Here is a 57671-nt window from a genome sequence, read left to right as displayed (position 1 = left end):
AAGTTAGGTCTTATAAACCTTTAACTTTATCTGCAGCTTTAGTTACAGCATCGTCACCAGCTTTTTTAGCTGAGTCTACTGCATCAGTACCTGCTTTTTTTGCACCTTCAACTGCGTTGTTAGCAGCATCTTTTACATCATTAGCCATGTCATTAGCTCCTTCTTTAGCGCCAACAACTGCATCGCCGGCAGAATCTTTAGCATCGTCCATAGCTTCACCAGCATCATCAATAGTATCCTCCATTGCGTCACCAGCGTCATCCATAGTGTCTTCTATCGCGTCACCAGCATCGTCTAATGCATCACCTGCATCATCCATTGCGTCTTCAATAGCGTCTTCAGTATTTTCTGCTTTAGTTTCTCTACAAGACGTAAATGATAATCCTAATACAGCAACTAGTGCTAAACTTAATACAACTTTTTTCATTTTATTGGTTTTAGTGTTAATTTATGTTAATATACGAAAATAGTAATTTAGCTGAATTATCAATATCTTTTATTGATTAATCTTCGTACATCGTTGCTATATACGTTTGTAGTAATGCATTTGGATTCTTTTTTGTGAATTTTTTTTAATTTTAATTATTATATTAAATATATTTTTACCTCAGATAATTTTTACAATTAACAGATATGATTATTAAAAGACCCAATTATAAAAAGCTGCAATTCATTGCTTTAATTTTATTTTCAATTATGAGCTTTTCGCAGAATAACCGAATAGAAAAAAGCATTATAAAAGCAGTAGATAAACATTCGGAAAACGCTATTGACTTGATTAAAGAATCTGTCAACATCAATAGTGGTACTATGAATTTCGAAGGTGTAAAAACCGTAGGACGTTTATTTCAAAAGGAATTAGACAAATTAGGTTTTAAAACCGAATTAACAAATGGTGATGCTTATGGCAGAGCCGTACATTTAATAGCAACAAGAAAAGGGAAAAAAGGGCCAAAATTTTTAATGATTGGTCATTTGGATACTGTTTTTGAATTGGATAGTCCTTTTCAAGACTACACCATGCTTAACGATTCTATAATGAAAGGTCCAGGAGTTGCCGATATGAAAGGTGGTGACGTCATCATTATTTTAGCCATGCAAGCGCTCCACGAAGCTGGTCTTTTAGACGATATGTCTATAGAAATCGTCATGACTGGCGACGAAGAAAAAAGTGGAGATCCTTTAGAGTTGTCTAAAAAAGCTTTAATCGATGCGGCAAAACGAGCAGATATTGCTTTAGGCTTCGAAAATGGAGATAACAATCCAAAAACGATAGTAGTGTCTAGAAGAGGTTCTGCAGATTGGCAACTTAAAGTAAATGGAAATCCAGCACATTCTTCACAAATTTTTACAGAAGCGATTGGAGCAGGAGCCATATATGAAACGTCTAGAATTTTAAATGAATTCTACGTTCAGTTAGCCAAAGAAAAAGATTTAACTTTTAACCCGGGATTCATTATTGGAGGTACAAGGTTGCAACCCGATGAAGACGGAACGGGAGGACATGCCTTTGGGAAAACGAATGTGGTATCTCAAGACGTTATTGTTAGAGGAGATTTAAGAGCGGTGTCTTTAGATCAATTAGTAAAAGCTAAAGCGACTATGGAAAGAATAGTTTCAGAAAATTATCCAAAAACGAATGCTGAATTAACATTTTCAGCAGGAGCGTATCCTCCATTAGCAAAAACCGATGGTAATGTGAAGTTATTGGGGTATTATAATACCGTAAGTCAGGATTTAGGCTTTGGACCAGTTAAGGCGGTAAATCCAAGAAATGCAGGTGCTGCAGATATTTCATTTACTTCAGAATATGTCGACATGGCAATCGATGGTTTAGGACTTACAGGAGGTGGAGATGATCATACAATTAATGAAACCGGCGATTTAAATACGGTGGCAACACAAGCAAAAATAACCGCAGTTTTGATGTACAGGTTAGTGCATTCTAAATTGTAAATAACTAAGTCAATTACAAAAACGAATGATAAGTATTATGTCAGTCTGAGCGCAGTCGAAGACCTTGGTAATCATGGTTTTAATAGCATTTCGACTGCGCTCAATGTGACATTTCATTTTTCGTCATATAATAAGTGAATTATTGAATTTAAAACCATGGACTTATTTAATTCTGAAATAGATGCTAATCTTTTACCATTTGATGGCGAAGTCAATTATTATGGCTCCATAATGACTATTGAAGAAGCACAAAAATATTACGAAAAGTTACTTCAACATATTGATTGGGAGAATGATAAAGCGATCATTTTTGGAAAACTAATTATTACGAAACGAAAAGTAGCTTGGTATGGAGATCAACCATTTAGTTATACCTATTCTAAAACTACAAAATCGGCATTACCATGGAATAAAGAGCTCTTAGAGCTCAAGCAAATGGTAGAAGTCAAAACAGGAGAAACTTTTAACTCATGCTTACTTAATTTATACCATAGTGGAGAAGAAGGTATGGCTTGGCATAGTGATGGCGAAAAGGATTTAAAAAAGAACGGAGCCATTGCGTCTTTAAGTTTTGGTGCAGAACGTAGATTCTTATTTAAACATAAAGAGACTAAGCAAAACGTTTCTGTTCAATTGGAAAAAGGCAGTTTGTTAGTGATGAAAGGATCAACTCAAACCCATTGGTTACACCGCTTACCACCAACTAAAAAAGTGAAAACACCACGGATAAATTTAACGTTTCGGACTATAGAATCTTAATTAGGATTCTAAATAGTCCATGATTTTTACAACAGCACCAATATTAGATTCAATATAAGATTTAGTAATATCACCTTGTCTTTTTCTCAATACATCATCTGTTAGCAACACGTTTAAAGTAGCGTTGAAGGCTGAAGAACTCGCCAAACTAGTAACTCCTCCTAAATCAATAAGTGTTTTAGCTTCTGGAAATTTCTCATAATTTTTTCCAATAAGAATCGGGATTCCAAATACTGCAGGTTCTAGTATGTTATGCAAACCAGTTGTTCCTGCACCTCCACCAACGTAAGCAATGTCTGCATAGCTATAAGCTTTGCTTAAATAACCAATAGTGTCTAAAATAAAGACCTTGTAATCGACTAAATTTTGATTTTTAGTTAATTCTGAATAACAAATCGTTTTTACGTTTAATTGCGATTTTAAAGAAGCCACATAACTAGGCTTTATATTATGAGGGGCAATTACAAACTTTACTTCTGAATTCGAATTTATGAAATCCATATATAATTTATCATCATCTGGCCAAGAACTTCCAAAGACCATACATAATTTGTCATCCTTAAATTCGTCAATAAAAGAAACCGTATTGTCAACTTTTAATTGATTTGAAACCCGATCAAACCGTGTATCTCCAGAAACAGAAACAGCATTGTAATTAATACTATTAAGTAATGTTTTAGAATTTTCGTTTTGTGTAAAAATATGATTGAAGGCAAACAGAGCAGACTTTGCATAGCTTCCATACCATTTAAAAAAGGCTTGATCTTTCCGAAACGCAGCAGAAATTAAGATCGCTTTTAAGTCACGCTTTTTGATTTCATGTAGAAAATTAGGCCAGATTTCATATTTCACAAATAGGATATAATCTGGATTCACCAAATCTAAAAACCGTTTAGCATTTGCTGTAGTATCTAGAGGAAGGTAAACAACAACATCAGCGATTTTTGTATTCTTTCTAACCTCATAACCAGAAGGGGAAAAGAATGACAACACCACTTTGTAATTAGGATGTTTGGCTTTTAGAGCTTCAAAAACAGGTAACCCTTGTTCGTATTCTCCCAAAGAAGCGCAATGAAACCAAAAGGTTTTATCTTTTGACTTGATAATATATTGAAGCTTTGAAAAGGTGTTTTTTCTGCCAATGACACCTTGCTTCAATTTAGAATTGAATAAAGCCGCAATTTTAACAACAAAACTAGCTAAGTAAATTCCTATAGAATAGAGTCCTTTCAAAAACAAAGATTTGTGCTAAAATACATTTCTTTCAATTAATTGCGTTGTCATAGCGCTTACAATTTTGTATTTTCGCTAATAGCTTTACGCTTTTTTATATTTACACTAAAATGTAGTCTTCACAATGAAAAAAATACAGATGGTTGACCTTCAAAGTCAATATGCCAAAATTAAAGATATAGTAGATCCTTCGATTCAAGAAGTAATGGATAATGCCACTTTTATCAATGGACCTAAAGTACATGAGTTTCAAAAAAATCTTGAGAATTATTTAGGAGTTAAACACGTTATACCTTGTGCTAACGGAACGGATGCCTTACAAATTGCCATGATGGGTTTAGGTTTGCAACCAGGAGATGAGGTCATTACCGCAGATTTCACATTTGCTGCCACTGTTGAGGTTATTGCATTACTACAATTAACTCCGGTTTTAGTTGATGTAGATCCGATAACGTTTAATATCGATGTCGCTGCGATTGAAAAAGCAATTACGCCAAAAACTAAGGCTATTGTACCTGTTCATTTATTTGGACTTCCGGCAGAAATGGATGCTATTATGGCTTTAGCAAAAGCACATAACCTATACGTAATTGAAGACAATGCACAAGCTATTGGCGCAAGTTATACACATAAAGATGGTAGTAAAACCAAAGCAGGAGCTATAGGTCATGTAGCTTCGACGTCATTTTTTCCATCAAAAAACTTAGGTTGTTACGGAGATGGTGGAGCAATTTTTACTAATGACGATGAGTTAGCGCATACAATTAGAGGTATTGTAAACCACGGTATGTACGAGCGTTATCATCATGATGTTGTTGGTGTAAACTCACGTTTAGATTCTATTCAAGCTGCTGTTTTAGATGCTAAATTACCGCATTTAGATACTTACAATACAGCGAGACGCAATACAGCAAAAAAATATAATGAAGCCTTTAAAAACCATCCAAATATAACTACTCCAACAGGTTTAGAGGCTAATGATGGTGATGATAGCCATGTGTTTCATCAATATACACTTAATTTAAAAGACGTGGATAGAGATGCTTTAGTGGCACATTTACAATCAAAAAATATTCCATGTGGAGTGTATTATCCAATACCGTTGCACAGACAAAAAGCGTATACGGATGATCGCTATAATGAATCAGATTTTCCGGTTACAAATGCGTTAATTAAATCTGTGATTTCGCTTCCAATGCATACGGAGTTAGATGATGAGCAAATTGAATGTATTACAAGTACAGTTTTAAGTTTTATCGATTCAAATAAATAATATAAAACGAGCATGTTAAGAGCTTTGTTAATCAATGAGTTGATTAATAGTGAACAGCATGTGACATTTGAGAAAATTATATAAAGAACACATGAAAATTTTAGTAACAGGTGGTTTAGGTTTTATTGGATCGCATACCGTAGTAGAATTACAAAACGAAGGCTACAACGTTGTCATTATAGATAATTTATCTAATTCTTCAATCGAAGTTTTAGATGGTATCACAGCTATTACAGGCAAAAAACCAATTTTTGAGAAATTAGATTTGAAAGTAAAACCAGACGTTCAAGATTTTTTTAAACGTCATAACGATATTGTGGGTGTCATTCATTTTGCAGCCAATAAAGCGGTTGGAGAAAGTGTGGCCGAACCTTTAATGTACTATGAAAACAATATAACTACTTTGGTTTATTTACTTCAAGAATTAAAAGGTTTGAGTAAGAAGAATTTCATCTTTAGTTCGTCTTGTACCGTTTATGGACAAGCCGATGAATTACCGATTACGGAAAATGCACCTGTGAAACCTGCTGAGTCTCCTTATGGAAATACAAAGCAGATTGGTGAAGAAATTATTAGAGATACTTGTCGTGTAAATGGAGATATAAAAGCAATTGCTTTACGTTATTTTAATCCAATTGGAGCGCATGATTCAACAGAAATAGGTGAACTACCCATTGGAGTTCCACAAAATTTAGTGCCTTTTATAACACAAACAGCTATTGGTATGCGAGAGCAATTGTCTGTGTTTGGAGGCGATTATCCAACGTCAGACGGTACTTGTGTAAGAGATTATATCCACGTGGTGGATTTAGCTAAAGCCCATGTCATAGCTTTACAGCGTTTGTTAGATGTTAAAAATGATTCTAATTATGAGTTTTTTAACCTTGGAACTGGAACAGGAAGTACGGTTTTAGAAGCTGTTCAGTCTTTTGAGCGTGTTTCAGGAACATCTTTAAATTATAAAATAGTAGATCGAAGAGAAGGTGATGTTATTGCGGCTTATGCCGAAACGTCTAAAGCAAACAGTGTTTTAGGTTGGAAAACAGAATTAAACTTAGATGATGCTATGGCTTCCGCTTGGAAATGGGAACAGAAAATTAGAACGAAATAGACGAAATAGCAACAGATGAAAATTTTTTTCAAGATTTTAGTATTGCTCTGTGGAGTAACGCTTACGGCACAGACTACATATTTACATTGTGGTAAATTAATTGATACAAAATCTGGAAAAGTACTCATAGAGAAAACAATAGTTGTTACTGGAGATAAAATTATTTCAATTGAAAACGGTTATGTCAATCCAACAAATTCTGAAGATGTAACAGTTGATTTAAAATCTAAAACCGTAATGCCAGGTTTAATAGATATGCATGTGCATATTGAAGGCGAAACGAGTCCAAAATCTTATCTCAATAAATACACCTTGAATGATGCTGATGTCGCTTTTAATTCTACAAATTATGCGAAAGTAACTTTAATGAGTGGTTTTACAACCGTTAGAGATTTAGGAGGTTCTGGAGTGAATATCGCCTTAAGAAATGCTATAAACTCAGGAAAAATTGTTGGTCCAAGAATTTTTACTGCAGGTAAATCTTTGGCGACTACAGGTGGTCATGCCGATCCAACAAACGGTTCTAGTAAAAATCTTATGGGTGATCCTGGGCCGAAAGAAGGTGTAGTAAATGGGGTAGAAGACGCCAAGAAAGCTGTAAGACAACGTTATAAGAATGGTGCAGATTTAATTAAAATAACAGCAACAGGAGGAGTTTTAAGCGTGGCTAAAAGCGGACAGAATCCACAATTTTCAATAGAAGAAATTAAAGCAATTTGTGAGACCGCTAAAGATTATGGTTTTCATGTGGCAGCACATGCACATGGAGATGAAGGCATGCAACGTGCCATTTTAGGTGGAGTTAAAACGATTGAGCATGGCACTTTAATGAGTGCTGAGACTATGGAATTAATGAAAAAGCACGATGTGTATTTAGTACCAACCATTACAGCAGGAAAATTTGTGTCAGACAAAGCAAAAATTGAAGGGTATTATCCAGAAATCATTGTGCCTAAAGCTTTAGACATTGGACCTAAAATTCAAGATATGTTTGGTAGAGCCTACAAAGCAGGAGTTAAAATTGCTTTCGGAACAGATGCAGCAGTATTTTATCATGGTGACAATGCAAAAGAATTTGGTTATATGGTTGAAGCTGGTATGCCAGCAATTGAAGCGCTTCAATCTGCGACAATTACCAATGCCATGTTATTAAGTATGGAAGACCAAATTGGGCAGTTAAAACCTAATTATATTGCAGATATAATTGCAGTAAATGACGATCCAACAACAACCATTTCTACTATGGAAAATGTCATTTTTGTTATGAAAAACGGTGTTATTTACAAAAAATAGCCAAATTTAGGTGCTTTTTCGTTTATTGAATATGTAAATGACAAGCTACAACGTTGCGAATATGTTAATTCTTTTAGTGTCTGATTTTCAATATGATAATATCAAAAGCCGTTAGCTAGGTTTTAACACTGATTCCTTGGAGTTGGTCATCAATCTTCGTTGCTTTGTAGTGCAATGATAATTGAACAACATGAAATTGATTAGTATTAAAAGAGAGACCAAAACCGAAGGTCGCTTCACGAAAAAAATGGGTGTAATGTTAACTAATGTTACCTACATTAAAAAGCAATTCTTAAGTATTCCTTACAAAACACTTCATAAATACAGAGAAACGTATTATGGTGAAGTTAAAGATTGCGAAGACTGTAAATTAGCGCGTTAGTTTTAAAACTCTAAACAGAAACGTTTTCTTTCTTCTTGCTGTTAAATATTCCACTGAAAAGTAGAATAACCATTCCTAGGGTAACAGACATATCAGCAACATTAAAGATTCCTGTTTTAAATACACCACCTAAATTAATATAGAAAAAGTCAGTGACTTGGCCAAATACAATACGGTCAAAGACATTGGCTATACCTCCTCCTGCAATACAGCAAAACGCAATAAGGCTCATACGGTCTAATTCTTTAGTTTTTATGGTATAATAAATCACATAAGCTAAAACAAGGGTTGGTAAAATTAACAAGAAGATTAATCTAAGAGTTGGATTCATATCACTTCCCATACCTAAAAAAGCGCCTTTGTTTTCTACCCAAATGAGTTGAAAATAATCTTGTATCACATTGATTTGCCCTCTCCCACCTTTAATCATTGTGGTTCTAACAATTACTTTAGAAATTTGGTCAATAGCAATATTAAATGCGATGAGTATTATGATAAATAGTGTTCTGTTCAAATCAGTGAGTTTTAGGCATTAATTTCAAAAGTAGCTGAAGCCGTTTCTGCTTCACGATGTATTTTCTTTACTAAGCCTTGTAATACTTTTCCAGGACCAACTTCAGTAAAATGTAATGCTCCATCGGCAACCATTTGCTGTACAGATTGCGTCCAACGTACAGGTGCCGTTAATTGTGAAATTAAATTGGCTTTAATTTCGTTTTCATCAGTAATAGCAGATGCTGTTACGTTTTGGTATATTGGGCAGTTAGGCTTGCTAAATGTTGTGTTTTCTATGGCAGCCGCTAACTCTTCACGCGCAGGCTCCATTAATGGTGAATGAAAAGCACCACCAACAGGTAATACTAAAGCACGTTTTGCACCGGCTTCTTTTAGCGCTTCACAAGCTTTATTAATAGCTTCAACGTCTCCAGAAATCACTAATTGACCAGGGCAATTGTAATTTGCAGGAACTACAACTCCGTCTATAGTTTTACAGATGTCTTCAACAACGTTATCTTCTAAAGCTAAAACGGCAGCCATTGTACTTGGTTGCAATTCACAGGCTTTTTGCATGGCTTGGGCACGTTGAGAAACTAATTTAAGTCCGTCTTCAAACGTTAATGCTCCTGCAGCAACCAACGCAGAGAATTCTCCAAGAGAATGACCAGCAACCATATCTGGTTTAAAGCTATCTCCAAGTGTTTTTGCTAAAATTACAGAATGTAAAAAGATAGCAGGTTGAGTCACTTTAGTTTGCATTAAATCTTCCTTAGAACCCTCAAACATAATGTCTGTAATATGAAAGCCTAAAATATCATTGGCTTTTTCAAATAATTCTTGAGCTAAAGGTGAATTTTCGTAAAGGTCTAATCCCATTCCTGAGAATTGAGCACCTTGACCTGGAAATATATATGCGTTCATGTGTGTTTTAATTTAAGTTGCAAAAATAGGAATTAATATTTTCAGTTTACAGTATTCAGTCGCAGTTTTCAGTTAGTGTGTAATTGACTGAAAACTCTACGAACAAGCCGCCTCCGCACAACGCTCACCATCCATCGCAGCCGAAATAATACCCCCAGCATAACCTCCACCTTCGCCACATGGAAATAAATTAGTGATTTCAGGATGCTCTAAAGTTTCGGTTCTCGGAATATTCACAGGTGATGAGGTACGCGACTCTACACCGATGACATTAGCTTCTTCGGTATAATAGCCTTTCATTTTTTCACCAAAAGCTTTAAATCCTTTACGTAAGGAGCCTCCAATTATTTTTGGTAATAAAGAATGTAATGGTGCTGAATTTAAACCAGGTTGATAAGAGGTTTCATTTAAACTTGAAGATAATTTTCCTTCAACAAAATCCGTTAATCTTTGAGCAGGAGCAGATTGTCTACGTCCACCAGCTGTAAAGGCTAAACGTTCTAAATCTTTTTGATATTCTAAGGCTTTTAAAGGGCCAAAATGTTCGTATTTATAGAGGTCTTTATCAGCATTGATTTCTGTGACAATACCTGAATTGGCAAATTTATTATTTCGCTTGGAAGGCGACATCCCATTAACGACAACTTCACCATTGGCTGTGGCTGCAGGAACAATGAATCCACCAGGACACATGCAAAATGAATACACACCTCTATCGTTCACTTGTTGTACCAAACTGTATGAAGCTGCCGGTAGTAACGCGTCGCGTTGCTCACCTTTACAATGGTATTGGATGCCATCAATTATTTCTTGTGGATGCTCAACTCTGACTCCCATGGCGAAGGATTTTGCTTCAAGCTTAATCTTCTTGTCATTCAATAAGTAAAAAATATCCCTTGCAGAATGGCCTGTGGCTAGAATGACTTTTTCAACATCGAGTTCATTGTCATTGTTAAGTTGAATCGCAACAATTTTACTATTCTTAATCATGAAATCAGTTACACGCGTTTCAAAATGCACTTCACCACCAAACTTGATGATATTCTCTCTTATATTTTGAACAACTCTTGGTAATTTATTAGTTCCGATATGTGGATGCGCATCAACTAAAATCTGATCTGTTGCACCATGAAATACTAAGTTTTCAAAGATTCGTCTAACATCTCCTCGTTTTAAACTTCTCGTGTATAATTTACCATCAGAATACGTGCCAGCACCTCCTTCACCAAAACAGTAATTAGAATCTTCGTTTACAAAATGATCTTGGTTAATGGCCTTTAAATCACGTCGACGGTCTTGTACATTTTTACCGCGCTCTAAAACAATAGGTTTAAAACCTAGTTCTATACAACGCAATGCCGCATACATGCCTGCCGGTCCAAAACCAATAATGTGAACAGGTTTTGCATTAGAAACGTCTGTGTAATCAAAATGGTAATCTGAAGTTTCAGGTACAGGTTCATTGATGTACACTTCAACTTTATAGTTGAACATAATATTGCGCTTACGTGCATCAATCGATTTTCTTAGAACTTTTATTCCTGAAATATCGGAAGATTTCATTCCCAAATCATAGGCTGCTTTATTAAGCAAACCATCGGGTTGTCTTTCTTGCTGTAAATTAATGCGTAGTTGTAAGGCTTTTATCATGTTGCAAAATTAAAGAAAAGAAATGTTATCAAAACTTTTTAAATAGTAATAAGTTGTAATGCTAACGTTTCCATATAAGCATAAAAAAAACCACGTTAATTAACGTGGTTTGATTTTTTATCTCAACGGTGTTAAGATTTTGTTTTTGGTTGATCTCTATTTATTTCTGTAATATCAATGTCTGTAGCTTCTGTATTAAGAAAGTGTTTGCTAAAATGATCGGCTCTTAGCCAAAATGAATATTCTGTCATGTTTCCAAAACTATGACGTTGACCTGGCATAAGCATAAAATCGAAACGTTTATTCGCTTTTATTAATGCATTTGCCATTCTAATAGTTCCACCAGGATGTACATTGTTATCGACATCACCTGTAATAAGCATTAGATTTCCTTTTAGGTTTTGTGCTAAAGATTGGTTGTTGTCAATAAGGTATTTGTATTTTACATTACCATCGTCATCCATTTCTTCTTGCACACCATGATGTGTTTCACTCCACCAACTGTTATAAATACTATTATCATGATTTCCTGCAGAAGACACCGCAGCTTTAAAGAAATCTGGATACACTAACATGGCTGCGGTAGACATAAAGCCACCACCAGAATGGCCGTAAATTCCAACTTTATTAATATCAATATAATCATGTTGATCTGAAAGTTGTTCTGCGACATGTCTTTTATCTGCTAAACCGTAATCTCTAAGGTTACCATAACCATAATTATGGTACCATTTAGAACGGTCTGGATGTCCACCACGATTACCCATAGTCACTACAATAAATCCGACTTGTGCCATACGGTCTAAACGATCCATTCTAACAGAAAACGATTTGTTTACAGCTTCGGTTTGAGGACCTGGATAGACGTATTCTAATAAAGGATATTTTTTTGTGTCATCAAAATCATAAGGCTTATACATTACACCATAAATATCTGTAATACCATCATCTGCTTTCATTTTAAAGGTCTCAGGAAATTGATAGCCTGTTGCCATTAATTGGGATAAATCGGCTTCTTCTAAATTCATAATAAGCTTACCAGTATTGGATCTTAATTCTGATTTTGGAACGGTATTCACTCTAGAATAGTTACTCACAAAGTAGGCATTAGAATCTGCCATGTCTGTACTAGAGTTATAGTCACCAGGGTTTAACGCTTGTAAACCAGAACCATTTAGATTAATCTTATAAAGATGCTCAAAATAAGGGTCTTGATCTTTTGCAATACCATGTGCCGTAAAGTAAAGCGTTCTGCTTTTTTCGTCCACACCAATAGCACGTTCAACATGGTATGAACCAGAGGTCACTTCGTTTTTTAAGTTTCCTTCGGTGTCATACAAATAATAGTGTGCCCAACCCGAACGTTCTGCCCAATGCAGCATTTCAGTTTCGTTATTTAACAATACTAAAGGGCGCGATTCTATATAGGTATTAAAACGTTCTTCAATTAAAACTTTTGTCTCTCCTGTATTAATATCAGCCACACAGATATCTAGTTTTTTACGATCTCTGCTAATTGTATTATAATAGATTTTACCTTTTTTAGATAATAGTAATGATGGGTTGAAGTCATCGTTATAGCTCGATTTTAATCTCGGCTCGCGATACACTTGAATGCTTTGCTGCTTTACCGTATCTAATTGCACCTGAATATTTGATTTTGAAGGAATATCAAAAACATGCAGTTCTGTTTTGTAATAGTCGTCTTCACCTGGCATGTGGTATTTGTAAGATTCTAAAGTTGGGCGTTTTCCTGAAGTGGTATTAATTACCCATAAGTCGTTAATGTGTCTAGAATCTGTTCTTTGAAATACAAACTTTTTAGAATCATGAGACCAAACTCCTCTAACTGATTTGCGCTTGTCTTTATTCTTTAATTTTTCCTCATTATTTTCGCCACGACTGCTTCCGCCATAGTCATAATTTTCTTCTCCATCAGTGGTCCATTGGTTTTCAACTATAGTAGAATCTTTTTCGTTTTTTACAGCTTTTAAGAAGTTTTTCTTATCCATCCAATACAAGTTGTAGTGTTTAGAAAATAAAACTACAGAACTGTCAGGTGCTATATTAGCCCACTTTTTCCAATCTTCTTTTTCTTTCTTTTTATTGCTAATAATGGTTAAGCCATTACCGCCAAGACGATACTCAAAGTGATATACTTTATTTACTTTTTCTGCCTTTTTAGCTTTTCCTTTTTTCTTTTTATCTGTTTTTGTAGAATCTGTTTCTTTTGTATTCTCTTTTTCTTCGTTTACGTCATCGTCTTTTTTCTCTTCATCAACTTTCTCTGTTGATGTGACATAGAAACGTATCGCTGTTTCATTTTTTACAAATTCAAAATCAAATTTAGGTAAATGCTGAGCGTCGTAAGGATCTTTCGTGATTTCAGTCAGCCATTTAGCCATTTTTTCATTATCAAAAAGTGCTTTTTTGCTGCGATTATCAGCATCTACAATATAGTAATTAGAACCTTCTGTTGTTTTGTATTGATACCAAAATTTATTGCCGTTTTTCAACCAATTTGGTCTTACTGAAGTAGAATGAACTAACTTTCCTAAATTAGTTGGGGAATATTTAGCCGCAGCTCTATAATTTGGTGTTGGCGTGGTACTTTCCTTTTCGCTGTTTTGTGCATTTATTAAACTAAAGGATAAGCTTAAAAAGAGTAGAAGTATTAATTTTTGCATGCTTTGTTAAGTGATTTAAGAGGGGTTAGTTTCTAGATTTGACTAAATTACTTGTAATATTATAAAATTGGTAAATATTTAACATTAGCCTAACGATTTAGTAGGGGTAATATTTTTCTTATGAACTGATTTTACTATCTTGAAACCTCAAAATAAATCATAATTGAGCTGGTTAAAAAAAGACCCTTTACAAATTATTGCGTTTCAGAGTTATGGAACAAATTCCCATTTTTATGCTAGAGGTAGAGCTTTGGAAGATGAATCTATTGATTTAGACGACCAACATATTTGGCACCTTATAGTGAATACTTGGAAACGATTTGAAACTGACGAAATTAAACATGTCGGTTTAGATTTAAAGTTGCCTAATAATAAGATTATAAAAGTCAACACGGACGAAAATGGTTATTTTATTGCTGAAGAAAATATAGAAAACTTAAAAGATTTAGCAAATGAAGAAGGTTGGCTTTCTTTTGAACTTTCGTATAATGACGTTAATATTAAACGCACTATTCAGAATAAAAATAGATTTCCTGGTGAATTATTAATTCCGTCTAGCAAAGCTCAATTTGGTGTTGCAAGTGATATCGATGATACTATATTACATACAGGTGTGGTGTCTATTCTAAAATGGAAGGTGATTTATAATTCCATTTTTAAACATGCTAAGAACAGAATTCCTTTAGAAGGGTCGGCAGAATTTTATCACAAGTTACACCGTGGAGTCTCTGGTAAAAACTCGAATCCTATTTTTTATGTGAGCCATAGTCCTTGGAATTTATACCGCTACTTAGAACTTTTTTTAAGACAAAATAATTTCCCTAAAGGCCCTATTTTATTGCGAAGTCTAAGTAATCTTCTTAGAAAGAAATCTCAAGATGAAAAGCCACAAAAACAAAAGGAAATAATCAATCTATTAAAAACATACCCTCATTTACCGTTTATATTAATTGGAGATAGTGGAGAACACGATCCCGATATTTACATGGAAATTGCAGATGAATTTCCAAATCGAATTTTAGCAATTTACTTGCGAAGTGTAAAACACAAAAAGAAAATGTTACGTGTTAAAGGTATTGTGGATGGTTATAAAGTAACACCAATGTTGTTAGTGAAAAATAGCCAACAAGCCATAGAACACGCTAGGCAAAATGGATTTATTGCTTAAGAATAGTATCAATACGTTTTTTATTGTGTTGTTGTAATAATACAGGATATAGATTGAAAATAACATTAAACACAAGCATAATTAATGCTGACATATACAGAGCACTCCAAAGTTTTATAAGTATGATTATTATAATAAACGTAAAGCCAATAATATGGCCCATTTCAGCATAAACCATTTCACTTCTGAGCTGTTTTAAATCTTCACGAGAAGCTCTTTCTTTAAGTTTTATATTTTGATTGAAGACTTTAAAGAAGCTGTTTTTAATGATCCATCCAAATTTATGTAATCCCAAAATTTTGCGTAACCCTTCGTTCTTAATAAAGTTTAAGTTTGATATTTTGGAATAAAACTTGGCTGTTTTTAGGGCGTTATTAAGTAATAATCCAATTGTCCAGGATACAAAAGTGATGACAATGGCATTTAGAAAATGGAGTACCACAATTACTTAGAACAACCCATTTATCTGAGCATCAATTCTATTAATGATGTCTCCTAAATCTTCAGGATTTGCAACAAAATCGAGATTATCCACATCGATTATAAGTAAGTTGCCTTTATCGTATGTAGAAATCCAGGCTTCATAGCGTTCATTTAAACGACTTAAATAATCGATACTGATGGTGTTTTCGTAGTCGCGACCTCTTTTATGAATTTGAGATACTAAATTAGGAATAGAACTACGTAAGTAAATTAGTAAGTCTGGCCCATTTACAAACGATTCCATAAGTTGAAATAATGACGAGTAATTTTCAAAATCACGATTGGTCATTAAACCCATGGCATGCAAGTTAGGTGCAAAAATATGAGCATCCTCATAGATGGTTCTATCTTGTATAATGTCTTTTCCGCTATCATGAATCTGATTCACTTGGCGAAATCTGCTGTTTAAGAAATAGACTTGTAAATTGAAGCTCCAACGTTCCATCTGATTATAAAAATCATCTAAATAAGGGTTATCTACAACGTCCTCTAATTGCGCCTCCCATTTAAAGTGTTTGGCGAGTAATTTTGTGAGCGTTGTTTTTCCAGCTCCTATATTTCCTGCAACAGCAACATGCATAATCTATTCTATTTTTAATTGGTAATGACGTAGTAAATTTAAGCCGTAAATATACACCGTTTCATTTGTTACCAAAAACTGTTTTATTAACATTTTTGGATGTTTTATGGGGTGAATTATAGCTTCGTTTTTTTCTAAGATAAATAATGATTCCCCCTTTTTTAACACCAAATGCGCTTCGTTAAAAGCTAAACTTTCGTAGCCTGAATTTTCTATTTTTCGGATTAAACTTCCAAAGTAATTATAAACGTAGAGGTAATTTTTAGTCAATAAATAACAATAATTATAATCGCTTTTTAAATCTAAAACTTCAGATTGAACAGGAACCGTTTTTAGTTTAATCTTATTGGTTTGATAATCGTATAATTCTAGATACTGGTAATCTTGATTAAATAGCCATAACGAATTATCATAACCAGAAGACACAAAAGAGACGTTTTTGTAGGGTTGAATAGAATTGAAATCTACTTTTTTAATTTCAGCTAAACGATTATCTAAAACTACAACCGTATTAAAGTCTTTATAAAATAGATTTAGTTTTAAAGGATTAAACGTGTTGGCAGAAGTAATGTCACCAAGCTGAAAGTTGGCATACGTAATAATGGTATCCTTTGTTTTTTTATGAAAGGAATTATTTTCAGTAGCATAATAGAATGTCCCAAAATTATCAATTCCAAAAATGGATTTAGCTTTAAGCTGTGTCGAATCTTTTAAAGTCGCTGTAATTTGCCGTTGCGTTTTATCTTGAGAAAAACTGAACAAACTAAAGAAAAGGAATAAAAGGACTAACTTTTGCATGACTGTGGGCGAATAAGCTTGAAAAATACAACAATTACACCAATTATTCTTCACAGAGCTTTGAGGTTATACTAAATTGAAAGAACTCGAAATTAGATTTTAAATAATAAGGATTGGTGCTTTTAAGTTAATCCGTCAACTTATACCCAAAACCACGGACATTAATAATTTGAATGTTTTCATCTTTACTCAATTGCTTTCGTAATTTACTAATAAAAACATCCATACTTCTAGCGGTGAAAAAGTCGTCTGTTCCCCAAAGTTTATTTAGAATTAAAGAGCGATCTAAAACTTGATTTTTATTTTTAATTAAATGAAATAATAAATGTGATTCTCTATGAGTCAGCTGAATCGATTCGTCATCCTTAAATTTTAATTGCTGTTTTGCTAAATCGAAGGTGAACTCCCCAATAGTTATGATTTCAGTGGTCTTTTGAGTTTTAGTTCTGTCTACCAAATTATGAACTCTAACAATCAACTCTTCAATGCTAAATGGTTTTTTTAGATAATCATTACCACCAATAGAAAAGCCTTCAACCACATCTGCGGTTTGTGACTTGGCTGTTAAAAATATAATAGGAATAGTGTCGTCTATGGCCCTAATCTCTTTAGCTAAAGTGAAACCATCTTTTTTTGGCATCATCACATCTAAGACTAAAATTTCTGGAGCTTCAGATTTATACTTGTCAAAGGCTTTATCTCCGTTTTCGCAAAGAATGACTTCAAAATCTCGTGTTTCAAGACTTTCTTTTATTATTTGTCCTAAAGCGGCTTCGTCTTCAGCCAATAACAATTTGATTTTATGAGCCATTCGGAAGTGTAATTTTAAATGTGGTTAAATTTTTATTAAGTTCTAATGTGATTGAACCATTGTGCTTGTCAATTATAGTTTTGGTGTAATAGAGGCCAATACCAAACCCTTTTACATCGTGGGTATTCCCTTTTGGAACACGATAGAATTTATCGAAAATCTGATGTTTGTTTTCATGAGTTAAGCTGTTGCCATTATCCGAAATTAAAACTTCAAAATTAGTTTTTTTCGTCTTTAATTCAATAGAAATTAGATCTCCTCCATACTTTACAGCATTGTCTAAAATGTTATTTAAAGCATTTTCAATATGAAAGATATCGGCATTAACAATTAAGCTTTCAAGCTGAATATTGGTGTTAAATGTCTTATCAGGAAATTGAATCTTATACTTACTAACCAAAGCATCAAGTAAACTAATGATATTGAAATTTTCTTTATTCAATTCTAAATTACCACTATCTAAAGTAGCGGTTTCTAATAGTTTTTCGACCATAACGTTTAACTTTCCTAATTGCTCGGAAGACATGTTGAGGTATTTTTTAGTTTTGGCTTTATCGTCAATAGCATTAAAATTACTAATGCTTTCTATTGCAGCACTTATAGTAGCTATTGGTGTTTTGAACTCATGAGTAATATTACTGATAAGGTCATTTTTAACTTCGGCGAGTTGCTTCTGATGTTTAATAATTTTTAATAGATAGAATAGACAGCTAATTACGGCTAAAACTAAGAGGGTTGAAATTAAGATTCCTCCAAATATGCGATACAAAATTGTTTTTGTAGTATTTGTAAATAAAATGGTTAAAAAAGTGCCTTTTGGAAGGAATCTAGATTTTGTGTCCGTTTGCAAATAATCATCAGACATGTGATTAGGGTCCAATTCAGCTAAGGATCTGTTTACCATAAAATAATCAACGTTACGTTCGAGGTCTTTATAGTCTAGATAAAAATCGACATTGATATTCTTGCGTTCTAGTTCTATCGCTATTAATTCTTCAACGGCCTTTACATCAAGTGTGTCATTTTTTATCGAAATCATCACTTTAGAGGTCAGGAATTCGGCATTTTTTAAATTGACATCTTTATTGTTACTTTTTAGACTATCTATTTTTAATTTAAATTGATCTGTAGATAAGGATTTTTGTTTTTTATTATGTGCTTCCGACATTGAATCTGCCTTAAATCCTCTAAATACCGTTATGCCTTCAATAGTATTTGTATCTAAAGAATCAAGATTTGTAAACTCTTTATTAGATTCATCAATGTTTTTAAAAAATTTTTCCAGCTCACCACCATCTTCAAAAGCTTTTTTTTGTTGGTCGCCTTCAAGAATAAAACCAAAAGTGGTGCGCTCTGCTAAAGCTGTATAATAATCATCTACCGCTTTATCTAAACTAATTTGAACATCGTTAATCAGCTGCTGTTTATTGGTTTGATAGTTTTTATAGTTCCAATAGACTTGTATGCCAATCGTAGCCATAATTACAGCAATGATGGTGTATAAAATTAGGCGATACCGTTTATCATTCATGTTTCAAATGTATAAAGTTATTATCAAATATAGGTTATCGGTTAACACACGTTAACACTAGTTAACCTAAAAAATCAATTGGTGTTGAGATATTTGTAAGGTATTAATCATAAAACCATAAAAAATGAAATCAAAGATGCGTGACTGTTTTAGTCTAAAAAAAGTGTTGACTTGTTTAGTGATGTTAATTTCTGTTGTTGGATTTAGTCAGTCTAAAGTTGAGGAAGAATCAGTAAAAGTTGATACGTTTAGTATTGAGGTTACCATTGATTCTCCTGAAGAACTAGAATCCACTTTTAAAGCGGAAGATTTAGATGAATTATTTAAAATGATGGATAGCAATGAAGAATTAAGTTTTACCTTAAACTGTAGCTTTTCAGAGGGTAAGGATAATTTAAAAGGTAGCATGACTTATACTGTTTTAGGAAGGGCAAATGAAAAATCAAAATTTCTAAAGAATATTGAAAAAATGAAAGCTACAGCATTGAAATTTTATAATTTAAAAAATAGAAAATAATGACAACAATAACTAGAATTCTAATTTTGATATTAATAGGAGTCGTTTCATCTGTTAACGCACAAGATTTTCAAGGTGTAGCAACTTACAGAACCCATCGCGATTTTGATATAAAAATGGATAGTACCAAAATGAATGATGCGATGCAAAAGCAAATGATGGAAATGATGAAAAAGCAGTTTCAAAAAACATATATCTTAACTTTTGATAAAAGTGCGTCATTATATAAACAAGAGGAAGAATTAGATAAGCCACAAGTTGGAGGAGGTTTTCAGATGTCTTTTGGTGGGGGTGGCTCTGATGTGTTTTATAAAAATGTACAAAATAAAACTTATGTTGACCAAAAAGAGACAATGGGAAAAAAATTTCTGATAAAAGACTCTATTTCTGCAATAGAATGGCAATTAGAATCCGACACCAGACACATTGGTGAATACATGTGTTTTAAAGCAACGTATACAAAACAAGTGCCTAAAGTTAATATGAATTTTAGTAACATTTCAAGTATAGATGATGACAATGAAGAGGAAAAAGAACCCGAAATGGAAGAACGTATTATTACTGCTTGGTACACCCCTCAAATTCCTGTGAGTAATGGTCCTGCAAAATACCAAGGCCTTCCTGGTTTAATTTTAGAGATACACGATGGAAAACTAACGGTTATTTGCAGTAAAATTGTCATTAATCCTGAGGACAAAATTGAGATTGAAGAACCAACGAAAGGAAAAGAAGTGAACCAGAAAGAATATGATGATATTATGGATAAGAAAACCAAAGAAATGATGGAGCGCTACGCACCCAGAAAAGGTGGTAAGAGTGGTGAGGCCATTGAGATACATATTGGTGGGTAGTATGCTTATGGGTTTAAATTCAAAACATTAGGCTGATGCGGATATCTTAAATACACTGTTAATTTTGTGGTAAATTGAAACAAATTGTTTAACATAATTATATATTTGTTAAACAAAATAAGTAAACTTAATTTATTATGAAATCAATTCTATTAAAATTCAGTGTAATTTTCCTTACCATCGGTTTATCAAATGGTTTTACTATAGATGGAGATGAAGATATACAAGACTTTCAAGGTAAAGCCTACTACTTCTCAAAAGCTAAAATGGATTTAGGAACATGGGGCGCGCGCCTAAGCGAAGGTCAGAAAAAGGAGATTGAAGCCCGAATGAAAAATAGATTGCAAAAAAACTATGTTTTAACTTTCAATAGAGAAGCGTCATTTTTTGAAGAAGAAGAACAATTGGATGCGATGTCTGGAGCAACGGATTCTTGGGGGAAAAACTTTACACCTGGTCACCAATATAAAAATGTAAAAACAAATTCACAAGTTCAGAATCAAGAATTCTATGGAAAAAACTTTTTAGTAAAAGATAGCTTGCAGCCTATTGAATGGTTAATGGAAAAAGAAACAAAACAGATAGGAAACTATACATGTTTTAAAGCTACCGCATCAATTCCGACTAATGAGCTAGCTTGGTATAATTTTTCTTGGAACACATTAAACGACGACTTAGATGGTGATACCGAAAAAGAAACTCCAATGACAGCTGTTGAGGCTTGGTATACTCCTCAAATTCCTGTTGGGCATGGTCCATTAGAATATTGGGGTCTTCCAGGATTAATTTTAGAAGTTAGTGCAGGAAATACAACCATGTTATGTTCTAAAATAGTATTGAATCCTAAGGATAAGGTTGAAATTAAAGCTTCCGATAAAGGAACAATAGTAACAAAGCAGGAGTATCAGCATATTATTAGTGAAAAAATGAAAGAGTTTAGAGCCAATAGAGGAGGACGCAGATAATATTAGTTTTCTTAACACAAGTTTAACAAACCTGGACTTAACTTTTCTTCAATTGTGGAGTCTTATGGAAGTAAGATTAACATAATTTGTTATAATATTTAACTAGACTATTTAAAATGAAGAAATTACCATTAAAAATTGCATTACTCTTAACTGTGTTTTTTGCCAGTTCTAATTTGTTTGCTCAAGATTTTCAAGGCAAAGCTTACTACATATCGAAAACGACCATGGATCTCGATCAATTTGGCGGACAAGACATGAGTGCGGAGCGAAAAAAGCAATTTGAAGAACGTATGAAGAGCTTTTTAGAGAAGGAGTACACACTAACGTTTACAAAATCAGAGTCTATTTATAAGGAAGAAGAAAAGTTAGCAGCACCAGGTGGAAGCGGTCGAAGAGGTGGCTTTGGTGCAAGTTTAACCGGAGGTCCAAAATATAAAAATGTTCAAACAAAAGAAGTTATCCAAGATCAGGAGTTTTTTGGGAAGCAGTTTTTAGTTAAAGATGAATTAAAAGATTTAGAATGGAAAATGGGTACGGAAACCAAATTAATTGGTCAATATACCTGTTTTAAAGCTACAGCAACTGTCGTTCCTAGTGGGGTTGACTTTAGTAGTTTTAGAGGACCAAGAGGGAGAAATCAAAATAACGAAGAAAAAGCTAAAGATTCTACAGACTCAAATGAGCCTAAGGCACCAAAAACAATTGAAGTTGTAGCTTGGTACACTCCACAGATTCCTGTAAACCAAGGTCCAGATGATTACTGGGGTTTACCAGGATTAATATTAGAAATAAATGCAGATCGTACAACCATACTTTGTACTAAGATTGTATTAAACCCAAGAGAAAAGGAGTCTATTGATAAGCCTAAAAAAGGACAAGAAGTTACCCAAGCAGAGTACACTGATATCACTACAAAGAAAATGGAAGAAATGCGCGAAATGTATGGTGGACGTAACGGTAGAGGCGGCGGACGCGGAAGAAACTAAGCATATTATAATTAAACTCTAATGAGGCAAAGCGTATAAACTACGTTCTCACTTACCAACCAAAGACATTATTTATATGAAAAATATTTTAGCGCTGCTATTTACTTTAGTAGTTATGAGTTCTTTTGCTCAAATTAAATTGACAGGTATTGTAAAAGATAGCATCGGCTCTCCTTTAGAATTGGCCAATATTATTGCCATTAATAAAGAATCTAATACATTAGAATCTTATGCCATTACTGATGCTAGTGGGAAATATGTGATTTCACTGGGTAAAAATGGAATGTACAATATTCAAGTGAGTTATATCGGTTTAAAATCGGTGGATGAAACTGTAGAAACAAAAGAAGTTGATCTTACAAAAAACTTTAATTTGTATTCTGATAATATGCTCGATGCTGTTGAGTTGACGTATGATATGCCTGTAACAATTAAAGGAGATACCTTAATTTATAATGCAGATTCCTTTAAGAATGGTACAGAGCGGAAGCTTGAAGACGTCTTAAAAAAATTACCTGGTGTAGAAATTACAGCTGAAGGAAAAATTGAAGTAGAAGGTAAAGAGGTCACCAAGCTGATGGTAAATGGTAAAGATTTCTTTGATGGAGACTCAAAACTAGCAACTAAAAATATTCCTTCAAATGCGGTAGATAAAATTCAAGTCTTACGTAATTACGCTGAGGTAGGTCAATTAAGTGGCGTTCAAAATAACCAAGACAACGTTGCTATTAATATTAAATTGAAAGAAGGAAAAGAAAATTTCTGGTTTGGGGATGTTACAGCTGGTGGAGGTGTTGCGCCATCACCAAACGATAATTTGTATCTCGTACAACCAAAACTATTTTACTACAGTCCTAAATACAGTATTAATGTTATTGGTGATATCAATAATATAGGAGAAGTCGCATTAACAGGCCGTGATATTCGTAATTTCGGTGGTGGTTTTAGAAGTCCGAGTTCTAGTAGTGGAACAAGTATTAACCTTGGAGATAATGGATTAAGTGGCTTAACAAATCTTGGAGATGCACAAACGATAGAATCTAAATTAGGAGCTATGAACTTTAGTTATTCTCCAAACGAAGCCTTAGATCTTAGTGGATTTTTAATTTATAATGCAAACCGTTTAAAAACGAGACAAGAAAGTTTTGTGCGTTATACAAATCCAGAATTAGGAATTCCTGATGAAGAAACAGTACAAACAGGAAGAGAAGCTACCAACCAAGGTTTAGCAAAATTAAGTGCGAGCTATAAGCCAAATGCTAATAACCAATTAAACTATGATGTTTTGGGTCGTATTTCTAGCGATTCTGAAATGCAAAATGAATTTTCTACTGTAGTTGGAAATACCAATGAGTTGAATGAAGCAAAACCATTTAGTATTAATCAAAATGTGAATTATTATTACACGCTAAATGAGAAGAATATTTTTGCTTTTGAAGCGCAGCATTTAATTAAAGATGAAGATCCTTTTTACAATGTAATTGGATTAAAAGATGAAGGTGCTTTTGAAACTACAGCAAACAGTTTAGGTTTAAATACAAGTCAGGCTAATTATGATCTTAATCAAGAACGCCGTATTAAATCTAACCAGTTAGATGCTAAATTAGATTATTATAATATCTTAAACTCTAAGAGTAATATCAATTTTACCTTAGGTACTATTTTGAGTAATCAGAAATTCAACTCTAACATTTTTCAGTTTTTAGATGACGGCTCATTTTTTGACCCTACAGCAAACTTAACTAATAAAGAAGGTGACTTGCTAAGAAATGAAAACGATACAGAATATAATTTTAGCGATATTTATCTTGGATTTCATTACAGATTGAAAACAGGGAAATTTACAATTACACCTGGGTTCTCAGTTCACGCTTACGGGAACAAAAACACACAGTTTGGTGAAACTTATGAAGATAACTTCTTTAGAATATTACCAGATTTTGAAACGCAAATTCAATTTAAAAAGAGCGAGAGTTTAACGTTCCGTTATAACATGCAAAACTCATTTACGGATGTTACTAGTTTAGCTGAAGGTTTGGTTTTAAATAATTATAACAGTGTGCAATATGGTGAACCAAACTTACAGAATTCATTATCGCATAACTTAAACTTACGTTACTTTAGTTTTAACTTGTTTAATTACACTAATATATTTGCGTTTATTAATTATAACAAGAATATCGATCAAATAAGATCACTTACTAATTTTGATAATGTGATCAGAACCAATACGTATTTCAATTCAAATTTTGCGGATGAGAGTGTGTCGGCGAGTGGACGTATACAACGTACTTTTGGTAAGTTAAGGGCCAGTATGCGTGTTGGTCTTAATTATAGCAAGAGTAATCAATTTGTACAAGACGTTAGATCTGTAAATGAGACGTTTTCTCAGACATATACGCCAGAATTAAGTACTAACTTTAGAGAGGCGCCAAACGTAACTTTAAAGTATAGATATAGCGTTTCAGATACAAAGCAAGGAGACAATGATACGCAGTTTACCACTAATGCTCCTTCTGTAGAATTTGACGCTTACATCTGGAAGGCTTTAACGTTTAGAACGGATTATTCATACACAAGTCAAAGTAGTAATGTTAGCGATACACAATCGTATCAAACATGGAATGGGAGTTTAGCGTATAGAAAAGATCAAGATGCTAAATGGGAATACCAACTTAGAGCCACCAACTTATTGAATATAGATTCTGAAGTTAATAATGGGTCTAATAATATTTCTGTATATAGTTCAGAAACATTTATTCTACCAAGATTGATTACATTTAGGTTGACGTACACCTTATAGAATATAATTGTAATAATAAAACCTCACATTTTAAAACAAAATGTGAGGCTTTTTTGTTTATGTATTGAGACCCCAAGTGGTCTCTCAGAATTTTAGATTCTTTCTATATGATCTATGTCTCTAAAAAAATAAAACCCTCAACATTTTTAATCATGTTGAGGGTTTTTAAATACGTGTATTTGTAAAATTTAACTTTTAGAAATATCTACTTTTTCAATAACTTTTATAACGTCACCAGCTTCGTTTGTAAGCGATGCTTCAAATGCATTTAATTCTTTTTCAACTTCGACCTGTGTGCCTTCGAAAATAATAACTTCAGATGTTTTCTTTCCTTCTTTAATGGTGGAATAATTAACGGTGGCTTTAGCTAAATCTTTAGAGTCAACAGTCATTTCAATAGAAAAGTTTGTGTCATTATTTGCTAAACCAGTTTCATCAGCATGTCCACCTAAAATAGGGGCAATGACTAAACCAATTAGACAGGTTAACTTAATTAAGATGTTCATTGAAGGTCCAGATGTATCTTTAAAAGGATCTCCAACAGTATCTCCAGTTACTGCAGCTTTGTGAGCTTCAGAACCTTTAAATGTCATTTCACCATTAATTTCAACTCCAGCTTCAAAAGATTTTTTAGCATTATCCCATGCTCCACCAGCATTGTTTTGGAAGATTGCCCAAAGCACACCTGAAACCGTAACACCAGCCATATAACCACCTAACATTTCTGCGATAGCTAAAGGATCCATTCCGAAAATCATAGGAATAAAAGCAATTGCTAATGGGAAACCTATAGTTAATAAACCTGGTAACATCATTTCTTTTAAAGACGCTTCCGTAGAAATCGCCACACACTTATCGTATTCTGGTTTTCCTGTACCTTCCATAATACCTGGAATATCTCTAAACTGACGACGTACTTCCTCAACCATTTCCATAGCTGCTTTTCCTACAGCATTCATTGCTAAAGCAGAGAATACTACTGGCACCATACCACCAACAAATAACATCGCTAAAACTGGTGCTTTAAAGATATTAATTCCATCAATTCCTGTAAACGTAACGTAAGCAGCAAATAAGGCTAATGATGTTAATGCCGCAGAAGCGATAGCAAAACCTTTTCCTGTTGCAGCTGTTGTATTACCAACTGAATCTAATATGTCTGTACGTTCTCTAACGATAGGCTCTTGTTCGCTCATTTCAGCAATTCCACCTGCGTTATCAGATATTGGTCCAAAAGCATCAATCGCTAATTGCATAGCTGTAGTTGCCATCATTGCAGAAGCCGCTAAAGCAACTCCATAGAATCCTGCAAATGCATACGATGCCCAAATAGCTCCAGCAAATAATAATACTGATGGGAATGTAGAAATCATACCTGTCGCTAAACCTGCTATAATGTTCGTTCCTGCTCCAGTACTTGATTGTTGTACAATATTTAAAATTGGTTTTTTACCTAACCCTGTGTAATATTCCGTTACAGAAGAAATAACAGCTCCTACGACTAAACCTACTAAGGTCGCATAGAACACTCGCATTGAAGAAATCTCTTGTAAACCTTCACCAAAGAAATTCATTTGCATCGTTTCTGGTAGCATCCAAGTTACTAATCCGAAACATGCAGCAGCTACTAAGATGATAGACGTCCAGTTTCCAATATTTAAAGCTCCCATAACCTGAGCTTCTTTAGCGTCATTACTTTTTATTTTCACTAACATGGTTCCGATGATAGAAATAATAATTCCTACACCAGCAATTGACATTGGTAAAAGGATTGGTCCAATTCCTCCAAAAGCATCAGAGATTGAGCCACCCATATCTTTAATCACATAGTTACCAAGAACCATTGCAGCTAAAACGGTCGCCACATAAGATCCAAATAAATCGGCTCCCATACCTGCAACATCACCTACATTATCACCTACGTTATCTGCAATTGTAGCAGGATTACGTGGATCATCTTCTGGAATACCAGCTTCAACTTTACCTACTAAATCAGCACCAACATCGGCAGCTTTAGTATAAATACCTCCACCAACTCTAGCGAATAATGCGATTGATTCTGCACCAAGAGAGAAACCAGCAAGAGTTTCTAATACGATGGTCATGTCCATTGTGTTTGTCCATTCACTTCCCATAAAGAACCAAAAGAAGAATATGAAAAATGCTGTTAATCCTAAAACGGCAAGGCCAGCAACACCTAATCCCATTACAGTTCCACCACCAAAAGATACTTTTAGTGCATTTGGTAAACTTGTACGAGCGGCTTGTGTTGTTCTAACATTTGTTTTAGTGGCTATTTTCATTCCGATGTTTCCAGCGAATGCAGAAAATACAGCTCCGAAAATAAAAGCAATTACGATAAGCCAATGCGTTGTTGGTACTATAAATGAAACAATAGCAAGAAGTATACTTACAATAATTACAAAAATAGCGAGTAGTTTATACTCGGCATTTAAGAAGGCGAGGGCTCCTTCGTATATATGATCTGAAATTTCTTTCATTTTGCCATCTCCAGCATCTTGTTTCATAACCCAAGATTGCTTTATTAGCATGTAAATTAAGCCCAAAAGTGCCAAAGCTATTGGCATATAAATCATCATTGACTCCATATTATAATATTTAATTTAGTTAGTTATTAGCTAGGTAAATGTAGTAAAATGAATCATATTTTTACGAAAAAAGCAATATCATTTGAATGATATTGCTTTTTTAATAGTTTTTTACTTAAAAACTTTAGATTCCTGAATAAGGATGTTAAATCGTAAAAGTGCGTTTCTTTTTATGTTCACTTTCATCGTAACGTTGAATACATTCGTGATAAATTTTCACAGCTTCTTCAGCATCTCCCCATCCACCAACATCAACTTTCTTTTTCTCTAAATCTTTGTATACACGGAAAAAGTGCTCAATTTCTTTAAGTCTGTGAGGATTTAAATCACTTATATCTCTATTGTTACTCCAGATAGGATCTGAAACAGGTACACAGATAATTTTTTCATCTGGTCCTTTTTCATCTGTCATATGGAAAACACCAATAGGTCTTACTTCCATAACTACCATTGGGTATGTAGGTTGGTGTCCTAATACTAAAACGTCTAAAGGATCACTATCTAAAGCTAAAGTTTCTGGAATAAAGCCATAATCACCTGGATACATCATAGATGAAAAAAGCATGCGGTCAAATCTTATTTTGTGTAATGTGAAATCGTATTCATATTTATTACGACTTCCTTTAGGTATTTCAATTAGTACATCGAAAGTTAATTCTTCTGATTCTGACATGTTTTAATTTGTATTTGGGAGTTCTAATTTACTTAGAACCATTATTATATTCTCTGTTAAAATTTAAGTTCCGCAAAGATAATATATTGTACGAGTTAGACAATTAATTATTTGTATAGTGGTTTATTGAATTGTTATCAATTTAGACAGTCTTCTTTTCTTGTTCAATTTGTTTCACTAAATTCGTTCAGTCTGTAATGGATACTATAATTATACGTCTTTTAAAAGAGTTATTTAAGTATGAATTTGAACGTAGTAAAGGTCATAAATGAGCACAAGGAAATAATTAAGGTTTCGATGACTTTAAAAGAAGAGTCGCAACGGTTCACAAAACTGCTTTTTAAAGCTTTTTATGATTGTGATACGGATGCCGAATTGGCATTGCAGCAATTGGAAATATTGTTTATTGCGATTAGAAATAGGGCATGTCCGGATATTAAGAATAAGCCTTGTAAACTTTGGAGTGATTTTAAAGAAAACATTCCCGATTTATATTGCAGTTTAAAAAAGGATGCTGAAGCGATTTTTAACAATGACCCAGCATCGAAATCCATAGAAGAAATATATTTAGCTTATCCAGGGTTCTTTGCAATTTCAATTTATAGAATGGCAAGAGTCTTTTTTAAATTGAATCTGCCATTAATACCAAGGTTAATGACCGAGTATGCCCATTCTATTACTGGGATAGATATACATCCTGGTGCCACTATTGGTGACTCTTTTTTTATAGATCATGGTACCGGAGTGGTTATTGGGGAAACTACAGAAATACATAATAACGTTAAGGTGTATCAAGGCGTAACTTTAGGTGCTCTAACGGTTAAAAAGCAGCATCAAAATACGAAGCGTCATCCAACTATTGAGCAAAATGTCACCATATATGCTAATGCAACAATTTTGGGAGGTAATACTATTATTGGAAAAAATAGTGTGATTGGTGGTAACACGTGGTTAACAGAGTCTGTTCCTGAAAACTCTGTAGTAACTCATAAACATCAGGTTGAAATTTTTTCAAAATTAAAAAAGTAATATGAATAAGACCTTAATAGATCGCATTGGAAATACTCCTTTAGTTAAATCAATAGCATTAAATAGCAATCCTAATGTGAGTTTGTATTTTAAACTCGAAGGAAATAATCCTGGAGGTAGCGTAAAGGATAGAGCCGCTTACAATATGATTAAAAGTGCTCTAGACTCTAAACAAATTGATGCATCATCAAAATTAATTGAAGCTACTAGTGGTAACACAGGAATTGCGCTTGCTATGATTGCGAGTATTTATAAGTTGAATATAGAACTTGTAATGCCAGATACAGCCACTAAAGAACGTGTGCAAACGATGCGTGCTTATGGCGCAACAGTTACATTGCATCCTGATGGTATTGAAGGCGCGAGAGACTATGCTATAAACAAGGTTGAAAATGAGGGTTATTTTTCATTCAATCAATTTGGTAATGATGATAATTGGAAAGCACATTACAAAACCACAGGTCCTGAAATTTGGAGAGATACTGAAGGTACAATTACGCATTTTGTGTCTTCAATGGGAACGACAGGAACCATAATGGGAACCTCTACCTTTTTGAAAGAACAAAACGCTGAGGTGAAAATTGTAGGTGTACAACCAACCGATGGCTCTAAAATACCTGGTATTAGAAAATGGCCAATAGAATATTTACCTAAAATATTTGATGCGTCTAAAGTCGATCAAACTATTGAAGTTAGCAAAGATGAAGCTATAGTAATGACACGGCGATTAGCAAAAGAAGAAGGCATACTCGCAGGCATGAGTAGTGGAGGTGCTACAGCTGCAGCTCTAAAATTAGTAGACGGATTAGAGAGCGGAATCGTAGTTTGTATTATTTGCGATAGAGGAGATCGTTATTTATCCTCTGATTTATTTGAGTAAAATTTTAAATACATTTTCTAAAAAAAAAAGGATTTACAAAACGTAAATCCTTTTTTTTTAGAAATAAAACCCAAAACTACCTGTAATACCAAATGGCCTGGCGTCTGGTCGGTCTAAATAATTTCCTCTAAAGTTGAAGTCTAAACGCAACACTTTAAAAATGTTAGCCACACCAAAACTATATTCGTAATACATACGGGTATCTGGGGCGACTAAAGGAATTTCCATTAGATTACCTGTGCTGTTTAAAGTTGCATTTTCAATAGACAATTCTCCCCAAACACCTCTTAATCCTAAAATAGCTCTTAAGTTATATTTTTTTAAGAAGGGAATGCGAGAAAAAATACGACCATTAAAATTATGCTCCAAATGAACAGAACTATACGTGTCTGTAACAAACTCGTAATAATCTAATTGTGTAAACGTATTGTATATTGAAAAATAAGATTGGTTACCAGGAACAACACTCAACAATCCTAAAGGCACTTCTCCAAATGTTTTACCGAGTTCTACAGAGGTAACTAATCTACCAAAACCACCAACTTGCCATGGTTGTATATATGAAAACTGAACTTTGGTATAGTCAAAGTCACTATCAAACCAGTCGCGATCTCCACGACTAACTTGTGCAAAAAGTCTAGCGAAATTATCATTCTTATGTTTTCGTTCGACCCCGAAACCTGTCATTTGACGTTTTGGAAAATAGCCTAAAGATAGTCGCGATTCAAATTGTTTTATTTCAGATGAGACTCCAGATAAAGCTTCCGGGTCATCGTAATCTAAACTAAATGTCGATGAGGCTGAACTTATAGTACGGAAGCTACCGTCTATACGTACTTCAAAATTTCGAGAAGGCTCTATAGAGGCTCCAAAATTAGTCAAATTAATATTTGAAAGCTTATCATTTGTTCCGGTACCAATGACGGCTGATGATGCTAAACTACGACCTAAAACATCTGAAGAACTCGTTAAGCTTGCTCCAATTTGTTCAATATCGCGCCTATTACCTCCAAAAATAGTTAAACGACTGCGTTTGTCTAATAACCACTTCCCAGAAATTCCGTATTTAAATTTATCATCGTTAAAACCATAAGCTAGGAAACCTTCAATTCGCCATAAATCGTTAGGACCAAAGTAAGTTCTTCCGCCTGTTCGTAATCGCACACCTTCAACCTCGTTATAACCAAAGGTTGAAAAAATAGGACCGTAATCGAGATTTAAACTCGGAAATTCTATATAACCCGATCCAAGAATGCTCGCTAAATTATAAATACGTTTAAATTTTTTAACCGTTTTAAGGGTGTCCAACATTTTGTAAACCCCTTTTTCATCTTTACTTAAAGCTTCAAGTCTGTTATTTTGCCAAAAATCATCTTCTCGGTTGTATACATCTTCATCGTAATTATAAACAACCTTATCATAAAACTTAGGATCTTTAGGTTCATCAAATTTATAATTGTCATAGATAGTTGTTCGTTTTCCATAAACACCTCTAGACATTTCCTTTTTATTCATGGCGAAATCCGAAAGGAAATAATCGCGTTTTATAAGAAATACAGAATCGTTTAATACTTCAAACTCTTGTTCTATATAAATTTCCTTAACCCAGTTGATATTAGCGCTTTTTGAGGCTTGAAGATTAATTTCTTTAATAGCATATGTAGAATCATTCACCCAAAAATCACCTTTAAAAGTCAATTCGTTTTTTCGTCTAGGGTAATAAATAATGTTGTAGCACCATTTGTTGTCTATAAAAGCACTATCGGATAATACGTAGTTATAAGTTTGAACTCCTGTTCTGCTTAATGGACTTACAAAGCTTTTATCGAAAAATTTTAAGTAATTATTATAAACATTATATTCAGAATAGAGGTCGTCTATAAAATCTATAATAGTTTGGTTATTGCTGAACCCTGAGTTTTTATTACCTTTTAAATCTTCATGTTCCTTGTTAAGGATATTATCTCCCGATATTTTCTTTACAGATTCATTTAAGAAAATAGGTAAGTAGGTTTTTCCTGTAACATTAGAGGTATCAACTTCATTAAAAACGAATTCCATACCCTTAAAAAGCTTACTTTTTATTAGAGCACTATCAATAGTGTTGAGGTCAAATTCTACTTTTTCGTACTGGTCGTACTCGTATTGCTTAAACTGACTTAAGCCATTTTGGCGTTTGCGTTCCCATATCTTTTTAAGAATTCTAATTGCTGGATTCTCCGATGCTTTTTTGGATTGCTTTCCTGTAACAATAAGTACTTCATCTAGCGATGAGGCTTCCTCCTTAAGAATGAATTTTAAATCGTAACTAACGGGTTTAGTGAGGGGCACTTCTAGGATTTCAAAACCAATAAAAGAAACGATTAAGTTATCCCAACTGTTATCGGATTCTAAATAGAATTTACCGTCTTCATTGGTAATCGTACCTTCTGTAGAACCTTTAAATAATACATTGGCAAATGGAATTGGTACGTTGTTTTCATCAAAAACGTGACCGCTAACTTTGGTCTGAGCCATAGCAGAAAAAATTCCAAGAACAATAAATGGGATAAGTAGTTTTAGTTTCATATTAAAAAATAAACTTCATCAACAACCGTGCTAAACATAAGTTAGAGGGTTACGAATGAAGTTTACTAAACGCAGATATTTGCTTTTTATTTATTTATACATCACTTTTTTTACTGCTTTAACAACATCATCGCTATTTGGTAGCCATTCTGCTAATAATACAGGTGAATAAGGTGCAGGAGTATCTGCCGTATTTATTTTAATTATTGGAGCATCTAAATAATCAAATGCTTCAGATTGTACTAAGTACGTAATTTCAGTGGCAACATTTCCAAAAGGCCATGCTTCTTCTAAAACAACTAAACGATTGGTTTTCTTTACAGATTTTAAAATTGCAGCTCTATCCATAGGACGAACAGTTCTTAAATCGATGATCTCACAAGAAATACCTTCTTTTTCTAATTCGTCAGCAGCTTTATAGGCTTCTTTGATGATTTTACCAAAAGATACGATAGTAACATCTGTTCCTTCACGCTTAATTTCAGCAACTCCAATAGGAATTACATATTCTCCTTCTGGTACTTCGCCTTTATCACCATACATTTGCTCGCTTTCCATAAAAATAACGGGATCGTCATCTCTAATCGCAGATTTTAATAAACCTTTAGCATCATAAGGATTTGAAGGTACAACAACTTTAAGTCCTGGAGTGTTAGCAAACCAGTTTTCAAAAGCTTGTGAGTGTGTTGCTCCTAATTGACCAGCAGAAGCTGTTGGGCCTCTAAACACGATTGGGCATTTAAATTGCCCACCAGACATTTGTCTAATTTTAGCCGCATTATTTATAATTTGGTCAATACCAACCAGAGAGAAGTTAAACGTCATGTATTCTACAATAGGACGGTTTCCTGTCATGGTAGATCCAATAGCAATACCAGCAAAACCAAGTTCTGCAATAGGAGTGTCAATAACGCGCTTAGCGCCAAATTCATCTAACATACCTTTAGATGCCTTGTATGCACCATTATATTCTGCTACTTCTTCACCCATAAGATAAACACTTTCATCTCTGCGCATTTCCTCGCTCATGGCTTCACAAATAGCTTCTCTAAATTGAATTGTCTTCATTTTCTAATTTTTATTCGAAAAACAAAAATAATAATTCTAGACTATATAATGACATTAAATTTAAGGTGAAAAAAGAAAATATTTTGAAGCTTTATGTTTTTTCTGATTTATTTGATTTTTAACTAAGACTTTTAAAATGTAGAAAGATTAAATTGTAATAGAATCAGCAAAAAATCTTCAAATTTTTGAAAAATCAATAGTTTAATACAGAAAAAATGAATTTTTCAAATATTTACTATGCATGCATAGTAAAATTCAAATTATTATTTTTATCTTCGTACTCAAGAATAAGACGTTTAAAATAAATTATTTTATATGAAAATATTAGTATGTATTAGTCATGTACCTGATACCACATCGAAGATTAATTTTACAGATGGAGATACAAAGTTTGACACTAACGGTGTTCAGTATGTTATTAATCCTAATGATGAGTTTGGTCTTACACGCGCTATGTGGTTTAAAGAAAAACAAGGTGCAAGTGTAGATGTTGTTAATGTTGGAGGAGCAGAAACTGAGCCAACTTTAAGAAAAGCTTTAGCTATAGGAGCTGATTCAGCGATTAGAGTAAATACACCAGCTACTGACGGTTATGCGGTTGCAAGACAATTAGCCAAAGTTGTTAATGATGGTGGTTACGATTTAGTTATTGCAGGTAGAGAATCTATTGATTATAATGGAGCCATGGTTCCTGGCATGTTAGCAGGAATGATTGGTGCTAATTTTGTTGCCAATTGTATTAGTTTAGAAGTTGATGGAACCAACGCAAAAGCTGTTAGGGAAATTGATGGAGGTAAAGAAACGGTTAGTACCTCATTACCTTTAGTTATTGGTGGTCAAAAAGGATTAGTTGAAGAAAGTGATCTTCGTATTCCTAATATGAGAGGTATTATGATGGCGCGTAAAAAACCGTTAACGGTTGTAGAGCCTACAGATGTTAATGCAGAAACTAAGGCAGTGAGTTTTGAAAAACCAGCTCCTAAGGGTGCCGTTAAATTGGTTGATGCCGATAATATAGACGAATTAGTAAACTTACTTCATAACGAAGCTAAAGTTATATAAAAAAACCAAATCTCAAATTCCAAAATCCAATCGCTCAGTCTTTGGGATTTGGTGCTTGAAATTTTAAATTTTAAAAAATATTATGTCAATTCTAGTATATACAGAATCCGAAAACGGAAAATTTAAAAAGGCGGCTTTAGAAGTTGTGTCTTATGCTAAAGCGGTTGCAGACCAAATGGGAACTTCAGTAACTGCTGTGGCTATTAATGCGGATAATGCAGAAGAGCTTGGTAACTACGGAGCCTCTAAAGTGCTTTTGGTAAAAGACGAATCTTTAAAAGCATTTAACGCTAAAAAATATGCAGGTATCTTAGAAGATGCTGCAAAAAATGAAGGATCAAAAGTGGTTGTCGTTAGTGCAAGCGCCAATAGTAAATATTTAGCACCATTGTTAGCAGTAGGTTTAGATGCTGGTTATGTGTCTAATGTGGTTGCAGCACCATCTAACGTATCGCCGTTTACAGTAAAACATTCGGCATTTACAAATAAAGCATTTGCCAATACAGAAATAGCTACGGATGTAAAAATTGTTGGTTTATCTAATAATTCATTCGGATTGGTAGAGTCGGGCGGCAATGCGTCAATAGAAGATTTTTCACCTTCAATTCCAGAATCTGGGGTAAAAGTTGAGTCTGTAGATAAAGCAACAGATAAAGTAAGTATTGCAGATGCGGAAATCGTTGTTTCTGGTGGTAGAGGATTAAAAGGTCCGGAAAACTGGGGAATGATTGAAGAACTTGCAGAAGTTTTAGGAGCAGCAACGGCATGTTCTAAACCTGTATCAGATTTAGGATGGAGACCACATGGAGAACACGTGGGTCAAACAGGAAAACCTGTTGCATCTAACCTTTATATTGCTATTGGTATTTCTGGAGCGATTCAGCATTTGGCTGGTATTAACTCTTCAAAAGTAAAAGTGGTAATAAATACAGATCCGGAAGCGCCTTTCTTTAAGGCTGCAGACTATGGAATTGTAGGAGATGCATTTGAAGTTGTGCCTAAATTAATAGAAAAATTAAAGGCTTTTAAAGCTGCAAACGCATAATTTTATTACCTTGTAATATTGAATACCAATTCATAAAAAAAGGATGTGGTATTAATAAGGACTGTTTAAATTTAGATTCCTCTTATTCACTTGCGTTTTATCGAAAGTATAGAGGAAATTAACCAAATCTGCACAATGCAGTTGGTAAAGTCCAAATTTAAACAGTTCTTTGTGTTTTATAAATTATGAGTTTAGTTCGTTTAAATATCAAAGGCATCTCTTACAGTCAAACCCAAAATGGTGCTTACGCTTTAATACTTAATGAAGTAGATGGTGATCGGAAACTACCAATAGTAATTGGTGCTTTTGAGGCGCAGTCTATTGCTATTGCATTAGAAAAAGAAATCCGACCTCCACGTCCCTTAACTCACGATTTATTTAAAAACTTCGCAGATCGTTTCGATATTGTTGTCAAGCAAGTGATTATTCATAAGTTGGTTGATGGTGTGTTCTACTCAAGCTTAATATGTGAACGCGATAAAATTGAAGAAATTATAGACGCTAGAACCAGCGATGCAATTGCATTAGCGCTACGTTTTCAAGCTCCAATTTTTACTTATAAAAATATTTTAGATAAAGCAGGAATCTATCTTAAAGTCAATCCTAAAAAGGAAGATGATGAAGAGCAAGATAGTATTCTTGTTGATGACCTTATTGTTGAAGAAATTGAGGCTGCATCTGCAGAGCAAGAAGGGTATAAAAATAAATCTCTCGAAGAACTCAATGAACTCTTAAATGAGGCTGTTAATAATGAAGATTATGAAAAGGCAGCCAAAGTAAGAGACGAAATTTCTAAACGCTAACTAATACCCCTCTTTTATGAATCAGTTTTTCAAGGCTTTTCTGGCTATTTTTATTGGGTTTTCATCAATAACGGCTCAGGAACTTGAGAAGACATGGGAGTCTAAAGCTCCCGAAAGTAGTTACTCTACTTTAGAGTTTAAGGACGGAGAATTTAATTTTTCTTCAAATTCAGTAAACAGTCTTAAAGGTGATTATATGTACCAAAATAACTTATTGGTACTTTATCACAACGATTCATTAAACTCAATTAAAAGATATAAAATATCAGAACTAACAGATTCTACATTAGTTTTCTCTGGTAAAGAGATGCGTTTCAATTTAGTGTCTAAAAAAGAAGAAATTATTGCGAGCCCCGAAGTTACTCTAGGGAAAATAATACCCAATCAAGGGTTTTCATTTACTAGTTTATGGAGAGGGATTTTAGGAATGGTAACTTTGATTTTCATTGCTTTTCTGTTCAGTAGTAACCGTAAAGCTATTAATTGGAAAACTGTCGGTATCGGATTAGTGTTTCAACTAGTTATAGCAATTGGAGTTTTAAAAGTAGATTTTGTAAAGACAGTTTTTGAATATATAGGGCAAGGTTTTATTGCTATTCTTGGATTTACCCAAGCAGGTAGTGAATTTCTATTTGGTGGGATGTTAGATATCAACTCTTTTGGGTTTATTTTTGCGTTTCAAGTATTACCAACCATTATATTCTTCTCAGCTTTAACCTCTGTTCTATTCTATTTAGGGCTCATACAGAAAGTTGTAAAAGGTATGGGGTGGTTATTATCTAAGGTTCTTGGAATTTCTGGTCCAGAAAGTTTAAGTGTTGCAGGTAATATTTTCTTAGGTCAAACGGAAGCACCTTTATTGATTAAGGCGTATTTGGAGAAAATGAATAAGTCCGAAATTCTGTTAGTTATGATTGGTGGAATGGCAACTGTTGCAGGTGCTGTTTTAGCCGCTTATATTGGCTTTTTAGGAGGTGAAGATGAAGCGTTACAATTATTTTATGCGAAGCATTTATTGGCAGCTTCAGTAATGGCAGCGCCAGGAGCGATAGTCATTTCAAAAATATTATTCCCTCAAACAGAAGATGTCAATACAGACGTTACCGTATCACAAGAAAAGATAGGTTCTAATATTTTAGAAGCTATAGCTAACGGAACAACGGAAGGTTTACGATTAGCGGTTAATGTTGGTGCAATGTTATTAGTATTTGTTGCTTTTATTGCTATGATAAATGGAATCCTTGGAGGTCTTGCGGGATTTGATGGTTTTACCATTGCGGTCTTAAATATAGATTGGCATTTTACGTCTCTAAATGAAATTATAGCAGGTAATACGCCATACGACAGTTTATCATTAGAATTTCTTTTAGGGTATTTATTTGCCCCATTAATGTGGCTTATAGGTGTGGCGTCTGAAGATATGGCTTTGATGGGACAGTTGCTTGGAATTAAACTAGCGGCAAGTGAGTTTATCGGTTATATACAATTGGCTGATTTAAAAAATGCAGCGAACGCAACCCATCTTACGTATGAAAAGTCTATTATTATGGCCACTTATATGTTATGTGGTTTTGCCAACTTCGCATCTATAGGTATTCAAATTGGAGGTATTGGTTCTTTAGCACCAGGACAGCGTACACAATTGTCTAAATTTGGAATGAAAGCTTTAATCGGTGGAACAATTGCTTCTTTAATTTCTGCGACTATTGCGGGAATGATTATTGGGTAACAGAATCATTAAAAAAGAATATTTCACATATACAAAAGCATCAGATATCACATTTGATGCTTTTTTTCTTATTTTCGTATTGCTGATAATCTAATCAGTAATTTAGAATTACAGTAAAGTTTAATTAAAAGAGATTCCCACTTTCGTGGGAAATGTTATGAAGCAATATCACGATTTAGTAAAGCATATTTTAGCAGAAGGAAACGAAAAAGGAGATCGTACTGGTACTGGAACAAAAAGTGTTTTTGGTTACCAAATGCGTTTCGATTTAAGTGAAGGATTTCCAATGGTAACGACCAAAAAGTTACATTTAAAATCTATAATATATGAATTGCTTTGGTTCTTAAAAGGCGATACTAATATCGATTATCTTACTGAAAATGGTGTAAAAATATGGAATGAATGGGCGGATGAAAATGGGGACCTTGGACCCGTTTATGGTCATCAATGGCGAAATTGGGCTAGTGAAGAAATCGATCAGATTAAAGAAGTCATTACAACTTTAAAGAATAATCCAAATAGCCGTAGAATGTTAGTTTCGGCTTGGAATCCGTCAGTGTTACCAGATACGTCTAAATCTTTTTCAGAAAACGTAGCTAATGGAAAAGCGGCTTTGCCTCCTTGCCATGCCTTTTTTCAATTTTATGTAGCTGATGGAAAATTATCTTGTCAACTCTACCAGCGAAGTGCAGATACGTTTTTAGGCGTGCCGTTTAATATTGCATCTTACGCCTTATTTACTATGATGATGGCTCAGGTTTGTGGCTATGAAGCAGGTGATTTTATCCATACGTTTGGTGATGCTCATATTTATAATAATCATAAGGAGCAACTAGAATTGCAATTGTCGAGAGAGATTAGACCGTTGCCTAAAATGATATTAAATCCAGAAGTAAAAGATATTTTCGACTTTAAATTTGAAGATTTTACATTGGTAGATTACAACCCACATCCACATATTAAAGGTAAAGTGGCAATATAAGTTTAGTACATGAAATACTTTTTTACTTTTATTATATTTCTAGGTAGTTTGTTATTATGTGCTCAAGAAGAGGTGCCTAAACAGTCTGAATTAGATTCTATAGCGGCTACAAATGATATAAAAAGCTTTAATATTGTTGAAGATGTTCCTATATATAAAGGGTGTGAAAATAGTAAGACATATTCTAAAAAAAAGGAATGTTTAAATCAAAAGTTAGGTGAGTTTTTTAAAGAAAATTTCAACACAATACTACCAGACGATTCTAAAGTCCCTTCAGGAAAAGTTAGAATATTAGTTGCATTTAACGTTGATGAACAAGCCAATATTGTTGATGGTACAGCAGAAGGCCCAAATAAATATTTGGAAAATGAAGCATTACGTGTTTTAAAATTACTGCCAAAGTTCGCATCACCTGGCTATTTTAGGGGTGAACCGATTGAAGTACCTTTCTCTTTTCCTATAGTCGCGATTGTAAGTAATAAAAATGATCAAATAACAGATGTAACCTATCCGGTGTATAGAGGCTGTAGTGAAGAGTTAAGTTTTGAGGAGACTAAACAATGTACTTCAGATAAAATTATAGATTATCTTAAAGTGAGTTTTAATTATGAACTCGCAGATAAGGCCTTTCCAACGGATTTAACCACTAAATTTTTTGTAGAGTTTGTGATTAATAAAAAGGGGAGAACCGAGCAAATTAATGTTAAGGCACACCATAAAGCTATTGCTGTAGATGTGATTCAGCTTATAAAACGAATGCCAAAATTTAAAGCACCAGGATCGAGCGATGGAAAACCTGTTGAGACACGTTTTAGTGCTTTAGTGAATATTAGGTTGTTAGGGTAAACAAAAAAAGCATCTCGAACTAAATCGAGACGCTTTTAAAATGTTTTTATTTTATAGAAAAAACCTATAAATTGATTACACAATTTTCTTCTCCTGCAAATGCGTTGAATGCATAAGAATCTGCTTGATCATCATTGATGTACGCACCATCAACCAAGTATCTAAACTCATAAGTTGTACCTTTAGCTAAATCTAAAGTGCCTTTAAAAGTTCCGTTCTTTTGTTTTTTTAATTCAGTAGCTTCAGTATTCCACTCGTTAAAGCTTCCAACAACTGCTACATTTTTTGCCTCTTTTGCAGGAACAGAAAATGTTACTTTACAAACAGGTTTAGACTTTAAATACTGTTTTTTTATTGCCATAATAATAAATTTTAATAATAGAATTAATTATAAAACAAAAATAGAAAAGAATACAGTACTTGTAAATGTTTAATTGTCTAAAAACTAAAGATTTATGAATTTAATAATATTGGATTCAATTAATCATATTCTACGTAAAATTTCTATGCTTATTTTAATAGATTAATAACAAAAGAACTTATTCATATTGTATTGATTTTCAGTGATATCGTTTTCGAAAAGAAAAAAGTAGAAAACGGCTAAAATCTCCCAATCGATTTAGTGAAAATAAAGTATCTTTATCTTATTAAATTACGATTATGTTCGGCAAAAAAAAACAAGTTACAACCATAGATAAAGATCAATTAGAGCTCATTGAAAATGCTCAAAAACGCATCAAGCAAAAGAAGCGATTGTATGTTCATTTCGTCATCTTTTTAATTGGTGCCGTCTTTTTAATTTTAGCAAATACCGTTTTAAAAATTGGAGAAACTTTTAAACCTGCTGGTATTGATTGGTTTGTATATGCGATTTTAGCATGGTTTTTTCTGTTTATTTATCACTTTGTAAGTGTTTTTATTACCAATAAATTTATGGGTAAAGACTGGGAAAAGCAACAACTTGAAAAGCTAGTAAATCAACAACAAGCACGCATAGATAAGTTAAAACAGAACCTTGTTAAAGAGGAGACTAAAATTGCTCAGACGCAAGCGTATACAGAAACGAGTAAAAAAGAAACCACACCACAAAAAAAAAAGACTTCTGAGTTAACCATTATTGTGGCTGCAGGTGAAGATAATGCTATTGGGAAAGACAACGATTTAATCTGGCACCTAAGTGACGATCTTAAACATTTTAAATCATTAACTAACGGTCATCATATTATTATGGGACGTAAAACGTTTGAAAGCTTCCCGAAACCGTTACCAAACCGTACTCATATTGTTATTACAAGGCAAGACGGCTATAAAGTTCCCAGTGATGTTATTGTTGTTAATTCACTTCATGATGCTTTAGACGCAGCGAGATCAGATAAACAACCATTTATTATTGGAGGAGGTGAAATCTATAAGCAATCCATGCCTTTGGTAGATAAACTTGAGATAACACGCGTACATGCTGAGTTTGAAAATGCCGACACGTTTTTCCCAGAAATTGATGACACTGTATGGAAAGAAGTCAATAGAACAACGCATGATGCTGATGAAAAGCATGCGTATGCGTTTTCATTTATTACGTATTTAAGAAAGTAAAAATTTAAAATATTGACTTAATTTTAAGAACTGCTTATAATAAAACACCCTAACTTAATTTTAAGTTAGGGTGTTTTATTATATATTATAATGATATAAAATCTAAACTATTTCAAAAGCAGCTTTTACCTTATCAACATAGTCTAACTTTTCCCAAGTAAATAACTCTACGTCTAATGTAATAGGTTCACCATTCGGTTGCTCAAATGATTTAGTAACCACTTCGTTCTGTCTTCCCATGTGACCATAAGCCGCAGTTTCGCTATACATTGGTTGACGTAATTTTAAACGTTCTTCAATAAAAGCTGGTCGCATATCAAATAGAGTTTCAACGGTTTTTGCAATCTCACCATCTGTTAAATTAAAATGACAAGTTCCATAAGTATCAACAAAAATACCCATTGGTTTAGCAACGCCAATAGCATAAGAAACTTGCACTAGAATTTGGTCACATAAACCTGCAGCAACTAAGTTCTTAGCAATATGTCTTGTTGCGTAAGCCGCACTTCTATCTACTTTACTTGGATCTTTTCCAGAGAAAGCTCCTCCACCATGTGCACCTTTTCCTCCGTAAGTATCCACAATAATCTTACGACCTGTTAAGCCAGTATCACCATGAGGTCCACCAATTACAAATTTCCCTGTTGGGTTAATGTGATAAGTAATATCATCATTAAATAAGTCTTGAATGTGCTCCGGTAACTTAGCAATAACCCTAGGAATTAAGATTTCAATAATCTCTTTTCTGATTTTAGCTAACATTTCATCATCTGCAGCTGCAACATCAGCTTTAGATTGTGATTTAGGTGATACAAAATCATCATGCTGTGTAGATACTACGATAGCGTCAATACGTTGTGGTACGTTATCATCACTATATTCTATGGTAACCTGACTTTTAGAATCTGGTCTTAAGTATTTAATGTCTTTATTCTCGCGACGTATCTCAGCTAATTCTTTTAGAATTCTGTGAGATAGGTCTAAAGCTAAAGGCATATAATTTTCGGTTTCGTTGGTTGCATAACCAAACATCATACCTTGGTCACCAGCACCTTGCTCTTCTTTTGAGGCTCTATCTACACCACGATTAATTTCTTCAGATTGCTCATGAATGGCAGAAAATACTCCACAAGAATTGCCATCAAACATATAAGCACTTTTAGTGTAGCCTATTTTGTTAATGGTATCTCTTGCTATTTTCTGTACATCAAGATACGTGTTAGATTTAACTTCACCAGCAAGAACAACTTGTCCTGTAGTTACTAAAGTTTCGCAAGCAACTTTCGATTCTGGATCAAAAGCTAAAAAGTTATCGATTAGAGCATCACTAATTTGATCTGCTACTTTGTCTGGGTGTCCTTCAGATACACTTTCTGAAGTAAATAAATATGGCATATGTCCTATGTTTAGGTTATATTAAATCTACGGAAAAATTTCAGATTGCTTGGTCGCTAGAGAAGTAGAAAACTTACTGCTTTAGCATTTTTTGTTTCAGCAGAATAAAATTCCGCGTCAGAGGTTGCAATCAGATCAAATTTTTCCTCTCAATTTTTGATGGTACAAAAGTAGAAAAATTATATGGAATGAAATTTTAATTCCCTTTTTTTATGAATTTATTAGGTTTTGATGTATTCTGAAGTACAATTTAGTATTCGAAGTTTATAAAAAAGTGCTAGATTTACATCATGCTTTCAAAGAAAACAAAATACGGAATAAAAGCCTTGGTACACTTGGCAAGACAGAAAGATCGTGTTCCTGTTCAAATATCTACAATTTCAAAAACAGAAAATATATCTCAAAAATTTCTGGAAAGTATATTATTAACCTTAAGAAAAAACGGATTATTGGGGTCTAAAAAAGGAAAAGGTGGAGGATACTACTTATTAAAGGATCCAAAAGAAATTCCTATGACAACAGTGATGCGATTATTAGAAGGTCCGATTGCAATGGTGCCGTGTGTGAGTTTAAATTTTTATGAAAAGTGCGATGACTGCTTGGATGAAGACGCTTGCGCTGTAAATAAATTAATGCTCAAAGTACGCGATAATACACTCGAAATATTCCGTAATACAACCTTAGCTGATTTGTCTAATTAGCATATTCTTATTTTTTTTATCCTTTTTTTTCGAAATTATTAGGTCTTAAACTGTAATTAATTTCTATGTTTGCATTATCCTACTAAATCCATAGGGTAAAAGGATTATAAAATTAATAACAATTATGAATCGTGTATTACAAGCAGATTTAAGTTTAGAAAATGATAAACAAGAATCTAATACTACTCAAGAAAATATTAAGCGAAGCATCGTAAAAACTATAAGTTGGAGAGTTGTTGGCACATTAGCAACAGTAACCATTTCTTATCTAGTTACCGGGACTTTGGCCTTAGCATTTTCAATTGGAGGTATAGAATTAGTATCTAAAATGGTGCTTTATTTCTTTCATGAACGTACTTGGAATTCTATAAAATGGGGAAAATGATAGACATAGATATAGACGTTTGGAACAAAAAATTACGAGATAAAACTCCGAATGAAATTGCAGAATGGGCTTTAAAGTTGTCTGATAATAAGATTGTGACAACTAGTTTTGGAATCTATTCTTCGGTTTTATTGAGCACAATGTCTCAACTCGATAAAGATATAAAAGTAGTGTGGTGCGATACCTTATATAATCAACCAACAACTTACGAACATGCTTCTAAGTTGATCGAAAAATATAAACTTAATATTCTAAAGTATCAAAGTTTATATACTAGAGAAGAGATTGATTCAACCATTGGATTACCAAGTTTAGAAGATGACAATCATGCGGTTTTTTCAGAAGCTGTAAAGTTAGAGCCATTTAGACGTGCCTTAAAAGAACAGAATCCTGATGTATGGTTTACCAATATCAGAGTAAGACAAACAGAATATAGAGATAAGAAAAATATTTTAAGCTATAGTAAGGATGGTATTCTTAAAGTGAGTCCGTTTTATTATTGGAGCGATTCGGATTTAGATCAATATATAGAGGAAAACCAATTAGCGAAAAACAACTATTATTTCGATCCTATAAAAGCACTTCTCAATAGAGAATGTGGTATACATTTTCAATAAATAGAACAGATGCAGAGTTTTAGAACAGAATTAGAAAATCCAGTAGTACAAAAGGATATCCTTGAATTAGCCAATAAAATTGAGCTTTTTCAAAAGGGGAAAATTGACGAAGAAAAATTCAGAAGCCTTCGTTTGGCTAGAGGAATTTATGGTCAACGCCAAGAAGGTGTACAAATGATTAGAATCAAATTACCTTATGGTAAAGTCTTGAGTCATCAATTGCGCCGTATTGCTGAAGTTTCAGATGAATATTCTAGAAGTCGATTGCATATTACAACACGTCAAGATATTCAAATTCATTACGTGGATATTAATAGAACACCAGAACTTTGGGCAGAATTGGAGCGCGATGATGTCACTATTAGAGAAGCTTGTGGTAATACGGTTAGAAATGTCACAGCATCTGAAACAGCCGGTATTGACACTAACGAACCTTTTGATGTCTCTCCTTATGCAGATGCCTTATTCAAGTTCTTTTTACGGAATTCTGTTTGTCAAGAAATGGGTCGAAAGTTTAAAGTATCCTTTTCAGCATCAGATGAAGATACAGGGTTATCGTACATGCATGATTTAGGTTTTATCGCCAAAATTGAAAATGGAGTTAAAGGTTTTAAGGTAATGTTAGGTGGCGGATTAGGATCACAACCAAGACATGCCGATTTGTTTTATGAATTTTTACCGTCAGATAAAATTATTCCGTTGATGGAAGGAGTTCTGCGAGTGTTCGATCGTTATGGAGAACGTAAAAGTAGAGCCAAAGCACGACTTAAATTCCTCATTAAAGATTTAGGATTAGACGCGTTTAAAGTCTTGGTTGAAGACGAACAAAATGCCATAGAATTTAAATCAGTAACGATTGATACTTCAAATTATAAGGTATCAAAACCAGTTTCTGTAACGGCTCCAAATGTAGAAATTAAACATACGGAGGCGTATAATTTATGGAAATCGACCAATGTAATTCCTCAAAAACAAGAGGGGTATGTTGCCATTGGAATCAAAGTTTTATTGGGTGATTTCTACACTGATAAAGCACGCTTATTAGCCGATTTGGTTGAGCACTATGCTGCAGGTGAATTGCGATTGAGTTTACGTCAGAACATCTTAATCCCTTTTGTAAAAGAAGATTTGTTGCCATTTTTTTATGTTGAATTAGAGAAGTTAGGTTTCGTTGAAGCGGGTTATAATAAAGCTGTCGATATAACAGCATGTCCTGGTACTGATACTTGCAACTTAGGGATTGCAAGTAGTACAGGGATAGCCGAAGAATTAGAACGTGTTATTAAAACGGAGTACCCTCAATATCTCGAAAATTCTGATTTAATGATTAAAATCAGTGGTTGTATGAATGCTTGTGGACAACATAATATGGCAAATATTGGTTTTCAAGGCATGTCAATTCGGACGAAAGATAAATTAGTAGCTCCGGCATTGCAAGTGCTTTTAGGAGGTGGAAACTTAGGAAACGGAAATGCGTATTTTGCTGATAAGGTGGTTAAAATTCCGAGTAGAAGAGGACCAGACGCTTTAAGAAGAATACTAAACGATTTTGAAGCAAATGCGGAAGGCAAACAATTCGTCGACTATTACAAAGAAAAAGGCGAAAAGTATTTCTATCACTTGTTAACGGATTTATCGGACACTGAAAATTTGACTCAAGAAGATTTTATTGATTGGGGAACAGAAGAACAATATGTAAAAGCCATCGGAATAGGTGAGTGTGCCGGAGTTGTTATCGATTTAATCGCCACACTATTTCTAGAAAGCGATGAGAAAATTGAAGAATCAAAAGAGGCGTATACTAACAAAGTATATTCGAGTGCGATTTATGAAGCGTATCGTTCTATGGTAAATTCAGCAAAAGCCATTTTGCTTTCAGAAAATATCAGCACTAACACCCAAGCTGGTATTATTTCACAGTTTGATGAACTTTTTGTAGAAACTAAAAAAATAGAATTAGGAACATCTTTTTCAGATCTTATTTATCAAATCAAAGTATTTCCGCCAACTAAAGACTTTGCCAATAATTATATAAACGCAGCAGAACAATTTTTAAAAAGTGTCAGAGCTTTTAGAGATAGACAAGTTGTTGCATAAAATAAAGAGTATGACACCAAGATTAACCATAGTAGGCGCAGGCCCAGGAGATGTAGATTTAATTACTGTAAAGGCCATTAAAGCCATAAAGTCTGCAGATGTCATTATGTATGATGCACTTGTAAATGTAGAATTGTTACAATATGCCGCGCCAAATACAGAGTTAATTTTTGTTGGTAAACGAAAAGGGTGTTATGCGTATCAGCAAAATCAAATTAACGAATTAATAGTGCAACGCGCTTTAAGATTTGGTCATGTGGTGCGTTTAAAAGGAGGTGATCCTTTTATTTTTGGTCGTGGTGCAGAAGAATTAGATTATGCTAAAGAATATGCCATTGAAGTGGCTATTGTTCCAGGTATTTCATCATCGGCTGCAGTGCCAGCGTATCAAGGTATTCCATTAACGAAGCGGAATGCCGCTGAAAGTTTTTGGGTCATTACAGGAACCACAAAATCTCATGAAATTTCTGGAGATATTGCTTTAGCAGCAAAATCGACAGCTACTGTGGTTATTTTAATGGGAATGAGTAAACTTTCTGAAATTGTTCAAATTTTTTCTAAGGAAGGAAAGTCTGAAACAGCTATTGCTATTATTCAAAATGGAACAAGACCAAATGAAAATGTAGGTATTGGTAAAATGTCTAATATCGAAGCTATTGTTAAAGACAAACAATTATCTAATCCTGCAATTATTATTATCGGCGAAGTTGTAAATCAGCGCGTCGATCTCACAGATATTTATACTAAAGCAGATTTAGCACAGTATAATATACAAAAACAAACGGCTTAGTTATGGAACGGAATAATTTATATCCCATCTTTTTAAAAGCTAAAAACCTCAATGTTTTGATTGTGGGAGGTGGCAATGTCGCAGAAGAAAAACTAACGTTTCTTTTAAAATCGAGTCCAGATGCAAATGTCACTATGGTATCACCAATGTATAGGGAAGGAACGATTGCAATTGCTAACACCGGAAACGTAAAACGTGTTGACGATATTTATAAAAACGGCTATTTAAAAGGGCATCATATGGTGATTGCAACAACAGATCAGCCCGAAGTAAATATCAAAATATATAAGGATTGTCGCTCGCAAAACAAATTGGTTAATGTGGCAGACAACCCGCCATATTGTGATTTTTATATGGGAGGCATCGTCACAAAAGGCAATGTAAAAGTGGCGATTTCCACTAATGGACAATCACCAACTACAGCCAAACGATTACGTCAGTTTTTTGAAGATGTCATACCAGAAAATATTGATGATTTAGTAAAGAATCTCAATATATATAGAAAAACAATTAAAGGAGACTTCGAGCAGAAAGTTGAAAAATTAAACGAATTCACTAAAGGTTTAGTCGAAAAAATGTAGATTATGATTACAACAGATATACTTATTATAGGAGCAGGACCAACAGGTTTATTTACAGTATTTGAAGCTGGATTGCTAAAATTAAAGTGCCATTTAATTGATGCATTGCCCCAACCTGGTGGTCAATGCTCCGAATTATATCCTAAGAAACCGATTTATGATATTCCGGGATTTCCTGAAATTTTAGCCGGTGATTTAACCGCTAATTTATTAGAACAAGGCAAACAATTTCAACCTGGTTTTACTTTAGGTGAACGTGCAGAAACCATTGAGACTTTAGAGGACGGTAGTTTTATTGTAACGACAAACAAAGGCACACAACATCACGCTCCAATTATAGCTATTGCTGGTGGTTTAGGAAGTTTTGAGCCAAGAAAACCACAATTAGAAAATATCACTATCTATGAAGATAACGGTTTAGCATATTTTATTAAAGATCCAGAAGTGTATCGCGATAAAAAAGTGGTAATTGCAGGCGGAGGAGATTCTGCTTTAGACTGGAGTATTTTCTTAGCAGATGTCGCTTCAGAAGTGACTTTGGTTCACCGACGAAATGAATTTAGAGGGGCTTTAGATTCTGTAGAACGTGTTCAAGAATTAAAATTGCTCAACAAAATAAACATCATTACACCAGCTGAAATTACAGGACTTCACGGTGAGCATAAAATTGAAGGAGTAGCGGTGACTAAAGATGGAGACACTCAAATTATAGAGGCAGATGCTTTTATTCCACTCTTTGGTTTATCACCAAAATTAGGGCCAATTGGAGATTGGGGATTGGAGATTGAAAAGAATGCAATTAAGGTAGATACAGTAGATTACCAAACGAATATTCCCGGTATATATGCCATAGGCGATGTCAATACCTATGAAGGAAAATTAAAATTAATTCTTTGTGGTTTTCATGAAGCCACCTTAATGTGTCAATCAGCATACAAAAGATTAAATCCAGGAAAGAAATTTGTTCTAAAATATACAACCGTAAGTGGTATAAATGGTTTTGATGGTACAAGAAAAGAATCACCAAAAGCAGTCGTAAAGGCAATAGTATAATGCAAGATGTTACCATTCATATTACGGACCGATATGGTGAAAAGCACACCATTTTAGCTCCAACAGACATGGCCATGAATTTAATGGAGGTAATACGTTCTTATGAGTTGGCACCAGAAGGAACAATCGGAATTTGTGGTGGTATGGCAATGTGTGCCTCTTGTCAATGTTATGTGAACTCAGCGCATAAGTTAAATACAATGGAAGACGAAGAAGAGGCGATGTTATCTGAAGCTTTTAATGTAAAAGATAATAGCAGACTGAGTTGTCAAATTCCGATTTCAGATATTTTAAATGGCTTAGAAATAGAATTGGCGCCAGAGTCCTAAAAGGGATTAAATAGATAACAATTTCTTAGGTTTTAATTAACAGAAGAATATTCATTTAGTTAGATATTTGCACTTTATTATTAAGCCCGTAATCATGAAATTAATAAATAAGTATAAATCAGATTTTAGATTTGCTTTGCAACTTTTAGTGTTAACAGCCATAGCGTTAATCGCTACTTTGTTTGTGTAAAGTCCTGTCCCTTACCTAAGTGTCTAATTGTAATTATTGACTATTTTTGCACCTCAATAATTGCCAATGCGAAATCTGTTATCTTCAATTTTATTACTAATGTCTATAGTGCTCTATGGACAACAAGAAAAAGATAATACATACTTTGATCTCAATTATTTTGCTGGCAATATCGCACTTCACAATAACAGTATTGCACACTTAATAAAAGGCCATCCAGAAGGTTTTATTTTTAGTTGGAATAAAAAAACATTTGGAAACGAAGCTTGGGAACAACGTTATAATTATCCAGATTATGGGGCATCTTTTATTTATCAAGATTTAAAAAATGAGACATTAGGTGATAATTATGGTCTCTACGCGCACTATAATTTTTATTTTTTTAAACGTAATGCCATGTTGCGGATAGGACAGGGATTAAGTTATTCTACTAATCCTTATGATAAGATTGAAAACCCAAAGAATGTAGCTTTTGGATCTGATATTTTAAGTTCAACCTATGTAATGCTTAATTATAAAAAAGAGCGAATTTTTAATCGTTTTGGTATTCAAACGGGTGTTACTTTAATACATTATTCTAACGCCAATGTTAAGGCACCCAACACAAGTGTAAATACTATAGCTTTCAATTTGGGACTAAACTATCAACTAGAGGCGGAGGAAAATGAATTTGTTGAAACTGTTGATGAAGAAAAATTCACCGAAAACATAAAATATAATTTTGCGTTTAGATCTGGGATCAATGAAAGTGATGTCATTGGTAGTGGGCAATTTCCATTTTATGTATTATCTGGTTATGCAGACAAACGCTTAAGCCATGTAAGTGCCATTCAGTTTGGTGCAGATGTGTTTTTCTCCAACTTTTTAAAAGAATTGATCTATTACCAATCCGTTTCACTTCCTGAAGAAAATGTAAGTGGAGATGAAGATTATAAACGTGTCGGACTTTTTGTGGGACATGAATTATTTATCAATAGAATGTCGGTAGAATCACAATTAGGTTATTATGTGTATTATCCATTTGATTTTGAAGGTAGAACGTATATAAGAATAGGTTTAAAACGGTACTTCGGAAAAAATCTTTTCGGCGCCGTAACCTTGAAATCACATGGTGCAAAAGCAGAAGCTGTAGAATTCGGAATAGGCGTTAGATTATGAGAAAATTAGTTTACATATTTAGCTTGTTCATATTAGCTTGTAATAGCGAAGATGCTAACAATTGTTTTCAAACATCAGGAAGCATCATTCAACAAGAGGTTTCAATATCTAGTTTTCAACGTATTCTTGTTCATAAAGATGTTGAACTAATTATTAAAGAGGGCCCAGATTATAAAGTCACAATTGAAACGGGTGAAAATTTAATGAACGATGTTACAGTGGAAGTGGTTGGAGATCGATTGATTTTAACGGATAATAATTCCTGTAACTATGTAAGAGATTATGGTATTACCAAAATATATGTGGAAACACCTACGCTTACTGAAATAAGAACATCTACACAATATGATATTTCTTCAGATGGGATTTTAAATTATGAAACGTTGACTTTGATTTCCGAAGACTATAATGAAGAAAATGAATTTACCGTTGGTGATTTTAGGCTCAATATTAATTCTGAAAGTCTGAATATAGAATCCAATAACCTGTCATTTTTTTATATTGAAGGCGCAGTAGATGATTTGTTTGTAGGGTTTTATGCAGGTGCTGGTCGTTTTGAAGGTGAAAATTTATGGGCGGATAACGTCCATGTTTACCATCGCGGAAGTAATGATATAGTTGTTAATCCTCAGCAAACGTTAACAGGGAATCTTAGAGGTACAGGCGATTTAATTTCAGTTAATGAACCAGCAATTGTAGATGTTGAGATTATCTATACTGGACGTTTGATGTTTCAATAATTAATTAAGAACTCAGTAAAATTACTAATACAACACTAATTGCTAGAAAACCGATGTGTTTGTTCCAATTCTCGCTAAAAACGGTTCCGAAACTTTTGGTTCCTAAGAAATAACACCAACGTAAAGAGGTTCCTATAAGTTTTGGTAAAGATTCAAAAATTGCTGTAAAAACAAACTCAATTATAACCTCCACCGTTTAACTATTTCGTTAATTCTTGAAATAAACTCTCTAAGCTCGCATTCTTCTGATTTAATTGTAGAATTTTTAATTCATTATCGTGTGCAAAATCAAATACATGTGAGCGCATATCGTCTTTTGTAGAAAAGGTAATTTCATAAACAAAGCCGTACGTGTTTTTTACAGATTTTACTTTTGGTAGCCTTAAAAGAAAAGCATCTTCAACTCTAAAGTCAAATTCAACAATCACTATTTGTTCTTGGCCATCTCGTAAATCTTTCAAATATTTATCGGCAACCACTTCTCCCTTATTAATGATAATTACACGGTCGCACATGGCTTCAACTTCTTGCATAATATGCGTAGATAAAAACACTGTTTTTTCTTTACCTATGCTTTTGATGAGGTTTCTTATGTCTACTAATTGATTAGGATCTAAACCCGTTGTAGGCTCGTCTAAAATTAACACATCAGGATTGTGCAACAACGCATTTGCCAAACCAACACGTTGTCTGTAACCTTTAGAAAGTTGACTTATTTTTTTGTGAGCTTCTGGCTTTAATCCCGTTAATTCTATAACCTCTTCAATGCGCGATTTAGGCGTGCCATAAACATTCGCGTTAAAATTCAAATATTCTTTAACGTACAAATCGGTGTAAAGCGGATTGTGCTCTGGTAAATACCCAACACTACTTTGTACATTCTTCTTTTCTGAAGTCACGTCAAACCCATTTACACTTGCAGAACCTTCAGAAGCTTCAATATAAGTGGTTAAGATTTTCATCATAGTGGACTTTCCAGCACCATTTGGACCCAGAAAACCAACGATTTCTGCATCATTTACCTTAAAAGAAACATTGTTAAGTGCTTTCTGATCTTTGTATAATTTGGTAATGTTTGAAACTTCGATTGACATACAGATATAATTTATTCAAAAATAGTTAATTCCGAATATTGTAATGCAATTATTGTTAATTCTTTAAAACTTTGCAATTATTTGGAAAAAACTAATTCAACAATTTTGATTTGTGAAAATAATAATTACATTAGCCCTATAATTAAAGATTTCCACTGATGTGGAAAATGAATATGAACATATCTAGAGCATATTATAACTGGTTTTATTTCTTTTTTAGCTAAAGGAACGAGACTGAGTATGTTTTATTTAAAATATAGTTTTAAAAGTCTCGATTTAATCGGGACTTTTTTTATGCCAATTTTTTAGAAGTTGATAACTGTTGAACTGTTTTTAGAATATAATAAGATTAATAAATTTTGAAGAAACCAATTGCAATACAGGGAATTAAAGGATCATTTCATCACGAAGTTGTTCAGCATTATTTTAATGGTGAAGTTGAGGTTGTGGAATGTATGACTTTTGATAGTGTTATTGATACACTACTAGAGGAGCAAACGGATGAAATTGTAATGGCTTTAGAAAATTCTATTGCAGGATCAATTATTCCTAATTATGCGTTAATTGATAATCATAATTTAAGTATTGTTGGTGAATGCTATTTAGATATTCAGCATAGTTTAATGGCGCTAAGTAATCAATCTATTGAGGATATTTTAGAGGTACATTCACACCCTATGGCTTTATTACAATGTAAGGTGTTTTTTAGAGAGTATCCGCATATAAAATTGGTGGAAGCTAAAGATACAGCTGATGTTGCAAAACAAATTTCAGAGCAAAATTTAAAAGGTATTGCAGCCATAGCGAGTAAAAATGCGGCAGCATTATATGGTCTTAATGTTTTAGCAGAAAGTATTCAGACTATAAAACATAACGAAACGCGTTTTGTTATTGTGAGACGTGAAAATAATCATACTGATAACGCTCATATTAATAAAGCATCTTTAAAGTTTGAATTAGATCATAAACGCGGCAGTTTAGCAGCTTTGTTAAATGTGTTGAGTGATTGTAAACTGAACCTTACCAAAATACAATCATTACCAAAAATTGATACCCCTTGGAAATATGCGTTTTTCGTGGATGTTACTTTTACGGATTATAAAGATTACGATAAGGCGAAGTCTATTATAGGCTTAATGGCAGAGAATTTTAAAATATTGGGAGAATATAAAAATGCAAGACAATGATAGAAGTTGCAAAACGATTACAAAATGTTGAAGAATACTACTTTTCTAAGAAGTTAAGAGAAGTGGCGCTTTTAAAATCTCAAGGCAAACCCATTATTAATTTAGGTATTGGGAGTCCAGATTTAGAGCCACCTTTTAAAGCGTCTATGTTGCTTCAAGATAGTTTAATAGATGAAAAAGCACACCAATATCAAAGTTATCAGGGCTTGCCAGAACTGAGAGAAGGAATTGCAAACTTTTATAAAACGCATTACGAGGTTAATTTAAGTTCGCAAACAGAAGTATTGCCTTTAATGGGAAGCAAGGAAGGTATAATGCATATTTCTATGGCTTTTTTAAATAAAGGTGATAAAGTGTTGATTCCTAATCCTGGGTATCCAACATATGCATCGGTAACTAAACTTTTGGAAGCAAAGCCGGTATTTTACGACTTAAAGGAAGATAATAATTGGGAACCAGATTTTGCTGCTTTAGAGCGTTTAGATTTAAAACGAGTTAAAATTATGTGGATTAACTATCCGCACATGCCAACAGGTGCAAACGCAACTAATAAATTTTATGATAAGGTGATTGCCTTTGGAAAACGACACGATATTTTAATAGTAAACGACAATCCGTATAGTTTTATTCTGAATGATAAACCCGTAAGTATTTTAAGATACAAGGATGCCAAAGATGTCTGTTTGGAGCTAAATTCATTGAGCAAAACCTTTAATATGGCGGGCTGGCGTGTTGGGATGTTAGTTGGTAATTACGATTTTATAAGTGCTGTTTTGCGCGTAAAAAGTAACATGGATTCGGGTATGTTTTATGGCATACAAAAAGGAGCTATTGAAGCTTTAAAATGTTCGGAAATGTGGTTTAAAAGTTTAAATAGTGTCTATCAAAGGCGAAGAGCATTGGTATGGAAATTAGCCAAAGGACTTAATTGTACTTATGATGAGCATGCTTCCGGGTTGTTTGTTTGGGCAAAATTACCACCACATTTAAAATCTGAAGAATTTACAGATTTAGTATTAAAAGAGCATTCTATATTTATTACGCCAGGAACTGTGTTTGGCAGTAATGGAGAAGGCTATGTAAGGTTTTCATTATGTGCGTCAGAAGACGTCATTGAAGAGGCTATTGCGAGAGTATAATTAATAAGCAGTGAGAATTAAAAAGTTAAAAGTGAATAATATTTTTATCATAGGAGTAGGATTAATTGGAGGAAGCTTTGCGTTGGATATAAAAGCGTTGCATCCAGAATGTAAGGTTTTTGGTATTGATACAACTGAAGCACATCTTGAAGAGGCTTTGCAATTAGGAGTTATTGATGAAAAAGCAAATTTTGAAGATTTAAATAAAGCAGAAATTGTAATTATAGCGATTCCGGTAGACGCAACTTTAGAGGTTTTACCTAAAGTTTTAGAGCATGTTTCAGATGATACTATTGTCTTTGATGCAGGTTCTACTAAAGAAGATATTTGCGATATAGTAAGAAATCATCCGAAGCGAAGAAATTATTTAGCAGTGCATCCTATTGCTGGTACAGAGCATTCTGGACCAAAAGCAGCGATTCACGGCTTATATAAAAACAAGACGAATATTATATGTGAAGTTGAGGAAACAGCCTTCAAACTTCAAGAAAAAGCATTAAAGTTGTTTTCAGATTTAGGAATGCGTATCCGTTATATGAATCCTAAAGCACACGATAAGCATATTGCTTATGTGTCACATTTATCGCATATCAGTGCGTTTATGTTAGGTAAAACGGTGATTGATAAAGAAAGAAATGAACGCGATATTTTTGATATGGCAGGCAGTGGATTTGCAAGTACGGTGCGTTTAGCAAAAAGTTCGCCAGCGATGTGGACACCAATTTTTAAGCAAAACAAAGCTAATGTTATAGAGACTTTAGATGAATATATTGATAATCTAAAGCATTTTAAACAGCTGATGGAAGACAATGATTTTGAAGCTGTTTATAACGAAATGGAAAAAACAAATCACATAAAAGATATATTAAACGGAATACAATAGTAATTAAGAATAAAAGCAAAAATGGAAAACAAGAAAGAAATGAGAACTTGGTTGGATGATATGAATCTAGATCATCCATTAGTAATTGCAGGTCCTTGCAGTGCAGAAACAGAAGAGCAAGTATTAAGAATAGCACACGAGCTAAAAGATACTGATGTTAATTACTATAGAGCAGGTATTTGGAAACCAAGAACACGTCCAGGTAATTTTGAAGGAGTAGGAGCTTTAGGTCTAAAATGGTTACAAAAAGTTAAGGCAGAAACAGGAATGAAAACCTGTACAGAAGTTGCAAACGCAGCGCATGTAAAATTAGCCTTAGAGTATGATGTAGATTTATTATGGATTGGAGCACGTTCTACAGTGAGTCCATTTATAATGCAAGAAATAGCTGATGCCTTAGAAGGCACTGATAAAATTGTATTAGTTAAAAATCCAGTAAATCCAGATTTATCGTTATGGCTAGGAGGTATTGAAAGGTTATATTCTGCAGGAATTAAAAATTTAGGAGCCATACATAGAGGATTCTCAACGTATGAAAAATCGAAATATAGAAATATACCAGAATGGCAATTGGCGATTGAGTTTCAAAACAGATTTCCAGATTTACCTTTAATTAATGACCCTTCTCATATTACAGGAAATAGAGATATGATTTTAGAAGTGTCTCAAACGGCTTTAGATCTTAATTTTGACGGCTTAATGATCGAAACGCATTTCGATCCTGAAAATGCATGGAGTGATGCTGCACAGCAGGTAACACCAAGTAGTCTTGTTCAGATTATGAAAGATTTGAAGATTAGAAAAGAATCAGATCCTGAAGCAGAATACAACTCTGAACTTAATAATTTAAGAGCTCAGATAGATGTTGTAGATAACCAGATTATTGATTTGTTAGGCAAACGTATGAAAGTTGCTGATGGTATCGGGTTACTTAAGAAAGAAAAGAATGTTGCCGTGTTACAAAATAAACGTTGGAACGAAATCTTAGGTAAAATGGTATTAGAAGGAGATGAAAGAGGGCTGAGCGAAGAATTTATTTTAAAAATGTTTAAAGCGATTCACCAAGAATCAATTATCCATCAAGAAAAGATTATAAATAACTAAATAAAAAAAGAGGTCGTCTAAAAACAATTTAGGCGACCTTTTAATTTTTAATCATGTTGGTTTTATTGTTAAGATACTTGAT

General features: G+C 33.7%; 53 protein-coding genes. 35 read left to right on the top strand and 18 right to left on the bottom strand.

The features are described from left to right. Positions 1-10: 10 nt before the first annotated feature. Positions 11-427, bottom strand: coding sequence for a hypothetical protein (locus tag HM984_RS14680; RefSeq protein WP_179349698.1), 417 nt, complete (start codon positions 425-427; stop codon positions 11-13). 206 nt (positions 428-633) lie between these two features. Here HM984_RS14680 and HM984_RS14675 point away from each other — a divergent pair, with 206 nt between their 5' ends. Then, positions 634-1956 carry a M20/M25/M40 family metallo-hydrolase gene (locus HM984_RS14675; protein WP_179349697.1) on the top strand — a complete coding sequence of 441 codons (1323 nt, stop codon included), beginning with the start codon at positions 634-636 and terminating at the stop codon, positions 1954-1956. Between the two features lie 156 nt (positions 1957-2112). Continuing rightward, the gene (locus tag HM984_RS14670) at positions 2113-2715 is read left to right on the top strand and encodes an alpha-ketoglutarate-dependent dioxygenase AlkB family protein (RefSeq protein WP_179349696.1); all 603 of its coding nucleotides are present in this window, start codon (positions 2113-2115) and stop codon (positions 2713-2715) included. Here the strand turns inward: HM984_RS14670 and HM984_RS14665 are convergent, their stop codons facing one another. Continuing rightward, positions 2716-3948, bottom strand: a complete 1233-nt coding sequence (locus HM984_RS14665) for a 3-deoxy-D-manno-octulosonic acid transferase (protein WP_179349695.1) — start codon at positions 3946-3948, stop codon at positions 2716-2718. It lies immediately after the preceding gene. 124 nt (positions 3949-4072) lie between these two features. On the opposite strand from HM984_RS14665, the gene HM984_RS14660 reads away from it, so the two are divergent. The 4 genes from HM984_RS14660 to HM984_RS14645 all read left to right on the top strand — a co-directional run bounded on the left by HM984_RS14660 (position 4073) and on the right by HM984_RS14645 (position 8007). Beyond that, positions 4073-5221 (top strand): DegT/DnrJ/EryC1/StrS family aminotransferase, encoded by a 1149-nt coding sequence (locus HM984_RS14660; RefSeq protein WP_179349694.1) that lies wholly within the window; start codon positions 4073-4075, stop codon positions 5219-5221. A 91-nt stretch (positions 5222-5312) separates the two neighbouring features. Continuing rightward, the gene (galE, locus tag HM984_RS14655) at positions 5313-6332 is read left to right on the top strand and encodes a UDP-glucose 4-epimerase GalE (RefSeq protein ID WP_179349693.1); all 1020 of its coding nucleotides are present in this window, start codon (positions 5313-5315) and stop codon (positions 6330-6332) included. 15 nt (positions 6333-6347) lie between these two features. Next, on the top strand, positions 6348-7625 hold the full coding sequence (locus HM984_RS14650) for a metal-dependent hydrolase family protein (protein ID WP_179349692.1): 1278 nt from the start codon (positions 6348-6350) through the stop codon (positions 7623-7625). A 190-nt stretch (positions 7626-7815) separates the two neighbouring features. After that, complete coding sequence (locus HM984_RS14645; protein WP_020895523.1) at positions 7816-8007, top strand: hypothetical protein; 192 nt, start codon at positions 7816-7818, stop codon at positions 8005-8007. Positions 8008-8017: 10 nt separating this feature from the next. Here HM984_RS14645 and lspA read toward each other — a convergent pair whose 3' ends face one another. The 4 genes from lspA to HM984_RS14625 all read right to left on the bottom strand — a co-directional run bounded on the left by lspA (position 8018) and on the right by HM984_RS14625 (position 13763). Further along, entirely contained in the window at positions 8018-8521 is a 504-nt protein-coding gene (lspA, locus tag HM984_RS14640) for a signal peptidase II (RefSeq protein ID WP_179349691.1), read from the bottom strand. Positions 8522-8532: 11 nt separating this feature from the next. Beyond that, positions 8533-9426, bottom strand: a complete 894-nt coding sequence (fabD, locus tag HM984_RS14635) for an ACP S-malonyltransferase (protein ID WP_179349690.1) — start codon at positions 9424-9426, stop codon at positions 8533-8535. Between the two features lie 96 nt (positions 9427-9522). Next, on the bottom strand, positions 9523-11076 hold the full coding sequence (locus HM984_RS14630) for an NAD(P)/FAD-dependent oxidoreductase (RefSeq protein WP_179349689.1): 1554 nt from the start codon (positions 11074-11076) through the stop codon (positions 9523-9525). A 131-nt stretch (positions 11077-11207) separates the two neighbouring features. Further along, the gene (locus tag HM984_RS14625; protein WP_179349688.1) at positions 11208-13763 is read right to left on the bottom strand and encodes a S9 family peptidase; all 2556 of its coding nucleotides are present in this window, start codon (positions 13761-13763) and stop codon (positions 11208-11210) included. A gap of 163 nt (positions 13764-13926) precedes the next feature. Here HM984_RS14625 and HM984_RS14620 point away from each other — a divergent pair, with 163 nt between their 5' ends. Further along, complete coding sequence (locus HM984_RS14620; RefSeq protein WP_179349687.1) at positions 13927-14931, top strand: App1 family protein phosphatidate phosphatase; 1005 nt, start codon at positions 13927-13929, stop codon at positions 14929-14931. Here the strand turns inward: HM984_RS14620 and HM984_RS14615 are convergent. The 5 genes from HM984_RS14615 to HM984_RS14595 all read right to left on the bottom strand — a co-directional run bounded on the left by HM984_RS14615 (position 14921) and on the right by HM984_RS14595 (position 19134). Beyond that, positions 14921-15373: a glycosyl-4,4'-diaponeurosporenoate acyltransferase CrtO family protein gene (locus HM984_RS14615; protein WP_503328567.1), complete on the bottom strand. Its 453-nt coding sequence runs from the start codon at positions 15371-15373 to the stop codon at positions 14921-14923. The genes HM984_RS14620 and HM984_RS14615 overlap by 11 nt on opposite strands. A 6-nt stretch (positions 15374-15379) precedes the next feature. Beyond that, positions 15380-15994 (bottom strand): deoxynucleoside kinase, encoded by a 615-nt coding sequence (locus tag HM984_RS14610; RefSeq protein WP_179349685.1) that lies wholly within the window; start codon positions 15992-15994, stop codon positions 15380-15382. 3 nt (positions 15995-15997) lie between these two features. Further along, on the bottom strand, positions 15998-16792 hold the full coding sequence (locus tag HM984_RS14605) for a hypothetical protein (RefSeq protein ID WP_179349684.1): 795 nt from the start codon (positions 16790-16792) through the stop codon (positions 15998-16000). 127 nt (positions 16793-16919) lie between these two features. Beyond that, positions 16920-17603, bottom strand: a complete 684-nt coding sequence (locus HM984_RS14600; RefSeq protein WP_179349683.1) for a response regulator transcription factor — start codon at positions 17601-17603, stop codon at positions 16920-16922. Next, complete coding sequence (locus tag HM984_RS14595) at positions 17593-19134, bottom strand: sensor histidine kinase (RefSeq protein WP_179349682.1); 1542 nt, start codon at positions 19132-19134, stop codon at positions 17593-17595. Before HM984_RS14595 ends, HM984_RS14600 begins: the two co-directional genes overlap by 11 nt. Before the next feature lie 124 nt (positions 19135-19258). On the opposite strand from HM984_RS14595, the gene HM984_RS14590 reads away from it, so the two are divergent. The 5 genes from HM984_RS14590 to HM984_RS14570 all read left to right on the top strand — a co-directional run bounded on the left by HM984_RS14590 (position 19259) and on the right by HM984_RS14570 (position 25259). Further along, a complete protein-coding gene (locus HM984_RS14590; protein ID WP_179349681.1) occupies positions 19259-19651 on the top strand; it encodes a hypothetical protein in 393 nt (130 codons plus the stop codon). Then, positions 19651-20502, top strand: a complete 852-nt coding sequence (locus HM984_RS14585) for a GLPGLI family protein (protein WP_179349680.1) — start codon at positions 19651-19653, stop codon at positions 20500-20502. Before HM984_RS14590 ends, HM984_RS14585 begins: the two co-directional genes overlap by 1 nt. Before the next feature lie 137 nt (positions 20503-20639). Then, positions 20640-21467 carry a GLPGLI family protein gene (locus HM984_RS14580; RefSeq protein WP_179349679.1) on the top strand — a complete coding sequence of 276 codons (828 nt, stop codon included), beginning with the start codon at positions 20640-20642 and terminating at the stop codon, positions 21465-21467. 116 nt (positions 21468-21583) lie between these two features. Beyond that, a complete protein-coding gene (locus HM984_RS14575; RefSeq protein ID WP_179349678.1) occupies positions 21584-22456 on the top strand; it encodes a GLPGLI family protein in 873 nt (290 codons plus the stop codon). A 76-nt stretch (positions 22457-22532) separates the two neighbouring features. Next, positions 22533-25259, top strand: coding sequence for a TonB-dependent receptor (locus HM984_RS14570; protein WP_179349677.1), 2727 nt, complete (start codon positions 22533-22535; stop codon positions 25257-25259). A gap of 188 nt (positions 25260-25447) precedes the next feature. Here HM984_RS14570 and HM984_RS14565 read toward each other — a convergent pair whose 3' ends face one another. Together HM984_RS14565 and HM984_RS14560 are read right to left on the bottom strand one after the other, a co-directional pair. Next, positions 25448-27868, bottom strand: coding sequence for a sodium-translocating pyrophosphatase (locus tag HM984_RS14565; RefSeq protein ID WP_179349676.1), 2421 nt, complete (start codon positions 27866-27868; stop codon positions 25448-25450). A gap of 145 nt (positions 27869-28013) precedes the next feature. Next, positions 28014-28541, bottom strand: a complete 528-nt coding sequence (locus HM984_RS14560) for an inorganic diphosphatase (RefSeq protein WP_020895505.1) — start codon at positions 28539-28541, stop codon at positions 28014-28016. A gap of 240 nt (positions 28542-28781) precedes the next feature. Between HM984_RS14560 and epsC the strand changes: the two genes are divergently transcribed. Together epsC and cysM are read left to right on the top strand one after the other, a co-directional pair. Beyond that, positions 28782-29570 (top strand): serine O-acetyltransferase EpsC, encoded by a 789-nt coding sequence (gene epsC, locus HM984_RS14555; protein ID WP_115812196.1) that lies wholly within the window; start codon positions 28782-28784, stop codon positions 29568-29570. 1 nt (position 29571) lies between these two features. Beyond that, positions 29572-30450, top strand: a complete 879-nt coding sequence (gene cysM, locus HM984_RS14550; protein ID WP_179349675.1) for a cysteine synthase CysM — start codon at positions 29572-29574, stop codon at positions 30448-30450. Positions 30451-30507: 57 nt separating this feature from the next. Here cysM and HM984_RS14545 read toward each other — a convergent pair whose 3' ends face one another. Continuing rightward, complete coding sequence (locus tag HM984_RS14545; protein WP_179349674.1) at positions 30508-33018, bottom strand: DUF5686 and carboxypeptidase-like regulatory domain-containing protein; 2511 nt, start codon at positions 33016-33018, stop codon at positions 30508-30510. 90 nt (positions 33019-33108) lie between these two features. Next, positions 33109-34086, bottom strand: a complete 978-nt coding sequence (locus HM984_RS14540) for a pyruvate dehydrogenase complex E1 component subunit beta (protein ID WP_179349673.1) — start codon at positions 34084-34086, stop codon at positions 33109-33111. A 315-nt stretch (positions 34087-34401) separates the two neighbouring features. Between HM984_RS14540 and HM984_RS14535 the strand changes: the two genes are divergently transcribed. From HM984_RS14535 to HM984_RS14510, 6 genes are all read left to right on the top strand, one after another. Continuing rightward, entirely contained in the window at positions 34402-35148 is a 747-nt protein-coding gene (locus tag HM984_RS14535) for an electron transfer flavoprotein subunit beta/FixA family protein (RefSeq protein WP_179349672.1), read from the top strand. An 82-nt stretch (positions 35149-35230) separates the two neighbouring features. Beyond that, on the top strand, positions 35231-36193 hold the full coding sequence (locus tag HM984_RS14530; RefSeq protein ID WP_115812206.1) for an electron transfer flavoprotein subunit alpha/FixB family protein: 963 nt from the start codon (positions 35231-35233) through the stop codon (positions 36191-36193). Between the two features lie 185 nt (positions 36194-36378). After that, complete coding sequence (locus HM984_RS14525) at positions 36379-36996, top strand: bifunctional nuclease family protein (RefSeq protein WP_115812208.1); 618 nt, start codon at positions 36379-36381, stop codon at positions 36994-36996. A gap of 16 nt (positions 36997-37012) precedes the next feature. Further along, positions 37013-38725, top strand: a complete 1713-nt coding sequence (locus tag HM984_RS14520; protein ID WP_179349671.1) for a NupC/NupG family nucleoside CNT transporter — start codon at positions 37013-37015, stop codon at positions 38723-38725. Between the two features lie 157 nt (positions 38726-38882). Then, a complete protein-coding gene (locus HM984_RS14515; RefSeq protein ID WP_115812212.1) occupies positions 38883-39707 on the top strand; it encodes a thymidylate synthase in 825 nt (274 codons plus the stop codon). Between the two features lie 9 nt (positions 39708-39716). Next, positions 39717-40553: an energy transducer TonB gene (locus tag HM984_RS14510; RefSeq protein ID WP_179349670.1), complete on the top strand. Its 837-nt coding sequence runs from the start codon at positions 39717-39719 to the stop codon at positions 40551-40553. Positions 40554-40617: 64 nt separating this feature from the next. Here HM984_RS14510 and HM984_RS14505 read toward each other — a convergent pair whose 3' ends face one another. Beyond that, entirely contained in the window at positions 40618-40914 is a 297-nt protein-coding gene (locus HM984_RS14505) for an isoamylase early set domain-containing protein (RefSeq protein ID WP_115812216.1), read from the bottom strand. A 299-nt stretch (positions 40915-41213) separates the two neighbouring features. Between HM984_RS14505 and HM984_RS14500 the strand changes: the two genes are divergently transcribed. After that, complete coding sequence (locus HM984_RS14500) at positions 41214-42146, top strand: dihydrofolate reductase (RefSeq protein ID WP_179349669.1); 933 nt, start codon at positions 41214-41216, stop codon at positions 42144-42146. 102 nt (positions 42147-42248) lie between these two features. Here the strand turns inward: HM984_RS14500 and metK are convergent, their stop codons facing one another. Continuing rightward, a complete protein-coding gene (gene metK / locus HM984_RS14495) occupies positions 42249-43541 on the bottom strand; it encodes a methionine adenosyltransferase (RefSeq protein WP_179349668.1) in 1293 nt (430 codons plus the stop codon). A 290-nt stretch (positions 43542-43831) separates the two neighbouring features. Between metK and HM984_RS14490 the strand changes: the two genes are divergently transcribed. The 10 genes from HM984_RS14490 (at position 43832) to HM984_RS14445 (ending at position 52182) form a co-directional block, all read left to right on the top strand. Beyond that, complete coding sequence (locus tag HM984_RS14490) at positions 43832-44242, top strand: RrF2 family transcriptional regulator (protein ID WP_115812222.1); 411 nt, start codon at positions 43832-43834, stop codon at positions 44240-44242. 124 nt (positions 44243-44366) lie between these two features. Next, positions 44367-44627: a DUF2061 domain-containing protein gene (locus HM984_RS14485; protein WP_092470317.1), complete on the top strand. Its 261-nt coding sequence runs from the start codon at positions 44367-44369 to the stop codon at positions 44625-44627. Then, positions 44624-45244: a phosphoadenosine phosphosulfate reductase domain-containing protein gene (locus HM984_RS14480; RefSeq protein ID WP_179349667.1), complete on the top strand. Its 621-nt coding sequence runs from the start codon at positions 44624-44626 to the stop codon at positions 45242-45244. Before HM984_RS14485 ends, HM984_RS14480 begins: the two co-directional genes overlap by 4 nt. Positions 45245-45253: 9 nt before the next feature. Next, positions 45254-47341: a ferredoxin-like domain-containing protein gene (locus HM984_RS14475; RefSeq protein WP_179349666.1), complete on the top strand. Its 2088-nt coding sequence runs from the start codon at positions 45254-45256 to the stop codon at positions 47339-47341. 10 nt (positions 47342-47351) lie between these two features. After that, on the top strand, positions 47352-48131 hold the full coding sequence (cobA, locus tag HM984_RS14470; RefSeq protein WP_115812228.1) for a uroporphyrinogen-III C-methyltransferase: 780 nt from the start codon (positions 47352-47354) through the stop codon (positions 48129-48131). A gap of 2 nt (positions 48132-48133) precedes the next feature. Then, the gene (locus tag HM984_RS14465; RefSeq protein WP_115812230.1) at positions 48134-48712 is read left to right on the top strand and encodes a precorrin-2 dehydrogenase/sirohydrochlorin ferrochelatase family protein; all 579 of its coding nucleotides are present in this window, start codon (positions 48134-48136) and stop codon (positions 48710-48712) included. A 3-nt stretch (positions 48713-48715) separates the two neighbouring features. Then, on the top strand, positions 48716-49765 hold the full coding sequence (locus HM984_RS14460) for an NAD(P)/FAD-dependent oxidoreductase (RefSeq protein ID WP_179349665.1): 1050 nt from the start codon (positions 48716-48718) through the stop codon (positions 49763-49765). After that, positions 49765-50094 carry a 2Fe-2S iron-sulfur cluster-binding family protein gene (locus HM984_RS14455; RefSeq protein ID WP_179349664.1) on the top strand — a complete coding sequence of 110 codons (330 nt, stop codon included), beginning with the start codon at positions 49765-49767 and terminating at the stop codon, positions 50092-50094. Before HM984_RS14460 ends, HM984_RS14455 begins: the two co-directional genes overlap by 1 nt. A 256-nt stretch (positions 50095-50350) precedes the next feature. Beyond that, positions 50351-51442: an acyloxyacyl hydrolase gene (locus HM984_RS14450; RefSeq protein ID WP_179349663.1), complete on the top strand. Its 1092-nt coding sequence runs from the start codon at positions 50351-50353 to the stop codon at positions 51440-51442. Next, positions 51439-52182: a head GIN domain-containing protein gene (locus HM984_RS14445; RefSeq protein ID WP_179349662.1), complete on the top strand. Its 744-nt coding sequence runs from the start codon at positions 51439-51441 to the stop codon at positions 52180-52182. Before HM984_RS14450 ends, HM984_RS14445 begins: the two co-directional genes overlap by 4 nt. 200 nt (positions 52183-52382) lie before the next feature. Here HM984_RS14445 and gldA read toward each other — a convergent pair whose 3' ends face one another. Beyond that, positions 52383-53276, bottom strand: coding sequence for a gliding motility-associated ABC transporter ATP-binding subunit GldA (gene gldA / locus HM984_RS14440; protein WP_179349661.1), 894 nt, complete (start codon positions 53274-53276; stop codon positions 52383-52385). A gap of 359 nt (positions 53277-53635) precedes the next feature. Between gldA and HM984_RS14435 the strand changes: the two genes are divergently transcribed. Genes HM984_RS14435 through HM984_RS14420 form a run of 4 tightly spaced genes read left to right on the top strand, consistent with a single transcriptional unit; the run spans position 53636 to position 57589 of the window. Then, complete coding sequence (locus HM984_RS14435; RefSeq protein WP_179349660.1) at positions 53636-54463, top strand: prephenate dehydratase; 828 nt, start codon at positions 53636-53638, stop codon at positions 54461-54463. Next, positions 54460-55602 carry a pyridoxal phosphate-dependent aminotransferase gene (locus tag HM984_RS14430; protein WP_179349659.1) on the top strand — a complete coding sequence of 381 codons (1143 nt, stop codon included), beginning with the start codon at positions 54460-54462 and terminating at the stop codon, positions 55600-55602. The genes HM984_RS14435 and HM984_RS14430 overlap by 4 nt, the downstream gene beginning before the upstream one ends. Before the next feature lie 31 nt (positions 55603-55633). After that, complete coding sequence (locus HM984_RS14425; protein ID WP_179349658.1) at positions 55634-56485, top strand: prephenate dehydrogenase; 852 nt, start codon at positions 55634-55636, stop codon at positions 56483-56485. A 21-nt stretch (positions 56486-56506) separates the two neighbouring features. Beyond that, complete coding sequence (locus HM984_RS14420; RefSeq protein WP_115812248.1) at positions 56507-57589, top strand: bifunctional 3-deoxy-7-phosphoheptulonate synthase/chorismate mutase type II; 1083 nt, start codon at positions 56507-56509, stop codon at positions 57587-57589. Positions 57590-57671: the final 82 nt, after the last annotated feature.

Origin of the sequence: Winogradskyella pacifica (genome assembly GCF_013403915.1) — a bacterium.
GTDB lineage: Bacteria > Bacteroidota > Bacteroidia > Flavobacteriales > Flavobacteriaceae > Winogradskyella > Winogradskyella pacifica.
Note: the sequence above shows the minus strand (reverse complement) of the source record. Positions and strands in the feature narration are given on the sequence as shown.

What these genes read in the sequence shown, in the direction of transcription:
- HM984_RS14680 (WP_179349698.1), bottom strand. Translation starts at nt 427, where the DNA reads ATGAAAAAAGTTGTATTAAGTTTAGCACTAGTTGCTGTATTAGGATTA.
- HM984_RS14675 (WP_179349697.1), top strand. Translation starts at nt 634, where the DNA reads ATGATTATTAAAAGACCCAATTATAAAAAGCTGCAATTCATTGCTTTA.
- HM984_RS14670 (WP_179349696.1), top strand. Translation starts at nt 2,113, where the DNA reads ATGGACTTATTTAATTCTGAAATAGATGCTAATCTTTTACCATTTGAT.
- HM984_RS14660 (WP_179349694.1), top strand. Translation starts at nt 4,073, where the DNA reads ATGAAAAAAATACAGATGGTTGACCTTCAAAGTCAATATGCCAAAATT.
- galE (WP_179349693.1), top strand. Translation starts at nt 5,313, where the DNA reads ATGAAAATTTTAGTAACAGGTGGTTTAGGTTTTATTGGATCGCATACC.
- HM984_RS14650 (WP_179349692.1), top strand. Translation starts at nt 6,348, where the DNA reads ATGAAAATTTTTTTCAAGATTTTAGTATTGCTCTGTGGAGTAACGCTT.
- HM984_RS14645 (WP_020895523.1), top strand. Translation starts at nt 7,816, where the DNA reads ATGAAATTGATTAGTATTAAAAGAGAGACCAAAACCGAAGGTCGCTTC.
- fabD (WP_179349690.1), bottom strand. Translation starts at nt 9,426, where the DNA reads ATGAACGCATATATATTTCCAGGTCAAGGTGCTCAATTCTCAGGAATG.
- HM984_RS14630 (WP_179349689.1), bottom strand. Translation starts at nt 11,076, where the DNA reads ATGATAAAAGCCTTACAACTACGCATTAATTTACAGCAAGAAAGACAA.
- HM984_RS14625 (WP_179349688.1), bottom strand. Translation starts at nt 13,763, where the DNA reads ATGCAAAAATTAATACTTCTACTCTTTTTAAGCTTATCCTTTAGTTTA.
- HM984_RS14610 (WP_179349685.1), bottom strand. Translation starts at nt 15,994, where the DNA reads ATGCATGTTGCTGTTGCAGGAAATATAGGAGCTGGAAAAACAACGCTC.
- HM984_RS14605 (WP_179349684.1), bottom strand. Translation starts at nt 16,792, where the DNA reads ATGCAAAAGTTAGTCCTTTTATTCCTTTTCTTTAGTTTGTTCAGTTTT.
- HM984_RS14600 (WP_179349683.1), bottom strand. Translation starts at nt 17,603, where the DNA reads ATGGCTCATAAAATCAAATTGTTATTGGCTGAAGACGAAGCCGCTTTA.
- HM984_RS14595 (WP_179349682.1), bottom strand. Translation starts at nt 19,134, where the DNA reads ATGAATGATAAACGGTATCGCCTAATTTTATACACCATCATTGCTGTA.
- HM984_RS14590 (WP_179349681.1), top strand. Translation starts at nt 19,259, where the DNA reads ATGAAATCAAAGATGCGTGACTGTTTTAGTCTAAAAAAAGTGTTGACT.
- HM984_RS14585 (WP_179349680.1), top strand. Translation starts at nt 19,651, where the DNA reads ATGACAACAATAACTAGAATTCTAATTTTGATATTAATAGGAGTCGTT.
- HM984_RS14580 (WP_179349679.1), top strand. Translation starts at nt 20,640, where the DNA reads ATGAAATCAATTCTATTAAAATTCAGTGTAATTTTCCTTACCATCGGT.
- HM984_RS14575 (WP_179349678.1), top strand. Translation starts at nt 21,584, where the DNA reads ATGAAGAAATTACCATTAAAAATTGCATTACTCTTAACTGTGTTTTTT.
- HM984_RS14570 (WP_179349677.1), top strand. Translation starts at nt 22,533, where the DNA reads ATGAAAAATATTTTAGCGCTGCTATTTACTTTAGTAGTTATGAGTTCT.
- HM984_RS14565 (WP_179349676.1), bottom strand. Translation starts at nt 27,868, where the DNA reads ATGGAGTCAATGATGATTTATATGCCAATAGCTTTGGCACTTTTGGGC.
- HM984_RS14560 (WP_020895505.1), bottom strand. Translation starts at nt 28,541, where the DNA reads ATGTCAGAATCAGAAGAATTAACTTTCGATGTACTAATTGAAATACCT.
- epsC (WP_115812196.1), top strand. Translation starts at nt 28,782, where the DNA reads ATGAATTTGAACGTAGTAAAGGTCATAAATGAGCACAAGGAAATAATT.
- cysM (WP_179349675.1), top strand. Translation starts at nt 29,572, where the DNA reads ATGAATAAGACCTTAATAGATCGCATTGGAAATACTCCTTTAGTTAAA.
- HM984_RS14545 (WP_179349674.1), bottom strand. Translation starts at nt 33,018, where the DNA reads ATGAAACTAAAACTACTTATCCCATTTATTGTTCTTGGAATTTTTTCT.
- HM984_RS14540 (WP_179349673.1), bottom strand. Translation starts at nt 34,086, where the DNA reads ATGAAGACAATTCAATTTAGAGAAGCTATTTGTGAAGCCATGAGCGAG.
- HM984_RS14535 (WP_179349672.1), top strand. Translation starts at nt 34,402, where the DNA reads ATGAAAATATTAGTATGTATTAGTCATGTACCTGATACCACATCGAAG.
- HM984_RS14530 (WP_115812206.1), top strand. Translation starts at nt 35,231, where the DNA reads ATGTCAATTCTAGTATATACAGAATCCGAAAACGGAAAATTTAAAAAG.
- HM984_RS14525 (WP_115812208.1), top strand. Translation starts at nt 36,379, where the DNA reads ATGAGTTTAGTTCGTTTAAATATCAAAGGCATCTCTTACAGTCAAACC.
- HM984_RS14520 (WP_179349671.1), top strand. Translation starts at nt 37,013, where the DNA reads ATGAATCAGTTTTTCAAGGCTTTTCTGGCTATTTTTATTGGGTTTTCA.
- HM984_RS14515 (WP_115812212.1), top strand. Translation starts at nt 38,883, where the DNA reads ATGAAGCAATATCACGATTTAGTAAAGCATATTTTAGCAGAAGGAAAC.
- HM984_RS14510 (WP_179349670.1), top strand. Translation starts at nt 39,717, where the DNA reads ATGAAATACTTTTTTACTTTTATTATATTTCTAGGTAGTTTGTTATTA.
- HM984_RS14505 (WP_115812216.1), bottom strand. Translation starts at nt 40,914, where the DNA reads ATGGCAATAAAAAAACAGTATTTAAAGTCTAAACCTGTTTGTAAAGTA.
- HM984_RS14500 (WP_179349669.1), top strand. Translation starts at nt 41,214, where the DNA reads ATGTTCGGCAAAAAAAAACAAGTTACAACCATAGATAAAGATCAATTA.
- metK (WP_179349668.1), bottom strand. Translation starts at nt 43,541, where the DNA reads ATGCCATATTTATTTACTTCAGAAAGTGTATCTGAAGGACACCCAGAC.
- HM984_RS14490 (WP_115812222.1), top strand. Translation starts at nt 43,832, where the DNA reads ATGCTTTCAAAGAAAACAAAATACGGAATAAAAGCCTTGGTACACTTG.
- HM984_RS14485 (WP_092470317.1), top strand. Translation starts at nt 44,367, where the DNA reads ATGAATCGTGTATTACAAGCAGATTTAAGTTTAGAAAATGATAAACAA.
- HM984_RS14480 (WP_179349667.1), top strand. Translation starts at nt 44,624, where the DNA reads ATGATAGACATAGATATAGACGTTTGGAACAAAAAATTACGAGATAAA.
- HM984_RS14475 (WP_179349666.1), top strand. Translation starts at nt 45,254, where the DNA reads ATGCAGAGTTTTAGAACAGAATTAGAAAATCCAGTAGTACAAAAGGAT.
- cobA (WP_115812228.1), top strand. Translation starts at nt 47,352, where the DNA reads ATGACACCAAGATTAACCATAGTAGGCGCAGGCCCAGGAGATGTAGAT.
- HM984_RS14465 (WP_115812230.1), top strand. Translation starts at nt 48,134, where the DNA reads ATGGAACGGAATAATTTATATCCCATCTTTTTAAAAGCTAAAAACCTC.
- HM984_RS14460 (WP_179349665.1), top strand. Translation starts at nt 48,716, where the DNA reads ATGATTACAACAGATATACTTATTATAGGAGCAGGACCAACAGGTTTA.
- HM984_RS14455 (WP_179349664.1), top strand. Translation starts at nt 49,765, where the DNA reads ATGCAAGATGTTACCATTCATATTACGGACCGATATGGTGAAAAGCAC.
- HM984_RS14450 (WP_179349663.1), top strand. Translation starts at nt 50,351, where the DNA reads ATGCGAAATCTGTTATCTTCAATTTTATTACTAATGTCTATAGTGCTC.
- HM984_RS14445 (WP_179349662.1), top strand. Translation starts at nt 51,439, where the DNA reads ATGAGAAAATTAGTTTACATATTTAGCTTGTTCATATTAGCTTGTAAT.
- gldA (WP_179349661.1), bottom strand. Translation starts at nt 53,276, where the DNA reads ATGTCAATCGAAGTTTCAAACATTACCAAATTATACAAAGATCAGAAA.
- HM984_RS14430 (WP_179349659.1), top strand. Translation starts at nt 54,460, where the DNA reads ATGATAGAAGTTGCAAAACGATTACAAAATGTTGAAGAATACTACTTT.
- HM984_RS14420 (WP_115812248.1), top strand. Translation starts at nt 56,507, where the DNA reads ATGGAAAACAAGAAAGAAATGAGAACTTGGTTGGATGATATGAATCTA.